We start from the raw sequence: 56624 nt of genomic DNA on the forward strand, positions 1-56624 counted from the left end.
CCATGGTGGCAACGAATCCTGTGCAGTTGACGATGACCGTATTATCGCTGATTTTGAGACTTATTCAGAGCCTCCTTAAGAAAATAACGTTGAAGCAAGGTTTAAGGTCAAGGCTTTTATCAGAATGGCCAAAGTGAATTCACCTTGGGCCTTTGGGTATCGATGGCGTTGTATCATTGAAATAAAAACTGCTAGGATTTGGTGAACTGAAAGACGAGCTGTGTGTCACAGCGTTGAACCTTTACAGCTTGGTGCTTGGAATCAGGATGACCGCAACAACCCGCCAATTTATTTCCGCGCTGCTATCACTGCTTCTGGTGATAAGCGGGCCGGCATTGGCTATGTCCAAAATAGCGGACAGCGACGCGGACACTGCGATGCCGGATTGTGGTTCCATGATGATGGCTCAGGCTGAGAGCGCCGGCTCCTCAACAGATACTGAAACGGATTGTTCCTCAGCCCCTGACATGGCCTGCCCGAGCGCCAGTGGGCTGATCAAATGCGGGGTCAGCGTCAGCGTTGCCCTGTTACCGGGGGATTCCATCGGTTTTACCGATACGGGCTCCCACCCGGTATTGACCGCACGATCAACCTTCTACCAGGATCCGTTCCTGGCCTCTATTACGCCTCCTCCAGAACACCACTCCTGAGTTTTAACCCGGATTTTTGCCTCTAGGAGGCAAGCTCTTTAACGTTAATTCTTACAACAAAGTCTCGTACTTCCGTCCATCCGTAACGAGACTTTAACTGGAGTAAATCAAATGCGTAATTCAAAACTCAAGCTTACCGTAACCGCCGCCGTTCTGGCAGGCAGTGTTGCCCTCTTCTCTGCCGTTGCCCACGGCGAAGGCGCCGGCATGATGGCCGGACACTCCGAGCAGAATGGCATGATGTCCTCGCAAGGCACGGAGGGTATGGGCGGCATGATGGGGATGATGAACATGATGTCCGATATGTCCCCTGAAGACCGTAAAGCCATGACCGCAGCGTGCATGAAGATGATGCAGGCTCATGGTGGCGATGGCATGAAAGACAAAGACACCGGCACCAAATAACCATTTGGACACCCTCATGAACTGAAGCTATGGGCCGGGGATGCATGTGCATCCCCGAGCCCTGCACTGCATATAAGCGATTCCAACCGAGGATTTTCCATGAAGACCATGAAACTCGCCCTTTATACGGGTATAGCCGCTGTCGTTATCGGCGCTGGCGCCACCTTGGCCATCCAGGCCAACGAATCTGACCAGTCATCGGTTGCGCAAGCCGAGAGTGGAAAGACAGTTCAGGCCATCACCATTTACAAGAGCCCCAATTGCGGTTGCTGCCAGGACTGGGCCGAGCACCTCGCGGCCAATGGCTTTGAGACCCGCATCGTTGAAACCGACAACCTCAATGAAATCAAGCAAGAGTACGACGTACCCCGAGATATGGCGTCCTGCCACACTGCGCTGATCGGAGACCTGGTGATTGAGGGCCATGTGCCGGCCAATGACATCGTCGCCTACCTTGAGGACCCGCAGTTCAATACGATTGGGCTATCAGTGCCGGGCATGCCCCATGGCACCCCCGGCATGGAAACCGGCCGGAAGGACGATTACCAGGTCATCGCTTTTAATGCCAATGGCAAGCAAGGTGTTTTCCGTGAACACAAGGATTACTGAGGTCAGCCCCATGAAAACGATGGTTTACCGCCTGAATTCTGGCGTTTCCAGGCTTTTCCTGTTCGCGTTGGTTGCCGTCATGCCGGCCCTGGTTCAAGCCGAGTCTGCGAATGATGCCCAAGCAGTGAAAGCGCTGGCGACTGACTCCTCCGGCGCCCTGCTGGTGCTTCGGGATAGCGGCCTGCTTGTTCTTGATGATAAGACTGCCGCCGACATCCCGCTGCCACCGTCCGATTCCGGCGCTCAACCCCGTTCCATGGCAAAGGGCGCGGACGAACGCCTGTACCTGGCAGGGCCAGGCCTTGGCATCTGGCGCTATGAGTATGCTAGCGAGCGCTGGCATTCCCTCAATGACACCCTGCCGGATCTCGGAATCACCGCCATTGCCGCCCACGCCACCCAACCGGAAACGCTCTACGCCTATCTTGGTGAAGGTGGCATGTTCCGATCCAGGGACGGCGGTGGCGAATGGGTGAAGGTTGACGGTGGACCCCGGGAGCCGGTGCAGGCGTTCCTGCACTCGGATATGCCCGGCAGCATGGAAAGTGGCTGGCTGTTCGCGGGCACCACCCGTGGTGTGGCCCGTTCCATGGACTGTTTTTGCTTCTGGGGCGATGCCGGCGAATTGCGAGGGGCGGTGACGGCCATTGATTACGATCCTTCGGCCCCGGAGAACGTCTACGCCGTAATCGAGGGGCAACTTCACCACAGTTCTGACGGCGGCGAAACCTGGGTTGGCCTTGAAATACCCCAGGCAATCACCGCTCTGACATTCTCACCCAAGGAAGGACTCGTGGTGGGCACGGAAAACGGAGACCTGCTTTCGCGGAACGCCTCTGGCGAATGGGTGCCTGTTCATGAATAAGTGGTTTGTCCCGCTGGTCTTGCTCGTTGCCCCGGCCCTTCTGATGGCCGGTGGCGCGCCACCAAACAGCGACAGCTTGCCGACCGAAGTGGCCAAGGGTCGCCAGATCTACGAGCAATACTGCGCCGCCTGCCACGGATGGCAGGGTGAAGGTGCGGCCAACTGGAACAAACCGGATGAGAAAGGCGAAATGCCCCCGCCACCACACGATGAGACCGGCCACACCTGGCGCCACAGTGATGCCATGCTGTTCAGGATGATTGCCGAGGGATGGCGGCATCCCTTCAACAAAACAGATCGGCTGGCTATGCCAGCATTTGAGGACACCCTCACCGACGAGGAAATTCAGTGGGTGATCGAGTACCTGAGAACACTATGGACAGACGACCAGCGCCGCTATCAACAGAACGAAAGTCAGGACATTAACCAGGCCGAGAGCCCCTCCTGACTTCTCACGGATACCAGACAACACTCCTTTAAATCTCGGTAACTCGAAAATGTCGTTGAAGCAGCACTTCAATAAATGGTCATGGTTATTCGGTATAGCCGGTTTCAGTCTGGTGGTCGCTGCAATTTTCGTGTTGCCGCAGTACCTGAAGCCTGATCTGGATGCCGGTGTCACTTTTTACGCCACCGAGGGATGCGCACCTTTTGAAGGTCAGTGTATCGGGCGAAAGGGCGATCAAACCATCACAGTCGGCTTAGGTAATGAAGCCATCGAATCGATGACAGAGATTCCCATTCGTGTGCGTCTCGATAACATGACAGCAGACTCCCTGATCGTGGATTTCGAAGGGCTTGAAATGTACATGGGCGTGGTCCGCACCCAGCTGCTACCGAATGCCCAGGGTGTTTACCAGGGAACCATTACCCTGCCGGAGTGCGGTACCGGCAAGATGCTATGGCGGTCGAGGGTTATCATCGACAACGACCCTTCCAGTGAAGGTATCAAATTTGATTTCTGGGCAGTTTAACGGACTTACAAAACTTAGGGGACTAAATTCCTGATCTTGCAACCTGGGGAATTGGCGCCGCGTTTGCCATCGGCTGGACACCCTGTATAGGCCCCATACTCGGGGCCATATTGGCGCTCAGCTCCACGCATGCCAATGCTGAGGCGGGCATGCTGTATCTGGCGGCGTATTCGTTGGGGTTGGCTCTTCCTTTTCTCGGAACCGCCCTGTTTATTGAACACTTTCGGCAACGAGTACGCTGGCTCAGTCGCTGGAGTAGACTGCTGAGAGCGCTTGCTGGCTTGGTGCTCGTTGTAATGGGAGTAATGGTGCTCACCGGTCGGATGACACTCTTTGCGTCGTGGATGTTGTCGACGTTTCCGGTTCTCGGAAGGCTTGGGTGAGCTTCCTACAGCCAAACTACAGGGAACGGTCCATGGCTTCATACTCAAGTACTGCATATGAGCAGGTTTCATGAACAGAAGAGGCTCCGCCAATCATACTGTACGAAATGGTTGTGATTAGTTTGGAGGCTCCGGAGGAAAGCCCTGACTCGATTGTTCGCTTTTGTTTAGGCGCCTAAGATGCTCGGCATAATCCCAAGTAGGATCACCGGCTTCCTTTGAGAACCACTACCTCACCAGAGAGTCCGCGATGTTTGATCCACGACTAAACCGACTCACGTGTCTTTTTTGTTATCTCAAACCTGACGGGCTGACTGGTTTTCTGCTGAATCACTTGCGCCCGGTCCAGAACCTCTCCATTTCTGGAAATATCCCGAACCAATAACCTAACCATGTCGAAAGAACGCAGTTTGCAGTCGATCGCCATGTTGACCATCGCCAGTTCTCGGACATTCTCTGCGATTTCTAACCGAATGCGGATTGCCCAGGTCTGTTCGAGTTTTAGTGGAAACTTTTTTCCGACTAGTTTTCCCTTGTTCCAGGGTAAATGACTGGTGGAAAGTGTCATGATTCGGCCCCCTTTAGAGGATAGGTACCGAAAATCATGACTCGTTATAGAGTTTTCTGCCTGCAAGGGGAACTGGCAGACCAGGGGCGCCAAGCCTACGTTCTGACCGATAGACCAAACTTCCCCTGCCGAAATTCAGCCTCTTTCGTTATAAGTATCTGCAGTAACGGGATAGAACCCGAGTGCTGGCTACGAGTTCTGAATTAAGAGGTAGCGACACAGCGAGGACGTTGCTTGGACCAGCTTTGAGCCGATTCTGCAAATCCGGTGCAAAACGGACGACCTTCCTGCCCCGTAGTAATGCTTGTATGCACCCGAAATACCCGGTTGACGAGGGATTCAGTAATAACTTCCGCAGGGCTACCGATGGTGTCGAGTTGGCCGTCAGCCAGCACCGCAATCCGGTCCGCAAATTGCGCGGCCTGGTTGAGGTCATGAAGTGACATGACCACGGTCAGTCCTTGTTGCTGGTTTAACGTAGACAGGAGCTCCAATACTTCCAACTGGTAGCCCCAATCCAGAAACGTGGTTGGCTCGTCTAGCAACAGGATATCAGTCTCCTGCGCCAGTGCCATGGCAATCCAGACCCGCTGCTGCTGCCCTCCGGAGAGCGATTCCACCGGTCGTTCCGCAAGGTCTGATACCCCGGTCATTGCCATAGCGTCGAGGGTTACATTGTCGTCAGTGGTGAGATTCCTCTGCCACCATTTACGGTGGGGGAAGCGACCCAGCGCAATCAAGTCCCGAACCCGGATACCATCGGGCACAATCGGCTTCTGGGGCAGCATGGCGAGCCTCAGGGCCAGTTTGCCCCGGTGCCATTGGTCAACTGGCTGATCGTCCAGGTAAACCTGACCGGACCGCGGGGGCAACAGGCCGGCGAAACTTTTCAGCAAGGTACTTTTGCCCGAGCCATTGGGGCCCAGCAGGCAGGTAATGCCACCCTCGGGAATAATCAGCGAGACGTTGTCTACAACCGTTTTGTCGCCATAAGCCAGCGAGAGAGACTCGGTTCGTAACATGGAGAAGGGGTCCGCCTTCAGGGTTGACGCGATAATAGATACAAAAAGAAGGGTACACCAAGGACGGCGGAAACGACGCCCACGGGCACTTCATAGGGTGTGAACAGCGTTCGGCCCAGTAAATCCGCCAGTACTGCCAGCACCGCACCCAATAGTACACACAACACCAACTGGACCGGAAGGTTAGCGCCGGCCAGCCGGCGGCTGATGTGGGGGATAAGCAGGCCAATGAAGCCAACGGGCCCGACCACGCCGACCGCGCTGGCCGCCAACAGGGTGGCGATCAGCAGGGCAAAGAAACGCCATCGGTTGAGACCCAGGCCCAGGGTGCGTGAGTGTTGGTCGTCGAGTTGCATCACATTCAGTGGGCGCATGAGCAGAACCACACCGATCAGCCCAACGAGAGTCCATGGCAGCAACGTGTGCAGGTGTTGCCATTCGCTACCGTACAGCGAGCCGGCCAGCCACTGGGCCACCAGCTCGGTATGGGCGTGGCCCCAGAACGCCAGTGCGCCGGTGGTCAGCCCGTGCAGCATACCGGCGATGACCGCGCCGGTCAGCGTCATTTTCACCGGCGACAGCTGGCCATGGCGCATGCCCAGGCAATACACCGCAAGCGCCGTCACCAGTCCGCCTGCCATCGCAAACAGCGGCAGGTATTGCAGGGCAAAGGAGGTATTGCTGTACGGATTCTCACTGGACACCAGCCAGTCACCGACGATGAAGGCGATAACGGCCACCAGGCTTGCGCCGGCGGAGATGCCGAGAATACCGGCTTCGGCGAGGGGGTTGCGGCTGAGCAACTGCAACAGCCACCCCGACAGGGCAAAGTGAATACCGATAAGGGCGCCGGTCAGGGTGCGGGGTAGCCGCAGTTCGAAGACGACTCTCTGTACGTGTTGTGAGCTGTCTCCGGTGAGCCCCGCCCACACCTGGGACCAGCTAAGGTCCACCGCCCCCAGCTGGACGCCCGCGACGATGACAACAACCAGGCTGAGCCCGCCGGCCAGAAACAGCCTGGCGACAGGACTGGCACCGGGAGGCCGGTTTGCGCGGGTTGGTGTCGTCGCCGGATTGGTCACGTTATGCGCTCCGGGTTGAGGCTCGCGAATTGAGCAGGTAGATCAGCCATGGGGCTCCGATCAGGGCGGTCAGCATACCGACGGGTAATTCCTGGGGGAAGGCCAGTTGCCTTGCCAGGATATCGGCAGCCAGCAGCAACAGTCCTCCAAACAGAGCGCTCAACGGTAGCCAGTGCTGAATCTGATCGCCCGTGAGCCGCCGGGCGATGTGTGGCGCCACCAGGCCAATAAACACGATCGGACCGGTGAAGGCGACCAGCGCGGCAGCCAGCAGCAATGCCAGTAACAGGAAAGTCAGGCGCCAGCGTCCGACGGCCAGGCCCATGGCCAGCGCCAGGTCGTCGTCCAACTGCAACACATGAAAGGGGCGCTGCATGACCAGCAGGGCACCGAGTGGCAGTAGCAGCCAGGGCAGCACCATCTGGAGCTGGAGCCAGCCCCGTCCCATCAGGCTGCCCGCCAGCCAATAGTAGAGTTCTGCCGCCTCCGCCCCGGATACCAGCAGAAGGCCGGTGGTCAGTGCCGTTGCCAGCGAGGTCACGGCGATGCCGGCGAGTACCACGCGCTCCGGCTGGAGCCTTCTTCGACCGGCGATGGCGAAGGTCAGAGCACCCCCGAGCAGGCCCCCGCCCAGCGCCATCAAAGGCAGCCACATTGCGCCCGGGGAGCTCAGGGTTCGAAGTGACACCACCGCCAGGGCGGCGGACGCAATCACACCGGTCAGGCCGGGGGATGCCAGGGGGTTCCGGGTAACGCCTTGCATGACGGCCCCGGCAACCCCAAGCGCGGCACCACCAAGAATGCCGAGCAGGTTGCGGGGCAGTCGCAACTCCAGCACGGTAATGCGCGTCAGCAGGCCGCTGGTGCCATCAATGGCTGACAGCAGCTGGAGCGGCGACACCCACTGGGAACCGGCCATCAGACCAACGAGAAACAGCAGAACCAGAAACAGCAGTGTTGCCACATAGAGCGTGGAGGGGCGTGCTGTCGAAGCGCTACCGATCATGTGCCGGAGTCCGGGGCCAGCAACAGACGCTGAATGTCATCAAGGATGCGCTCCCGGGCGATGGGTCCGGCGCCCTCTTTCCAGTAGTGCGGCATTTCGTAGACCTGGCCGGTGCTTACGGCCTTGAGATAGGGCCAGATTGGATTCATTGTGAACGCCCGCTGACGACTGGTGGGTAACAGGAGAATGGTGTCTGGATTGAGTTTCAGCAGGGCCTCAAGGCTGATCCGGTAGCCCAGGGGAATGCCGCTCTCGGGATTGGGTGGCTTGCCACCAACATTGTCGAAGCCCAGGCGTTCCAGCAGCGCGGTGGGCAGAAAGTGGTCGTAGTAGACAAAGGGCGTTTCACTGCCGCTGGTCAGCAGTGCCACGGTCCCCATGGGCTTGCCGTGATTGCGCTGCGCGAGCGATTGAACGTGTTCGAGGAATCGATCGTTGAGTGCCTCCGCTTTGGCCGGCTTACCCAGCGCCTGGCCTGCCAGCTCCACCGCCCGCAGGCTGTCCTCGACCGTTATCAGGTCCAGGGCCAGGAGCGGCGCGATGGCTTCGATCTGATCACCGTCCTTCTCGGTATAGCGGCGGATGGCGATTACGAGATCTGGGCGGACCGACGACAGCACTTCCAGGTTGGGCTGGTGTCGCGGTCCGAGACCCCGCACACCGCTTAACTGTGACGCCAGGTAGTCAGGCACCCCCTGGAGTCCGTAGTCGGTGACCGCGACCGGCGCTGTTCCCAGCGCCAGTGCGACATCCGCGCCGAAAGTCGAAATCGCCGCGGGCCGGGTTGCCGCAGCGGGCAACCGCAGGGTTTCCCCGCGGTCATCCGTCAGCCGGATGCTGTGGTTGTCCGCCCAGCCCGATACAGGCGAAAGCAGGACAACCAGCAGGCTCGTTGCAATCCGTTTCGGTAGTGAGGCCATCAGAAGTCCAGCTGGGCCTCGAGGATGAAGCTTCGGCCCGGCTGAGGTACCCGGCCGACCGGGCTGACGTCCACGCCCCGGAAGTAGTAATCCTCATCCAGCAGGTTGTTGACCGCCAGGCCAAGGTTCAGCACACGATCACCGCCCACCGCGAAGTCGCGCCCGACCCGGGCAGTCACCAGGTGGTAATCCGGCAATTCACCGGCGCTGCCATTGCTGGTTTCTTCTTCGGTGTTGTCGGCATCGCTGTAGCTTTCGCTCACGTACACCCAGTTCACGCTGGCGTCCCAGGCCTGGTAGCTATATACCGCATCGGCGCTGACCTTATGGGTGGGCGCGTTGGGAAGCTCGTTGCCTTTGTTATCGCCGGACAGCTGTTCGGTGTCCAGGAAGGTGTAACCCAGGCCCAGTTCCCACTGGCTGTTCACATTCCAGCGGTTTGCCAGTTCGATGCCCTGGTGGCGGGTTTCGCCCAGGTTCTCGAAGCGGCTGGTTGAGCGATTGAACTGGATCTGGTCTTCATAATCGATACGGAACAGGGTGGCGGATGAGAACAGGTCCGGTGTGACCTGCAGGCGTGCGCCCAGCTCATGGTTCCAGGCGGTTTCATTGGCCACTGCACCTTCACGGGTGGTCTGGGCAATCTGGACTGGCACCAGGGAACGCTGACTGTTGGCAAAGACAAACAGGTCATCAGACGCCTGGTAGCCGACGGTCAGGCCCGGCAGCAGCTCCTCCGCGTTGTTTTCCTCGGTGTTGCCACTGAGGTTGTCGCGGAAATCCATATCAACGTCTTCATAACGCAGGCCCGGCGTTACCGTCAGGCGATCATCCAGGAAGGACACGGTATCGCTGACGTAGAAGGCCATGGCCCGGGTGTCCAGGTGCCAGTCACGTGCCACGGAACGGTTACCGGAGGACAACTCCAGGCGATTGACGTCGAACTCCACATCCTCGCTGACAAATCGCGCGCCCAGGGTGATGTCATGGCGGCCATGGCGAATCGCGAGCCGGGGCTCAGTGCCCAGTGCCGTGAACAAACGTGGTGAATCCGCGACGTGAGTCGAATCCAGCCCCGGGTCCGCCCAGTGGCCAGTGCCGCTGAGGTTCTGGCCGAAGAAGAAGGTGCGGTCGGCATCGTGCACGAAATTGCGCCACTGGAATTCCATATTGTCGGTCGGCGTGTAGGTCCAGGTGAAGGTGGCGCGGCTCATGTCCGCTTCGTAGCCGTCGTAGGGACGCTGGCTCTGGGTGCGATCCTGCTCATAGGCTTGTGGCGTCAGGGCGCCGGGCAGTTCGGCATCGACACGGTAGTACTGCAGCTGCGACGCCAGTTCATGCTGGTCGTTCAGGTAATAACGGGCATCCAGGATCAGGTTATCCACTTCGGTATCGGAGTGGTCACGAAAGCCGTCGCCGCGCTGGACATTAGCCTGGAACTGCAGGTCGAGCTTGTCAGTGGCCCGGCCACCGACCCGGTAATAGGTGTCGGTAAAGACGTTGCCGGTCTCCTCCGCAATGGTTACCCGCTCACGAAGGGTCTGGGAGGTTTCCGTCGGAATCGGCTTGGTAACGAAGTTCACCACGCCACCCACGTTGTTAGGCCCGTAATGAACCGAGGCGCCGCCCCGGACAATATCCACGACTTCCAGGCTCGGAAGGGTAACGGGGAAGAGCGACACGCCGACGTTGCTGTAGGGCCCGATGGCAATCGGGTAACCGTCCAGCAGAATCTGAAGCCGTTCACTGCGCAGCGGATTCAGACCACGCACGCCGATATTGGGAAGAATGCCCGTGCCGGTTTCATCAAGCACTGTAACACCGGGTACCGGGCGCAGGGCGTCCTCCAGGTTCAGAGCGCCGGTCTCCTGAAACTCCTCTTCCTCCACCACCGTGCGGGCACCCGAGTAAGTTCTTTCGGATTCCTCCGTCGGCGGTCCCAGCCAATCAGCAGTAACCTCAAGGCCGGGTAACAGACCGGGTGTTTGTTCTTGCGCTTGTACTATCGCGGGGGAGGCAACCGTTGCAAGAAAAGAAAACGAAAGAAAGGTTGAGCCAGCGGACAGGCTCACGCGAAGACGCCGATTTGGCGAAGATGATTGACCGGGTGTTGGCATTGGGATCTCCAGCAGTGGGTATACTTATGCATGCGTATAATACTGATAATAATTCGCATTACAATGCTGAAAGAAATCGTTACCAACAATGAGCACTATTTCCTGCCTTCCAACGGAACTAGACGTCTTGCAGCGGGCGGCACGTTGCTCACCTTCAAGTTGCGGGGTGTGAATGTTCGCTTTTGTTTAAATTCGAGCACTCGCATTTGCATTGATCGTCATCATGGCGAGTACATTTACCCTTCTGCACCTCGCTATCAATGTATACACACGGCCAGAGGAGCGGCGCCTGCAGCTAAAGCTAAACCGAGATGACGCCCCAGTTGAAGTGAAAACAGGTGCAGGTCATATTCGGTTCGGTTTCGGCCGGGCGTAAATAGCGACACGCTCGCTAGCGCATACCTTTTTACCTTCAACCAGCCCTCTCATAGCGTACAGTTTGCTATCATGAGGTCACCAACAAAGGTGACACTGAAAACAGATGCTCGCAATTTTGATGACACTTGGATCAAATTCCGCGATCGGGCCGAGAAGAATGCTATGTAGCGAGAGCATTTGGCAATCTAGGTGGAAGCTATGTGTCAATTAACGCACCAACTGGCTGTTTCAAAAAGCAGCTGTTCCGCCCCCAGATCCGAGAAGCATGAAACCAGTCGCTCCAAAGTCACGACAAAATCACGACAATTGCTCCGGAAACCTCGTCATTACTGAGGTGAGAGTGCCGCCTCCGGGCACCATGAATTCAATGACTTAGCCCGCCTTGTGCGGGCTTTGTTGTTTCTGGACCACTCGCCACTCTCATACAGCATTGACCGTGTCTTGCACCGCACGTAGGAACTCCGCGCTGCACGTGTACAGTCCGTCAGCTAAAGGGCGCCTCGCAACAACACTGGAAACGGAATTCTTCATGCCATACTGGAAAATACTCGGCTTACTTTCCCTTCTGACCGCTCTCACCGCCTGTGATAACAATGCCCGAAGCGAACTTCTTTGCACGGCAGAGTATCAATACAACACGTCGGGCGCCGATGCTGCGATCGCCGTCGTGCGTCAGATCGGTGACGAACACGACTACGTGGTAGGCAACAATGTGGCGCGGTTTCTAATTCTACGGGGTGCTGATACCGGCAACGTTGACGACTTTGACGAAGCCAATGCCGTGTTGAGTGCGATGAAACCAGCGTCAGCCGACGATCCAGAACTTATTATCTCCCGATATATTAGCGTCCTTCGATTTCTAGCAATTGCTAATGGTAGCGACCGCAACGGCGCCCGCCAGGAGTTGACTCAATACTGTCGCGAGTCGACCCAGCCAGAAGCTGAGTGCCTTAGAAATACCATGACCGAAATATTCGAGCACATCGCCCTTTCTGACGGAACGAAGAATAATTCGTACAAAGATCTCTCGAACCTTTTCAACGAAACCTACCGGTCTGAGTTCAATGACCCTAGTTTGGATGTGCTACGCGACTACTCTCGCTCTGTGGTCACCAGTTGCGGAACGAATGAGTAGCCTGCTCTTAGAAAATTTCTGAACCAATTCGCAAAAGGTTCGGGACCGCTCCTGAAATAACTACAGGTCATCCAGCAGAGGTTTGGTACCAGAGCCAACAAACTGTTGAGCCATCAGATAATCCGCCACAGCCCGGTAAGCCGGCAAGGAAGTCGGATCATTCGCCGCATTGCCGGCAACCGGGTTGGAGGCAAAGCGGACGATGACCATATCGGCAGCAGGATCTATCCAGATCGTTTGGCCATGCACACCGCGCGCCGCGAACGCCCCGTGGTCGTCGTGGCTGACCCACCACATGCCACGATAGCTCCAGCCATCGAGAAGTTCATATCCGGCTTTGGCAAACACCGCCCGGTCGCCACCATTGCGAATACTGGCAATCGCCTGGGCCGGGATAATCTGCTCGCCGGCCCACTTACCCTCGTTCAGCACGAGTAAACCGATTCGCGCCATATCACGCAACGTGGCGTTGAATCCGCCGCCAGCAAATGGAGTACCTATGGAATCGACCGTATAGAAAGCTTCACGCTCTGCCCCGATCTTTGACCAGATACGCTCGGAAAAGTAGTCGGCAACCGAAACCCCGGTCGTTCTTGCGATCAGCCAGCCCACCACATCTGAATGAATGGTTTTGTAGCCGAACGCTTCACCGTGCTCTCCGTCTTTTCTGACCGTTTTCAGGTAATCGAAGTAGCTTCGGGGCCCTTCACGTTGTTCGCTCACCAGATACGGACTCCCGGCCCCGGCATAGGTCCAGACTTCGGCATCAGGATCAGAATAGTCTTCCGAGTAGTCCAGCGCGGTGGTCATATCCAGAACCTGGCGAACCGTTGCGTCGCCGAATGCACTGCGCGCCAGTTCTGGAATGATGTCTCCCACCAAAGCGGCTGCATCCAGCGTGCCTTCGGCCACCAGCACCTCGCCGAGAAGCCCCGTCAGGCTTTTGGTAACGGACATTGCGCCGTGCAGAGTGTGCTCATCAAGGCAGCCATCGTAACGCTCATAAACCACCCTGCCCTGGTGCAGAACCAGGATGCCGTCGGTGTAATTCGCGTCAAAGGCATCGCGCCAGGTTATTGAGGCCTTACCTCCCAGGGGCAAGAATTCGACCCCCTCTATGCCGGCATCCATGTCTACAGGAAGCTCACTGACACCTTCGCTGCCATTACGTACCACCGTCGTCGGCATCAGCTCCCGGAAATGACAGACCGTCCAGCGCAGCTTGGGGAAGGCAAAATAGTCCGGATCCGTGAAGCGAATCGTTTTGTCGGGCGCCGGAGGAAAACCCTGCATCAGTCCGAGAGCGTCTGGAGTGGAGTCCGGAGCAGACAGCGGTGTCGCTTCCTGGGCCACAGCAGTCCCGCCAAGCACCAGAGACAGCGCAAAGCCGAGATGTACAGCTGAGTTCATTGTCTTTTCCTTATTCAAAGCAGCCACTCAATTGGCAGTATCGACAACAGGAAAATCCCCGTGCGTTGCAAAAATCCTGTATTGGGTTCCTGCTCATGGCGAATGACATCGCCATCAACGTGCTCTATCCAATAAAGCTCACCGTTCTCGGTTAGTCGAACTTCGTAAGCCCGCAACGGGATGCTTTCTTCAAAGGCCTCGTGGATCTTTTCTGAAAGCGCCGGGCTCTCAATCACAAAGCCCAGCTCGGTGTTCAGGTTGATCGAGCGGGGATCGAAATTGAAGGAGCCAACGAACAGTCTCTCGCCGTCAACGGCAAAGGTCTTTGCATGCAGGCTGGAGCCCGAACTACCGAAGGGCCCGGCACTCTGGTTCCGTTCAACATCAGGCGAGAGCCGCCGCATCTCATACAGATGGATACCGGCCTCAAGCAGAGCCTTGCGACGTTTGGCATAACCCGCATGAACAGCGGCTACGTCGGTGGCATCAAGCGAATTGGTCAGTATGCTTACCTCAATACCTTTGTTCGCCAAAGCCGCAAACGCATCAACACCCGCCCGGGTTGGCACGAAGTATGGGGAAATCAATGCGACCCGGGATTCGGGTTCTCCAAGAATCTCGCCAAGCTTATACGCCAGCAGATCTTCCCTTTCAGATTTCCCAAGCCCTTTGGCGGGGCTATCACTGACCATTCGGGTTCTGGCCCAGTCGAACTCCAGTACCCCAGACAACAACTGACGCACAAAATCAGATTCGGAAACTGCCTTCACATAGTCTGTCGCCGCCTGGTCGTTCTCAAGCTTCAGCGCACGACGCTCCAGCTCGCGCAAATCCGCATCGGAAGCGGCGGGCAACAGCTGTTCAACGGGATACGCGGAGGCACTGGCCCAATAGCGATCAAAATCACTCGATACCTCAGGCACCACCGGGCCAATGGCCAGCACGTCCAGATCCGCAAAAAGAACGCCGGCGGTGGCACCAAAATACTCATCGCCGATATTCCGGCCACCGACAATGGTGGCCTGGTTATCCGCCGTGAATGACTTGTTGTGCATGCGCCGGTTAGCCCGCGAGAAGTCCGTCAGGTACCCCAACCATTTGGGATTACGGATCACAAACGGGTTAAAGAGTCGTACTTCAATGGAAGGATGACTTGCCAAGGCAGCGAGTTCGGCGTCTAACCCGGAGGTGCCGTTATCATCCAGCAGCAACCGGACCCGCACTCCCCGCTCAGCCGCCGTATGCAGCTCTTCCAACAGCAGTGTTCCGGTTATATCGCCATGCCAGATGTAATACTGAACGTCCAGAGTTCGATCGGCGGCGCGCGCCAGCAGAACGCGGGCAGCAAAGGCATCCCGAGGGTTTGCCAAGGTATGGATGCCACTATTACCAGGATAGCTCTCCAACTGCGGCGCAATGGCCTGTCCGAGCCGGGTATCGGCGGCCTCATCCAGGTCCAGGGCGCTGGACTCCGATCGGTCAGCGATTGGCAATGCGCAGGCCGACAACAAGACCGATAAAAAGAAGACCATCAGCAACGTTAACGTCCGTTGCTTTGGATTCGCGAAACCAAAATCCGGAATAAATTGTCTCAACGTGCCTGCACCAATAGCGCCCCAACTCGCATGAAAACAGATTTGCCCAGGTAATGACCATAGGCGTTGATATCCAATGGTCAGACTACCATGTCGCTGGCGTCCGCCCTCTGCCCTATTAACAATCGGGCGATTATTCAGCCGGTCCTGGGTCCTGGCGCAAACACCATCCTTAGCCATTCTTACAATTAAATTTACAAATATTTTTCGAACTCAACTAAAAATTCAGGAGAAAATGCCGTATACCGTTCCAATAGGCTATTAAATGACTCGCAGGGAGGCGGTTACCAAAGGAAAAATCGATGCGTGCTTTTTGGGGAAACCTTGCGGTGGGAAAGAAGCTGGCTTCCAGCTTTGCGATTCTGGTGCTGCTCATCCTGATCGTCGCGGTCGTCAGCATCACCTCACTCAACGACTACAACCATCGCGTATCGATATTAAAACAGGCCAACCAAGCTGAAATCTCGTTGCTGGAGGCTGAGCGGGAGGAGAAGAACTATCGGATACACGAACCCCCCGAATCCATTGATCGAGCCGCCGACTACCTGGTGCAAACCAAAGCCGCTCTGGCCACATTGATGACACTGATCCAAAACGCAAGCGACCGGCAACTGGTTGAACAGATACGCGCCGATATCGAAGACTATCAGTCTCTCCTGAACACCTATACGGCAAGCCTATCCGCAGGCGCTTCTGATACGTCGTCCCTCGAAGAACAACTATACAAAGCCGCTCACAATGCCATTGGCAAGACCGAGGAACTGAAAGAGCGCGAGCGGATTCTGATGGAAGAGCGTTATGACCTGACGGTTATCGAAATCATCGCTATAACCGCACTGGCCATGTTTGTGGCGGCGATCGTGGCATGGACCCTCACTCGATCAATAACACGTCCGATCAGCGAAACCCTGAGTATTGCCAACAAGGTTGCATCGGGCGACCTCACCGTGGACAGCCGAAGTAGTCGTGGCGATGAGTTTGGCCAGCTGTTGGCAGCGTTTGGCATCATGGTCACCAACCTCCGGGGACTGATTCAGGAAATCAATCAGGGTGCGGCCAGCATCGCTTCGGCGTCAGAGGAACTCTCTGCGGTCACCCACCAGACAAATATGGGAGTCGCCGAGCAGAAGTCGCAAACAGATCAGGTCGCCACAGCGCTGAATCAGATGGTCGCGACGGTCACTGAAGTTGCTCGAAGTGCCGAAGCCGCCTTTCAGTCCGCAAATCACTGCAGCGACAAGACAGAAAGTGGTACAGCGGCTACCAACGAGACCCTCAGCTTCGTATCCGAGCTGAACTCGCAAAGCACCTCGGTCATGCAGCAACTCAATACCCTGAAAGCCGAAACCGACAATATCGGCACGGTGCTGGACGTTATCAAAGCAGTTGCTGAGCAGACCAACCTTCTGGCGCTGAATGCTGCGATCGAGGCTGCCCGGGCCGGAGACCAGGGGCGCGGCTTTGCCGTAGTGGCGGATGAAGTAAGATCGCTTGCCAAGCGAACCCAAACGTCTGCAGTGGAAATCGAGTCCTTGATCGGCAACCTTCTCGCCAGCGCCGAAGCGGCCGTATCAGACATGGGGCGCGGGCACCAATTAGCCAAGCAAACACTGGAACGGGCAGAACTGGGAGGCACAGCCATTCAGGCCATTGCGGAAGCTGTTGAAGAGATTCGCCGTTACAACAGCCAGATCGCTACCGCCGCTGATCAACAGATTTCGGTTGCCGAAGACATGAACAAGAATATGACTCAGATCCGGGATATTGGAGACCAGTCTGCGGCCTCCACGGAGCAGGTATCGGCGGCCAGCGAGGAGCTGGCAAGACTAGCCGAAGGGCTTCACACGCAAATCGCGCAATTCCGGTACTGATCAACCCAGCGGGCCTTCCGATCATGAACGACAACAACTTGAAGCGGGCAGCGAGGTTCGAGGTATCGATTAGGAGCTCGCTGACGCCAGAGACTGTTAGCCGACCCGGGCCTGCAGAGGGGACATCTTCCGCTCCACCTCCCCACGTTCCTCCTGGGCTCTTTTCAAGCGGGAATAGTTGGTTGGGGTCGGTTCCCGGTCATAGCGTGTCTGCGCCTGATGCGCCAGATCGCACTTCTCCAGCCACTGTTCGATAAGCTCTACTGTGCTCATGGTTCACCTCCGTTTTCGTTAGGTATGCGTTCACCATAAACGACCCACGGAGGTAGAATCCCGAAAGCTTTATGCTTGAATTGTGGCAAATAATGATCGGAAATCAGAGCGCCCGGTGAGTTAGCGCATGGCCTTCATTCCCTCGGCCCACTTGGCCAGCTCCGTCAGCATGGTCGAGGCCGATCCAGTATGATGCTCGGCCGCCTGGAACTTGCGATTTTCGTCCAGAAGTTCCCAGGGCATCTGCACCATCACGCCCTCCACCATGGGCATCATTTTAACGGTGGTCACCAGTTGTTTTGCCATCTGGGCAGACCTAAGCCCGCCAGAGACGCCGCCATAGCTGACAAAGGCACACGGTTTATAATTCCACTCGTTGTACACGTAGTTGATCGCGTTGATGAAGGAAGGCGGCGGGCAGAAGTTGTACTCCGGAAGCACGAACACGTAGGCGTCTGCGCCGGACACACTCTCCGACCAGTTTTTCGTGTGCTCGTGCTGATACTGCTGCTGACGCGGGTGATTGGGCTCGTCATAAACCGGCAAGTTAAAATCCGCCAGATCCACCAGCTCACTGTTAAAAGCACCCTGTTCGTTGGCAAAACCGTTGAACCACTCAGCGATGGCGGGGCCTACACGGCCGGGGCGAGTACTGCAGATGATTGTCTGTAACTTGAGGGACATGGCAGGTTTCCTTTTGCTGAATAAACAGATCCACCAACGCAAACCGTACAGCAATACCGGTTCACGCCGTTATGTAGTCTTGATCAGTCTAGCCTCAGCGCCAGGCGATAGATAACACAAGCTTCTGCAGTAATTGTTCAGTTTTACTGACGATCCCGGAGCACCTTCCAGTCCAGAACATTTCCCTCGGAATCAAACTGAACATAGCCAGAATAGCCGTCGGATTCATGCCAGGTCTTAACGTAACCGACCACCTGGCCATCTTCGGCAATCATTTCAAAGGAGGTGTTCTTCTCGTGGGTAATGCGTTCATCATCACTGTCAGGAGCGACTTCTTGAAGCTTCAGGTTCGGGTTTCCGGGAAGTGCGATATCGAGCAGATGTGAGTTCATGGCAAAACCTCTTCGGGCATTCAGGCAGGGGACCGGTTTCGATCCGTCACGGCCAGTGTAGGCAGGATTTGTGTCGCTGCGTTGACACACCTCAAGACCGTTTCCGTGTTCAGCAGACTGTCACAATCCATGTCTTTGAACCCTGGACCGGCTGGCTGCTATGTTAGTTCCGAAAACAGGAACCGGAGGCTACCCCAATGGACTACGTCAGCCCGATCAGCAGCGCCATAATGGCGGTTGTCTGGATCGTCTACTTTCAGCTGTTTTTCCTGCAATACAAACGAAATAACCGCCCCTATCTGGTCATCCACCATGCCCAGAACGAGAACCCGGATGCACTGTGTTTGCTGGTGAACATGGGGCAGGAAACGGTGCATATTCAGTGTGTACAGGTTGTGGTGCATACCCGGGCTGGGCAAGAGAAAACCCTGACGGTTACGCAATACGAGAGCGTCGCACCGGATGACTCCAACGTACAGCATGCTCTGCGGCAAGGCCCGGTGCCTTCCGGTGGCTACCTGGTTCTGGGCTCGTTCCGGAATGTGATTCTCGGCAAGAACAGCGAGGACGAAGACAGCGACTATCTTTTCGAGGACATTACAGGATTTGAACTTCGGGCAGCCGTGATTCACGGCCCCAGCACCTACCCCGTAGGTGTGCGCCGGAGCTTCACTTTGCGCCACGATGGCAGACCCAAAATATTCCCGCACAACATTCACAGCGAGCAGCTAAACCGGCGCAGAGACCGCAACGAGGTACGCCGCTGGCTTGAGGAAGAGCTTCAGCCCAAATGCAGAGGTCGTTCGGAATCGGACAGCTCCGACCAGTCCGCCAGCGAATAGAACGGGGAAGATGAGTCCCCGTCCGAGTTAGCGGTCTCCCGAGGTCAAACGAGACAGGAAAGCGTCCAGGTCTCTTACCTCTTCAAGGCACAGGCTATGTTCCATTCCATAGCTTTGATACTCCGGCTCGTACCCGAGATCCTGAAGTTTCCGAAGTGCCGCCTGGCCAAGTGTATCGGCCACGATAGGGTCGAAGCGACCATGGCCGATAAATACCGGCAACTTGCGGTTGGCTTCGCTCAGCTCAATGGTATCAGCCGTGGCAAAGTAAGTAGACAGCGCAAACAGGCCACCAAGACGTTCCGGATAGCTGAGAGCCAGTTCATAGGCCACCGCACCGCCCTGGGAGAATCCACCCAGGATAATGTTTTCACTGGCAACGCCCCGCTCCTGCTCGGCCCGGATCAGCTCTGCCACCATGGCTGCGGACGCGCGAAGCTGTTCGGCATCAACCTTACGATCGACGTCCATGGCAAGAATGTCGTACCAGGCAGGCATCACCATTCCGCCATTGATGGTAACTGGCAGCTCCGGTGCATGGGGAAAAATGAAACGGACGGGCTGCTCCCGCGAGAACCGGAACTCCGGAACCACCGGCTCGAAGTCGTGACCGCTGGCGCCAAGACCGTGCAGCCAGATTATGGTGGTTTGCGGGTTGTCGCCGGTGTCGATTTGCAAAGTATTCAGAGTGCCCATCCGTTCTCCGTTATGTCAGTAACAGGTTGTCATCCGCCTGTAGATTCGATAATTTTCCAGTCCTTGCCACGCTCGGCCTGATGGATACAGCGAGCGCACAGCCTGCCGATTTGAATTCGGCAGCCCACTATAAAGGAACATGGACGTACAATGACAACCATTGGTATCGACCTTGGCACCACCAACAGTGCCTGCGGCGTCTGGACGAAAGACGGCGTAAAACTAATTCCCAATCGCCTTGGCGAAATCCTGACACCCTCCGTGGTCAGCCTTGACACCAACAACGAATTGCTTGTCGGCCGGGGCGCCAGGCAACGTCTGATCAATCACAGCGATCGTACCGTGGCCACGTTCAAACGACTGATGGGTACGGACCATACCGTTTTTCTTGGCCGCATGGGGTTCAACGCGACGGAACTGTCTTCGCTGGTTCTAAGGTCTCTGAAAGAAGACGCGGAGGCCTTTCTCGGAGAACCGGTATCCAGCGCCGTCATCAGTGTTCCTGCCTACTTCAGCGACAACCAACGCCAGGCAACCCGACAAGCCGCAGAGCTTGCCGGCCTGAAGGTGGAGCGCCTGATTAACGAGCCCACAGCCGCCGCGATTGCCTATGGTCTGCATGAAAAGCAGGAAGGCATGTTCCTGATTCTGGATTTTGGTGGCGGCACCTTCGACGTCTCCCTGCTCGAATATTTTGACGGTGTTATGGAAGTTCATGCCAGCGCCGGTGATAACCACTTGGGTGGCGAGGATTTTGTCGACGTCATGGTGGCGGATGTGCTGGCGCGCAACGGCCTGTCCCAGGAAGCTATTCCACCCCTTGATCTGCAGAACCTGTATCTCCAGATGGAGGGTGCGAAACGCAAGCTGGGGCCGGGCCAAACGCTCACACTGACGCTTGGGAAGAAAACGGTGGAATTCGAAGTAACCCAGGACTGGTTTATCGAAATCTGCACCCCACTTTTGCTACGCGCCAAGGCACCTATCGAAAGAACACTGCGTGATGCAAAGATACCCGTAGCCAGCATAGACGATGTCATCCTGGTGGGCGGGTCAACCCGGCTGGCTCCTTTCCGCGCCATGGTCGGGCGTATGTTCGGCAGACTGCCCTCCTGCCATATTGATCCGGATACTGTGGTTGCCATGGGCGCCACCATCCAGGCCGGACTGGTAATGCGGGACGAAGCCCTGGACGATATCGTGCTGACCGATGTCTGCCCGTTCACATTGGGTACGGCTGCCTTCAATGAACCCTATGTCGATGAACTCAGCTACTTTCCGATCATTGAACGCAACTGCGTGGTTCCAATCAGTATCGTTCGAAGACTCTATACGGCAAGCCACAACCAGTCGGTGGTGGGTGTTAAGGTCTACCAGGGCGAAAGCCCGAACATAAACAAGAACATATTCCTGGGTGAGATAAAGGTCCGGGTACCAAAAGGCCCCAAAGGCGTTGAAGCTGTGGATGTGCGTTACAGCTACGATGCCAACGGCATTCTGGAAGTGGATGTTACAGTGGTCTCCACCGGAGTGAACAAACAACTGGTTATAGAACGTGCCCCGGGAGCTCTCAGTGACGCTGAAAAAGAGGCCGCCAGAGCTAAACTCGCCGGGCTCAAGTTCCATCCCCGGGACGGTGAAGAGAACCGGATGCTCGTGGCAAGGGCGGAACGCCTCTACGAATCGAGTCTGGACCACCGGCGAGAGTTTGTTGGCAAATTGCTCGATCGCTTTCATTACGCTCTGGACCGGCAGCTTCCTCATGAGATAGAGGAAGCACAGACCTATATGAAAGACATGCTGGATCAGCTGGAAAGCGAGCACTGGTTCTGATGTGGCCCTGGTCTGAGCTCGGGCTGGAATCTACCGACGATGTCCGGGCCATCAAGAAAGCCTATGCCAGGCTTCTGAAACAGACCCGACCCGACGAACACCCTGAAGCCTTCCAGCGCCTGCATCAGGCCTACAAAGAGGCTCTGGCCAGCGCACAACCAAAGAACCAGCACCCGGCTCCCAAGTTTGGTGAGCCGGCGCCGTCAGAGCCGATACAGACGCCAGAAGAACCCTCTGCGGCATCAAAACTGTTTCAACCGCTGAATGACTCTGGCAACACGCCACCGCCAAACGCTGACCCATTCCCGGGTCAGCCTGCGGGACAGCAACCACTTCAGGTCAATGAGCCTCCTCCAGACAACAAGCCTTTTTTCGACAACACGGACAACAAGCCCGAGTCCCTCGAAAACACAAAGCTCACACTTGAAACCGAACCGCCGCCACAGACGGATATTGATCCGGCCAAACCCGTTCCCGGCGAAAAAATCTTTCGGTTTATCCGGGGCGGACGTAGCACCGCGGCACCACCACCGATTGAAGATACCCCAGTGGCGAGCTACCGAATGCGGGCTTTGGCGTTTGCACTGGATACGATTGCCATAGCAGTTGCTCTGGCCATTGGCCAATTCCTGTTAACCGCCATTACGGGTAAAGCGGGCTTGCCTCTATGGATTTTAGCTCCGGCAACTTACCCACTGGCGGCTCTGCTCTTCGAGGGGTCACGCTGGCAGGCCACCCCCGGGAAAAAACTGCTTGGGCTCAAAGTGGTCAATCGCGAACTGATGCCGCTATCAAAACGCCACAGCCTGGGGCGCATTTTTACATTCGTTGTGACCACCGCGTTGCTCTGGAAAGGCATCTGGCTGGTCAATGCGTTTCTGCGCGGCCGGCTACTGCATGATCGGCTTAGTAAAAGCTACGTTGTACATGTGAGCAACCTTCCCTGAAGGCTGAACAAACTAGCGAAACATTCGTTTCCGGCTGAGACCAAGATCGGCCTGAATCGCCTGCCATATTTTCCGGTATTCCTCGGCTGCAGGACTGCGAGGCGCCAATCGTTCCAGAGGCTGCCCCTCCTCCCCCATTCGTTCCACCACACTGGCATAGGGAACGGCGACCGGCATCGGATTCGTCAGCAGCTCCGTTCCCCTTGCCAACACATCCCGATGCAGATTCTTACGCCTATCCACCATTGAAAAGAACGGACGCAGCTTCTTAACACCGAGTTTTTTATCTTTTACAAAGTCTTTCAACTGATCCCAGCTGTTCAGGGACAACCAGGTGGGTACCACCGGTACATACACCTTGTCAGCCACATCCAGCACCTGCTCGGTAAGCCGGGATAACGTGGGCGGGCAATCCAGAATTACCAGACTGGTGTCTTCCGACAAAGGTGCCAACAGGTCTTTCAACGCGTTGCCATCGTGCTCCTGTTCGAGCTTGATGTCGAAATTTCGAAAGCTGGAATGGGCGGGGATAAAATCCAGGTTGGGATAAACGTCTTCGTGAATAAAGCGGGCAATAGGCGATTTCCCCTCCAGCAGTTTGGAGAGTTTCCGGCCCTTCACGGGCTCTGCTCCGGCAAGGTAGAAACTGGAGGCCCCCTGTGGGTCCAGATCCCAGAGCAAGGTCCTCAGATTGTCCCGGCTGGCCAGGTAAGCGGTGTTGACCGCAGCGGCGGTCTTTCCAACCCCGCCCTTGGGGCTGTAGAAGGCGATGATTCTCATCCTGTGCGGCTCCTGCCGTGTTCCATGTCAGTAAACACTACAGGATAACAGCGACCCAGGGGCTATTCATGAAGCTTTTATGACAACCAGCAAGCGACGACTGGCACTAACTGTCCGGGATAGGAGGGTATGAAAGGCTTTCGTAAAACCACTTTCAAGCGGCTTTGCGAAAGCCCTCCGACCGAACCGTCTTGTCCCGGCTGCGCTTGTATTTGGTTTTGTCCTCAACCACACGCATCTGGTATTTTGGCGTTCTCAATTCACGTTGCACAGCACTATGCTGCGTGGCTTTCGCCCGTTTTCTGGCCATGTCACAGTCTCCTCTTCTGGCCGGTGTTTTGTGGCGGCTAGTATAACATCTTCGGATTCAGCAAGAGCGTAAGCAATGACACTCACTGTCTGGCTGACCTTTCTGGTCGCAGCTGTTTTTATCAGTATTTCGCCTGGCGCCGGCGCGGTGAATTCCATGAGCAGCGGGCTTCGCTACGGGGTGCGTAAATCTCTGCCCACCATTGCCGGTCAGCAATTCGGTTACGGCGCACAGATCGTGCTGGTAGGCGCCGGGCTGGGCGCAATCGTCGCCTCCTCCAATACTGCTTTGGCAGTGATCAAATGGATTGGCGTGGTTTACCTTATCTGGCTCGGCATCCAGAAATGGAGGGAGCCACCTATTGAAGCATCCCGGGCGGACCTCTCCGCGTTCAGTCCAAGACAACAGTTCTGGAACGGAGCTCTGGTAAACCTCACCAACCCGAAGGCCACCATCTTCCTGATTGCCCTGTTCCCTCAGTTTCTGGTGGCGGGCGCGCCCCACGGCCCTCAACTGGCCACCATGGGGGCCACGCTGATCTTTGTCGATATCCTGGTGATGGTAGGCTATGCCATTCTCGCCAGCCAGCTGTTCCGGTTCATGACCACCCCTGCGCGCCAGCGGCAAATGAACCGGGTTTTTGGTGGCCTGTTCGTGACCGCAGCGGTGGCCCTGGCCAGTTTCAAGAGAGCCTGAATTGCCACTGGCTGATAGGTAGTTCTGTGTAATTGTGCGGCCACTGCGATTGCCGTCAAATACTCCGACATCAACCTGGGAGCCAACAACGTGCTGATTGCTTCTCTCGCCATTCTTGCCGGTCTTGCCCTTCTGGTCTGGAGTGCAGACCGCTTTGTTGAGGGCTCCGCCGCTGCGGCCGGCCACTTCGGAATGCCACCATTGCTGATCGGTATGGTGGTGGTTGGCTTTGGCACCTCGGCACCGGAGATGGTGGTTTCCGCGCTGGCGGCCTCTCAGGACAACCCGGGACTGGCGCTGGGTAATGCCTATGGTTCCAACATCACCAACATCGCCCTGATTCTGGGTATCACCGCCGTGATCGCCCCGATTGCCGTGCACTCTCAGGTGATGCGCAAGGAACTGCCGATTCTGGCCCTGGTTACCCTGGCGGCGGCCTGGCTGCTGTTTGATGGCGAACTCAGCCGGCTGGATGCGGCCGGCCTGCTGGTGCTGTTTGCCCTGTTACTGGGCTGGAGCATCTGGTCTGGCATGAGAAAAACCGATGATGCCTTCGCCACCGAAATGGATGCCGAGCTTGCCGCTCATCCCATGCCCATTCGCAAGGCGATTCTCTGGCTGGTGGTGGGGCTGGTTCTGCTGATTATCAGCTCCCACGTTCTGGTTTGGGGGGCGGTCGACCTAGCCACTCGCTTTGGCGTCAGTGACCTTGTGATCGGCCTGACCATTGTGGCTATTGGCACGTCCCTGCCGGAACTGGCCTCTTCAATCATTGCGGCCCGCAAGGGCGAGCATGATCTGGCTTTGGGTAATATTCTGGGCTCCAACCTGTTCAACACCCTGGCCGTGGTCGGTATTGCCGGCTCCATTGCCCCCATGGCGGTGGCCAATGAAGTCTTGATCAGGGATATTCCAGTGATGGTGGGCCTGACCCTCGCCCTGTTTGTGCTAGGCTATGGATTTCGCGGGCCCGGGCGTATCAATCGTGTGGAAGGTGTTGGGCTGCTGGCCATCTTCGTGGGCTATACGGCCTACCTGCTAAGCACCACCTTTTAAGAGAGCAGTCCCGGGGTCAGCAACCATTCACTGACTCCCGGATACTGCTCCAGGTCCAGGACAAACTCCTGACCACGTGCCGCGCACTTTAAGCGGCAGTATTCCCCGGAATCCTCCAGGCGCCAGCGTTCCGGATTGTGGTGATAACTCAGGGACGACTTACCAGGTTGGGGCATGAAGGCTGCCGGCAATCGCCACTCCGTGACCTTTGCAGCTCCGGGCGCGGTCAGCCGGTGTTGGTCTGACAAAGCCTGCACGGCTCCAGCAGCTGGCAAATCCTCACGCAAGCCTGGAATCTGAAGCCTGTCGCCGCTGACATAGAGACAGTTCCGTACTGATCGCTCGCCATGCAGATGTGGATGATAGCGCGCCCACTCCGGTACTGACGGCACGTCACCCAGAGGCCAGACGTCTGCCACCTGCAACCAGCCCCAGACAGCGTGAAACGGTCGGCTACCTGGCACAAAGCGCCATCGTTTACGATAACGTTCCACCGGTCGGAACAGCGCAAAAAACAGAAAAAGATCACCAGGACCAATGCAATGATTGGCCAGGTGCGCCTGGGCCGAACTGTGCTGGCCAAGCACCGGGCGCCAGCCTGGCAGCCGGGGATAGGCACTTTCGATAACATCGGGATCCAGATGCGCACCACGTCTGGAAAACGCCTGCTGCCCGGTAAGCTGCGACACCAGCGAACCAATGCTTTCTCCGTGGCGCCGGACCTGGCTATAGCGAATGGGCGACTGGTCGTCCGGAATGGGCAGCGCCAGGCAGCTGCCATCCGGGAAGACCGGATTGGGACAGCCACCTGCGGAACTGTCGAAGCCTTTTCTGCTGAGGATCAGTTTCATAGCCGAGCATTATTGACCAAAGCGGCGCAAACAAAAAAGGCCCGTCGGCGTTTGCCGGCAGGCCTTAAGATTCTGCTGCGCGGAAGTTACCGCACCGCGTTCACCACTTCGTCCACTTGCAGCCGTACGCTCTGCAAGCCGCCACCGGACAGGTACCAGAGGCCTGGGTTAAGCACCACGACTTCGGCAGACACACCCGCCTCGGCCAACGAAGCTTTCAACGTCTCCGGCGCCAGCGGTTCAGCCCCGATCGCGGCGCTGCGATCAACCACCAGCAGGGTATCCGGCGCCATTTGCGCGAGAACGTCGGCCGTCACCGGATAGAAGGTACGCTCTCCACGCATCACCGGCTGCACACTGTCTGGTACAGCCGCTGGCGTCAATGCCAACAGTTCGTAGACTAATGCTTCCTGCCGGAGTGAAAAGTTACCGTTATTATGGGTCACCACGGTAACGGTACCTGCGTCAGCCAACGTCGCCTTTTGCGCCTCGACGTGCTGCCAGAGCGCGTCCAGCTCTGCGCCAGCCGCCTCTTCAAGGCCGTAGTAGCCAGCCAGGCTGAGCACACGGTCATTCACCGCTGCCTGAAGACCATCCCCCTCCAGCGTGACATCACGTACTGGAGCCACCTTCGCAAAGGACGTAAGGGCTTCCGCCCCCTGGCGCCCGGTCATCAGTACCAATCCTGGTTTCAGGTCAGTGGCCAATGCCAGGTCGGGTGTCTTGAGACCACCTGCATCCGGCAGCCTTGCGCCCAGGTCCGCCAGGTAATCCGGCAGGCTCTGGTGCGGAATGGCCACAACCTTTTCTTCCAGACCCAGCTCCAGCAAGGTGTCCAGTGCACCGTGATCGTAGCTGATCACGGTTGGGCCGGTTACTTCCGTCGTGGTCGCGCATCCGGTCAGGGTCATGCCAGCCAGAGCAAAAGCCATAATCCGTTTCATTGAAGTCATGGTTACTATCCTCAGAAGTCGACCGCCAGGCCAAGGTTCAGGCGACGGCCATCCAGCACCACGCCATAGTCATCATTGGTGATTTCTTTATCAGCCAGGTTGTACAGACCCGCGGTCACCCGGGCAGAATCGGTCAGTTGATAAAGCAAGCCGGCATCCATCAGCGTGTAACCCGGCGTGCCATCTGACATGCTACGGCGGCCAAGGTAATCGCTGGTTTCACCACGATAGTTGGCCTGGAACCAAAGATTCAGCCGGTTATTCGCTTGCCAGTCCAGGTTGGCGTTAGCCATGTGCTCAGGAATTTTGTTCAGCGGTTCGCCTTTGTACTCGCCGGTCTTCTGTTCAGAATCGGTGTAGGTGTAGCTGGAATTCAGAGTGACCGAGTCGGTCAGCCGGTAATCCAGCGTCAGTTCGACGCCTCGCATTTCGGCTTCGTCGATGTTGGCCCGGGTACTCAGGAACAGGTAGTCGTTGCCCTGAAAGCTGCAGGTCCAGGTGGCCGGGTCATCGCGATCCCCACTGGGAGACTCACAAAGCCGGTCCTCGGCAATCTTGTCTTTGAAATCGGTCTGGAACAGCATCACGCTGGCGTTCAGTCCCATGGCCCGGCTATCAAACACCATACCCGCCTCGTAGCTGATACTGGATTCCGGATCCAGTTCCGGGTTGCCGATGATCAATGCCCGTGGATGCGGCGCAGGTGAGCCACCGCCGCCAGTGCCGCGGCCGAAGCCTTCGGTCACATCGGCCAGACCCGGCTGACGATACCCGGTAGACACCCCACCCTTGAGGGTCAGCTCTGGCGTCAGATCGTAAAGTGCGTAAACCCTTGGTGAAAACTCACCACCAAACAGCTCATCGTCGTTGTAGCGCAGCCCTGTGGTCACCGACAACTTCTCGGTCAGCCCCCACTCCACTTCTGAGTACACCGCAGCGATCCAGCGATCAACACTGCGTACGGCGCCTGGAATGTTGGATGTCAGCAAACCATTGGTTTCGTCGGTCAGCTTTTCCTTCTTGTACTGGCCACCCACTGTCAGCACATGGTCGCCCCAGAACCGTGTAGCCTGGGTATCCAGCATGGATACTTTCTCTTTCTTGGTCTGATCCTGTACCCGCTCGGACAGGTCGTGCTGGATAAAGCTCCGGGTCAACCAATCGCCATAGTTGCCGGCGTGAGACAGCACGTATACATCTTTGTCGTAGATGTAGTTTGAGCCGGTTTCATCCTCTGCGACACTCTTGCCGGGTGTGCTGGTCTCTTCCAGACGGGAGCTGTCGTAACTCAGGGCAAATTCGTTGCGACTATCCGGAGTCAGAATCAGCTTGGCGCCACCCTGCTTGCGCTTGCTTTCCGGGGTACTGCGTGCGGAGTCATCGGCACCGGCAAAATCGCTCTCATCGTCACCCCCCCAGGCGGCATTCACTTCGGCACTGAGCAGATCCTCCACCAGTGCGCCGCCGGCAAACAGGCTGGTCTGCCGGCTGTCGTTGCTGACATCGTTCAGGGATTTGGTGTACTCGGATGAGATAGTGCCCGCCCATTCACCACGGTTTTTGCGGGTGATGATGTTGATGACGCCGCCCATGGCTTCAGAACCGTACAGCGACGACATCGGGCCACGGATGACTTCAACCCGCTCGATCATGGAAATGGGCGGCAGAGCAATCTGCTTGCCACCGTCCTGGCCGTTGGTGTTTACCGAACGCCCCGCTGAGACCGGCCGGCCGTCGACCAGATAAAGCGTGTAACTGTCATGCATCCCCCGAATGCTGATGTCCTGCGCACCACCGCCACCGGTTACGTACACTCCCGGGATGTTATTCACCGCATCGACAATACTCTTGTAGGACTTCTTCGCCAGCTCCTCGCCAGAGATCACCGAAATACTGGCAGGCGCATCCGAGATGTTCTGCTCGAAACCAGCCGCAGTCACCACAATTTCACCCAGCTCAACGGGCTCAGTCTGGGCCAGGCTCGCGGTGCTGGCACTGGCCAGGGCAACTGCTGACGCCAGCAAAGGAAAACGACGGCGCATGAATAACTCCTTGTGTTGTGCAACGTTCACGATGTATCAGTTTTCGCATTTGCGAATCATTATCAGTGGCGTGAACATTAACACAACGCAAGGGTTCAGGTGTTGGAATGATGCGTTCCGCTTTTCGGAACAGCCTGTGTGGCAGTTCCAGCACCCCCCGTCCATTCCTCCGGGATACAGCTTCGTAAATGAGCAATAAAGGCCCGCACCCGACGGGGAAGAACACCATGAGGATAAAGCAAGGTTACTGGTAGGTCGGGTCCATACCAGTCCGGTAAACAGGACTGAAAGCTACCGGGGTGAGCCGTCAGCCGGCGCTCTACCAGCCAGGCCGGCATCAACCCCAGGCCGCGGCCCGCTGCAATGGCGTCACCCTGTACATTGAACTGATCCACGGTAAACCGGCGATCCGGTAGCGACAGCGGAAAATTGCCCTGGCGGGAGTGATGCAGTATCACCCCGGTGTCTGCCATACCCAGCAGATCCACCCAGGGATGATGGGCAAGCTCTCCCGGTGAAGCCGGCTTGCCGTGCTGCCGGAAATAGGCCGGGCTACCGAAAATACCCTGTTTGAGCACACCGAGCACCTCGTGGCGCAGCGCTGTCTCACCGGCCTCGCCCAGCCAGATACACACACCGTCCTCGACCGCTTCCGGCAGGTTCCTCTGGGTGTGAATCGCAACACGAAGGTCGTCATGGTCAGCCATAAAGGACTCAACCACCCCGGAAAACCAGCCACGCACAAAAGATTCGTGACAACGCAATTCCAGCTTGCCGGTTACCTCGGCTTTGAGTTCGTCCAGTGCCTCCCGCCCCTGCACCACCAACTCGAGAATGTCGTTGCAATAGCGGTAGAACACACGCCCGGCATCGTTCGGCACGATCTTCCGGGATTGCCTCAACAGCAGTGGCTGCCCCACATTCTCCTCCAGTTGCCGAATCCGGCGGCTGAGAGTGGACTTGGGTAGTCCCAGATCCAGGGTACTGGCGGTCAGGCTGCCAGTACGCACCACGGACACAAAGGCCTCCAGCTCCTGCAAGTCATACATGATTTGGTTCCATTATTTGCAACTGACCGTTCCAATTTATCACTTTAAAACCTTAACGAGAACCATTATCATTATTTTCCATTAAAATTTGCAAGCTATCTAACACCCCGCTGCCGGAGCGCACTGACCATGACATGCCGCACTCACCCCCCTAAACAGACGCTTCTCCGTTCCATTGCCGTACTGGCTCTCTCCGCCATGGGCGTGGGTGCCAGTCTCGCGGATACCCGGTCTGTGGAAACGGCCTATGGCCCGGTAACGGTCAACGGCCAGCCAGAGCGAGTAGTCACACTGTATGAGGGTGCCCTGGACACGACACTGGCCGTAGATGCCAACCCAGTGGGCGCAGTGATTACCCGTGGCGGCAGCGACGTTGCCGATTACATCAAGTCCCGGGCGGGTGATATCGCTATTGTGGGCGCTCCGGCCGAAACCAATATTGAAGCGGTTATCTCCGTCCGGCCCGATCTGATTCTGGCGGCGCCACGCACCAATGAGCAGCAATACCAGTTGCTGTCGCGGATTGCGCCGGTGATCGTGTCAGATGTTCCCATGTTCCAATCAGACAGCTGGGAACGGGAAACCCGCCTGTTCGCCAAAGCCCTGGGGCGGGAAGAAGCCGCTGAGCAGGTGATTGCCCAAGTCGAATCACGCATTGCCGAAGTTGCCGCCCTTGTGGAGGCCCGCATCCCGGAAGCCCAGCGAGATGCCACCCTGGTTCGCTGGATGCCCCAGGGCCCCCTGGTGATGGCGGAAGGCCTGTTCTCGGCCTCGATTCTTCAGGCAGTAGGCTTCCGGATAGATGACAATGATCTGGTTAAAGAAGGTCGCCCCCATAGCGAACCACTGAGCCTGGAGAACCTGTCCAGCATGGATCAAAGCTGGGTATTCCTGGCGACACTGAATGCAGATGGCGATAAAGCACTGGAGGCAGCCCGCCAATCCCCGGCCTTTGCCCGCCTGGATGCGGTTGAACACGACCGGGTGATCACCGTCAGCGGGCAACTCTGGACCAGCGCTACCGGACCTCTGGCGGTACTGGCCATTCTTGATGACATCGAAGCTGCGGTCACGGCCATTCAGCCCTGAAGCGCCCAATGTTAAACGCTCTATCCCCGACTAGCGTGGTTGCGTCTCGCGCTTTTTTCCCGCCGCTTCTGGCTGCGGGATTTTTATTGTTGCTGGTGGTACTGGCCAGCCTGCTCTATGGCGCCGGCCCGGTGTCTGCCAGCGATGCCATTGCGGCGCTGATGGCCAATGGCACTGAGGAAGCCTGGTTTGTGGTCACCGAACTTCGGCTACCCCGCACCATCATTGCCCTGGTCACCGGCCTCGCACTGGGCCTGGCTGGTGCCCTGCTCCAGTCCATGACCCGCAATCCGCTCGCCGAGCCTGGCTTGCTGGGCGTCAGCGCTGGCAGTGGCTTTGCAGTGGCCCTGGCCATCCTCTTGGGAGCCACCACAGCCACACTCACCACTCTGGTCGCCCAGCTCGGGGCGCTGGCCGGCTGCGCCCTGGTGATCGCCGCCACCCGGGTGCAGGGGCTGGGCAATGATCCTGTGCGCCTGGTATTGGCCGGGGCCACCCTGACCGGACTGCTGCTGGCGCTGACCTCCATGTTGATGTTGATAGACCAGCGAGCCGCCGATGAGATTCGCTTCTGGATTACCGGCAGCGTGGCCGGCAAACCCTTATCCATACTTTGGGCAACGCTTCCTTCCATCACACTCGCGCTGGTTCTGATGGCTACCGTGGCACGACCACTGGCAGCCATGGCCCTGGGCGAAAAGGCGGCCGTTGGGCTGGGACATCACCCGGGGCGAATCCGTTTCCTGATCACCCTCACGGTTGCTCTTCTGGTGGGCTCGGCAACGGCCCTGGCCGGGCCGCTGATCTTTGTGGGGCTGGTGGTGCCGTTTATTGCCCGGGCCTTTTCTGGCCCGGATATCCGCAAGACCCTCTGGCTGTGTGTGCCTGTTGGCCCTGCCGTGGTATTGGGTGCCGACGTGGTTTCCCGGTTGATTGCCGCGCCCGCCGAAATGCCTCTGGGGGTGGTTACCGCTCTGATTGGCGCTCCGGTGCTGCTGGCCATTGTCCGGGCCGGCCGGATGCCTTCGCTATGACCGCAGGATTCGCCATGCCGGACAAACGTAACGCTCTGGTTAATACCGCCCTGCTCGGGCTGTTAGTCCTGGCAACCATCATCTCGCTGGCCACCGGTACCGTGCAGGTTTCCCTGTTCGATACCCTCAGGGCATTAGCCGGTAACGCAGACCCAATAACCGATTTCGTGATCAACGAGCTTCGTCTGAGCCGGGTAATTGCGGGACTACTGAGTGGCGCGGCGCTGGCCATGGCCGGATGCCTGATGCAGACCCTGGCCCGTAACCGTCTGGCGACACCGGGCATTATCGGCATCGATAACGCGGCTACCGCCTTTGCCGTCGCGTCGGTAGTGGGTGTGGGGCTATCGCTGGCGCCATCAGCCATGGCTCTGGCCGGAGCGGCAGCCGCCACGGCGATCGCCTTTGGTCTGGCGGGCGCCAATGGTACCCGCGGCTATCGCTTTATCGTCGCCGGAATTGGCATTGGCGCCATCGCGGGCGCTGTTACCCAGGTAATGCTCAGTCGGGTGGCGATTGATGCCGCCAATGCGGCCTATCCCTGGACCGTGGGCAGTCTGAATGCCCGTTCCGGCCAGAGTGTGCTGGTACTCGGAATGGGCCTTGCGGCCGGCTACCTGGTTCTTATGAGTCTCAGCCGGGCCCTCAATACCTTGCAGTTCACGGATGCGGTGGCCATTGCCCTGGGCACCCGACTGAAAGCCACCCGCATAATCGGCCTGGGTTTGTCGGTGATGCTCACGGGCCTGGCAGTATCGGTCTGCGGGCCGGTTGGCCTGATTGCCCTGCTGGCGCCGGAGCTTGCCCGGGCCCTGTGCCGCCCGGGCAAGGTTCCGCTCACGGCTGCGGCCCTGGCGGGCGCCAGCTTCATGCTGATTGCCGACCTGTTAGGCCGCACGCTGTTTGCGCCGCTGGAAATTCCGGTAGGCATCATTACCGCCATCGTCGGCAGCCCTTACCTGCTCTGGATACTGCTGAGACCTTCGCCACGGAGCCTGACATGAGCCAACCCCAAACCGCGACCCTTGCCGCCGACGACATCACCCTGGCGCACCGTCAGTTTGTGGTAGCGGAGAATCTGAGCCTTCATCTGCCAACGGCCCAGGTCACCGCCATCGTGGGCCCCAACGGCTGCGGAAAATCCACCTTGCTGAATGGTCTGGCCCGGATTCATACGCCCAAGGGCGGCTCGGTGCTTCTTGACGGCAAGGATATCCATCGCCTGCCGTCCAAAGAAGTCGCCCGGAAACTGGCCCTGCTACCCCAGGACAACACCGCCCCGGAAGGTCTCACCGTTGCCGACCTGGTACGCTTTGGCCGCCAGCCTCATCAGGGCTGGATGACACAGTGGTCGAAAGAAGACCAACGGGCCTTCGATCAGGCGATACAGGCCGCCGATGTTGCCGGATTGGCTGACCGTGCACTGGACACCCTCTCTGGCGGGCAACGACAGCGGGCCTGGATTGCCATGGCGGTGGCCCAGCAAACGCCGCTGTTGCTGCTGGATGAGCCCACGTCGGCTCTGGATCTGGGTCACCAGATTGAGGTGTTTGAGTTAATCCGGGCGCTGAGCGGACAAGGCAAGACCATCGCCATGGTGGTGCACGACCTGGCCAGTGCCTGTCGCTATGCGGACCATATGGTGGCCATGAAAAATGGAACCATTATTGAGGAGGGCGCTCCGGCGGAGATTGTCTCACCGGAGCTGGTGCAGGAACTCTACGGCGTCAGCTGCGATCTGATTCACGACCCGGCCACCGGTAGCCCGTTACTGGTCAACGTGCGCCGCAATCCCTGAGCGGTATCAGGCCTGGGCTTCGGCCCTGGCCTTTTCCCGGGCAATAGCGGCTGGCGCTCCGGCCGCCAGCACCACCGCACCAGCCGAGCAGGCCAGCATGCTCAGCACGATGGGCAGCAGCGCATCACCTCCGAAGGCCGATGACAGCGCACTGATCCCTCCGGCCAGGGTGAATTGAGAGGCGCCCAGCATAGCGGCGGCGGTTCCGCCCAGATGCGGAAAGAACTCCAGCGCATTGGCCATGTTGTTAGGCACGATCCCGCCCTGACAGCCAATGGCGCCAATGATGAACAACGCCACCGCCCAGAACGGGCCGTCCAGAATTACCACGGTAACCAGCCCGACCAGCATCAGGAACTGCAGCATGACCTGTACCCGCAACAGGATTACCGATGGGAAACGTCGCAACAGCGGCCGGTTGACCAGATTCAGCACCGCCATCAATCCGATATTGGCCGCGAACAGCATGGAGAAACTGGCGTTCGACAGACCGAACCACTCCTGGTAGATAAACGACGAGTGGGTAATGAACAGCAGCATGGTGCTGAAGCACATCACCTGAATACCGATAAAGCGCATGGTTGTGCTGTGGCGAAGCACCAGCAGGTAGTTGGTCACCAGAGTTTTCACCGGCGTCGTGGCCTGGGGCCTGGGTTTCAACCTGGGAAACAGGGCAATTTGCAGCACGACCGCCAGCAAGAGCGCGTAGCCGGCCAGAAATACGAAGATCCAGTGCCAATCGCCGAGCGCGAGCATCAACGCACCGAGTGAAGGTGCCGCAGCCGGGGCAATAAACATGATCAGGCCAATCAGGCCGAACAGGCGCGCGGCTTCCTGTCCGCCCACCTGGTCCCGGACAATCGCCGGCACCGAGACCGCACAGAAAGCACCGCCGATGCCCTGCACGATCCGCCAGCCCACCAACTCCGCCAGGGTATCAGCACCAGCAATCATCATCGCGGCAATGGCGAAAATGGTCAGTCCAACGAAAAGTATCAGCTTGCGACCATAGCGATCCGACAAAGGCCCGCCCACCAGCTGGGCGAGACCAAGGGTGGCGACATAGGCACTCAGAGTCAGGCCCACATCCGCGTGGGGAATACCAAATCCGTCGGCAATATCGGGGAACGCTGGCAAATACGCATCCAGAGCCAGAGGCCCCAGGGCGACGGTCATACCAAGTAATAACGCGAGCTGAAAATGAGACAAGGGCTACCTCCGCTGACTAGGTAGATAGCTAACAATAATCAAGGAGAAACCACAATGCGCGGTTTCCGAAGCCCGGGCAGAACTCAGCTACTCAGGCCTAATCGAGCACGCACTCCCGGCTATAAAGCTGACTGAGCTTGCGTCGTTTCTGGCGCAGGCCATTGCCTCGATCATTGCTGTAGCCGGCTCGCAACTGGCCCTGAATCCGGTCCAGCTGCTTCCGATATTTCTCGCACTGTGCCGCCTGCTTTTTCGCCTCTCTGGCCTGGGCGTAGCGATCCGTGCTGCCGGGGGCCAGCAGGCGACTCACCTCGGCCCGGCTTTGCCGCACTCGGTCAGCCTGGCGGATGTTTTCGCCCATGGGGACGGTCACCGGTGGTTTCACCGAAACACTGGAATGTCGCAGCTGCCTGGGAGGCGTATCGGAAAAGTGAATGGACCCGTTGGCATCGGTCCAACGGTAGATTTCGGCAGTGACGGGCGCTGCCGCGGCAACGAAAAGCAGGCTCAGGGCCAGTCTCCTTGGCATGGGATCACATCCTGTGAAAGAGTTATCGCAACATTCCCGCTGCCATCACGGCAGCGGGACAGGCGCTGGGGACTATACCGAAAACCAGCGCCACTTTCAGGAACGGGTCAGCGGTCCAGCAACTCGATCCAGTGGTTCACCGGCACGTCTGCTTTGCTCTCCAGGTGCAACTGGCAGCCAATGTTGGCCGTGACAATCCGCACCGGGTTCTCCACCGTCAACGCCTTGAGCTTGTTATCCAGCAGCTTCTGGCTCATCTCCGGCTGGGTAATGGAATAGGTACCCGCCGAGCCACAGCACAGGTGCTTGTCTTTGGTGGCCGCCAGGTCGATTCCCGCTTTGGTGAGCACCTGCTCCACTACTCCATTCTGTTTCATGGCGTGCTGCAGGGTACACGGACAGTGGAACGCCACCTTGCCAGCCTGGGCACTGGCCTTCAGAGGCTCCAGGTCTTCCTTCAACAGGAACGCCCCGAGATCAGTGCACAGCTCGCTGACCTTCCTTGCCTTGTTGGCGTAGACCGGATCATCTTTCAGCAGATGGCCGTAATCCTGGACCATGGCACCACAACCTGACGCGGTCATGATGATGGCCTCGGCTCCGGCTTCAATGGCGGGCCACCAGGCATCGATGTTGCGGCGCATCTGTTCCAGACCGCGCTCATGTTCGGAAAGATGGTAGTTCACCGCGCCACAGCATCCGGCCTCGGGGGCTTCCACCATGGTCACGCCGAGCTTGTCCAGCACCCGGGCGGCGGCAGCGTTGGTATTGGGCGCAGCCGACGGCTGAACACAGCCGGCCAGGGCCAGAACCACACGGCTGTGGCTCGACGAGGGCCAGGGGCTTGCGTGCCGGCGGGGCGGCACCTTGGTGCGCAGTTTTTCCGGCAGGACCGGCCGGAAGGCCTGGCCCAGACGCAGCATCAACCCGAACAGCCGGCGATCCGGCAGGAAGCGGGTCAGCGCCCAGCGCAGCCATTTTTCCTGCGGCTTACGCGGCAGCTCTTTCTCCATCAAACCACGGCTGATATCCACCAGACGGCCATATTTCACGCCGGAGGGACAGGTGGTTTCACAGCTTCGACACGTCAGGCAGCGGTCGAGATGTTCACGGGTTTTCTCGGTCACTTCGCCGCCTTCCAGGAACATCTTCATCAGATAGATGCGGCCACGGGGCCCGTCCCGCTCGTCGTTCAGTTCCTGGTAGGTTGGGCAGGTTGCGGTGCAGAAACCGCAATGCACACAGGCCCTGAGGATCTCCTCCGCTTCCTGACCTTCGGGATCATTGGCAAATTGTTGAACCAGATTCGTTTGCATAATTACAACCAGCTATAGAGACGGCCAGGATTGAAAATGCCGTCGGGATCGAACGAGTGTTTCACGCGGCGCTGGATGGTTTTCAACGCCTCGGGTTGGCTTTGCATCACTTCGGCAGTGCGATCACCACCCCGGAACAGGCTGACCTGACCACCGGCAGCGCGAGCCAGTGGCTCCAGATCGCTGAGTGAGGCCTGGCCGCGATACCATCGCTGGGAGCCAACCCAGTCGATCATCCAGGGGCCGTCCAGCTTCGGCGTTCTGGCGGTGGAATCCAGGGAGAACCGCCAGAGAGGTGCTTCCGGATCGTCAAAGAAGCCGTGCCGCATGTCCTGAACCTCTCGCCAGAACTGGTCACCCTCAGCCATAACCTCGCCACCCCACTTCTCGGCGGTCGCCTCAACCGCTGATTTTGCACCGGCCAGGCGCAGGTACACCTTGCCATCGACCCAGCAGGCACCGGTGATGGGTTTGGGCTCACCGGCACGGCGGTTCATGTATTCCACCACCTCGTCCATGGCCATCTCCCGCACCAGGGTAACGGTGGCCGCCGGCTTCGGCATGACTTTCAGACTGATTTCGGTGATCACCCCGAGCGTTCCCATGGCGCCGGCCTGCAAACGGGAAACGTCATATCCCGCCACGTTTTTCATCACCTGGCCACCAAAACGCAGGTGTTCGCCCTTGCCGTTCAGCAGGCGAATACCCAGCACCTGATCCCTCACCGATCCCGCCCAGGGTCTGGCCGGGCCGGACAGGTTGCAGGCCATTGTGCCGCCGATGGTGGATGCGCGGCCAAAATGCGGCGGCTCAAAGTGCAGACACTGGCCCTGCTCCGCCAGCACCGCTTCAATTTCTTTCAGGGTGGTACCGGCACGTACCGTCAGCACCAGCTCTACCGGATGGTATTCCACCACACCAGTGTGCTCGGCCAGGCTCAGAATGCTGGCATCAGCATCGCTCTGGCGCCCCATAAAGGACTTGCTGCCGCCGCCGACAATGTTGAGTTTCTGCCCGTTACTGCGGGCCTTGAGCACCTGCTCCTGTATCGTTTGGATCTGATCAGCCATGGGCAGTGTCCGCCTCTTCGTGCTTGTGTTGCTTGTGCTCGATGGAGCGGTATTCCTGACAGAATTTCAGGGTGGGCACCCCTTTGCCCGGGTTCAGAATTCCGGTGGGGTCGAAGGCCGCTTTCACATCGTGGAACTGCTGCAGCTCGTCATCATTGAACTGCACCGCCATCTGGCGAATTTTCTCCACGCCCACGCCATGCTCACCGGTGATGCAGCCACCCACCTCCACACAGAGTTCCAGGATCTTGCTGCCGAACGCCTCGGTGCGCTCAAATTCGCCTGGCACGTTGGCATCAAACAGGATCAGCGGGTGCAGGTTGCCATCGCCCGCATGAAACACGTTCGCCACCCGCAGGCCGAACTCTTCTGACATCTTTTCCATTTCCAGCAATACCTTGGCCAGATAGCGACGCGGAATGGTGCCATCCATGCAGTAATAATCCGGCGAGATCCGCCCCACCGCCGGGAAGGCCGACTTGCGCCCTTTCCACAGCAGAGCCCGCTCTTCCTCGCTCTGTGAGGTGCGAATGGAGGTCGCGCCCAGCTTACCGAACAGCGCTTCGGCCTCTGCGATGTGTTCGTGCACTTCCTCTTCGGTGCCGTCCACTTCACACAGCAGCAGGGCCTTGGCATCCCGGGGATACCCGGCACCGCAGAAGTCATCGGCCGCGACAATGGCATGACCATCCATCATTTCCAGGCCACCGGGGATGATGCCGTGGGAAATCACGCCACCCACCGCGTCGCCCGCTTTCTCGATGCTGTCGAAGCCCGCCATGATCACCTGTGCCACTTCCGGCCTGGGCAGCAGTTTCACCTTCACCTCGGTGACCACGCCCAGCAGTCCTTCAGAGCCGGTGAGCAGCGCCAGCAGATCCATACCGTAGCTGTCCAGGCCATCGCTGCCGACCGTTACCCGGTCACCCTCGGCGGTGATCATTTCCACACTGAGGATGTTGTGCACGGTCAGGCCGTACTTCAGGCAGTGCACGCCACCGGAGTTTTCGGCCACGTTGCCGCCAATGGTGCAGGCGATCTGAGAGGAAGGATCCGGCCCGTAATAAAGGCCGTACTGTGCAGCCTCTTCGCTGATCGCCAGGTTACGGACACCCGGCTGCAGGCGTGCGGTGCGACCAATCGGATCAATGTTCAGAATTTGGTTAAACTTGGCCAGCGAGAGCACTACCCCTTCCTTATGCGGCATGGCACCGGCACACAAACCGGTACCGGCACCACGGGCCACCACCGGCACACCGTTTTCGTGGCAAATGCGCATGACCCGCTGCACCTGTTCCACGGTTTCCGGGAGCACCACCAGCATGGGCATTTCCCGGTACATGGCCAGGCCATCGCACTCATAAGGTTTCAGGGTTTCGTCATCGGTGATGACGAAGTCCGGGTCAATAAAGGCCCGGAACTGCTCCGCCAGCCGGGATTTGCTGATACGGGATTGAGTATTCATAAGAGACACCGGTTACTGGCGTTTGCTTTCAAAATGGTCGATGCCAGCCTGGGCACAGTCCATGTCCTGTTGTGGCGTGCCCGAGCTGAGACCGATACCGCCGACCACTTCACCGTCTACCATCACCGGCAGGCCACCGCCTACCGTGCTCAGGCGACCGCCCACTTCAGTATGTATACCGAAGGCGAGGTTGCCCGGCACGTTGGCGGCATTGTAGTCGTGGGTCGCTTTGCGCGCGGCCGCAGCGGTAAATGCCTTGTCCTGTGCGATGGTAACACTGGTCACTTTGCCCCCGTCCATACGCTCAAAGGCGATCAGCGTGCCGGACTCGTCCACCACTGCGATGCACATGGGCACGCCGATTTCACGGGCCTTGGCCGCCGCACCCTCAATCAGGATGCGTGCATCAGACAGGTCGAGACGATGAATGGTCAACATAACGATTTACTCCTCTTGGTTAGCCATAAGCGAGATTGGGCAGCCAGGTAGTGATGGCCGGGAACACAATGCACAGGAATACGCCCAGGGCCTGGATGGCCAGGAACACCAGGGATGACTTGAAGATGGTGCCCATGGAAATTTCCGGCGGGCACACGCCGCGGATATAGAACAGCGCATAGCCGAAGGGCGGGCTCAGGAACGACATCTGCATATTCACCAGATACAACACCCCGAACCACAGCACCACGTCGTCACCAGACACGCCCGGCAGGCCGAACAGACCCGGGAACTCCAGGGCTTCCACAATGGGGATAAAGATAGGCACCGCCAGCAGCAGGATGCCGACCCAGTCCAGGAACATGCCCAGTACCACCAGCAAGACCATCAGCAGGAACAGGATGCCGTAGGCCGGCAGGCCGGTGCCCAGAATGGATTCGGTAATAAAGTCCTGACCACCCTGGAGAATGTAGAAACCTACAAACACCGAGGCACCAAACATGATCCATAGCACCATGGCGGAAGCCTTGGCGGTGGTGACCGAAGCATCCCGCAGAGTCGCGATGGTGAACACCTTGTGTTTCATCGCCACAAGAATGGCGCCAAAGGAGCCGATGCCGGCCGCCTCAACTGGTGTGGCAATGCCGCCAAAGAGCAGGCCAAGCACCAGGAACACCAGAATGAGAGGCGCAATCAGGTCTTTCAGAAGCAGCAGCTTGTCTTTCAGGCCGATGCGTTCCTCCTTGGGAATCGGAGGCCCTAGTTCGGGGTTCAGCTTCGCCCGGATCCAGACATAGAACACATACAGGCTGGATAGCAGAACGCCAGGAATCACCGACCCCAGATACAGTTCACCCACCGATTGCTGGGCAACCACGGCATAGAGGATCGCCAGAATCGAGGGCGGAATGAGAATACCCAGGGTACCGCCCGCCATGATGGAGCCGAGGGCGATCTTGTGGTCGTAACCCCGTTTGAGCATGGCCGGCAGGGCAATGATCCCCATGGTCACGACCGCCGCACCGATAACCCCGACCATCGCTGCTAGAATGGTCGAGGCCACAATGGTGGCAATGGCCAGGCCGCCGCCAACACCACCCATCCACTTGTAGACGACATTGAACATTTCTTCGATGAGGCCGGCCCGTTCCAGCATCGCCGCCATGAAGATGAACAGCGGAATAGCGGCCAGATCGGAGTTGGTCATCATCGGGAAGATGCGGCTGGGGATGATGTTCAGCATCAGCGAGTCGCCCACCAGATAAATGAAGGCAACCCCAAGACCACCGGTAACAAACGCCAGTGGCAGACCCATCATCAAAGCCACCAACAGGGAGCCGAACATCAGGTAGGTGAGCGGTCCGATGTTCACATCGGCCAGGCTTCCGGCCAGCTTGAACAGGAATTTCTCATCGCTGAACGGGTCGTAGAACAGAATGTTGACGAACTCGACAAACATCACAAAGGCCAGCGCAGCGGTGGCCAGAATCATCAGCCAGGTGCCAAGCTTGCCTTTGAGGTTGCCCTGGCCCGGATTGTTCACTGTAGTGGTAGTCATGCGTGTTGCTCCCGGCCAAGCTTGACGAACAGGGCAATGTCCTTGATCAGTTTGGACAGGCCCGCCAAGGTAAGTAGAACAGCCCCCAGCAGCATCATGGCCTTGACCGGCCAGTACTGGATGCCCCAGGTCTCGACGGTACGTTCATCCATCGAGTAGGAGTTCTGGAAAAAGGTCCAGGAGGTAATCACCAGCGCCAACGCAAACATGAAGAAGAACATGGAGGTGAAGATATCCATGCCAATCCGGCCCCGCACAGGCAACAGGTTATAGATCACATCGACCCGCACATGGGCGCCATGCAGCAGGGCAAACGCGCCCGCCAGCAGGTACTGCATACCGAACAGCAGAAAGCTGGCCTCATGCACCCAGATGGTCGGCATATTGAAGATGTAGCGCATAACCACTTCAAAAAAGTAGAAAACAACGGCGTTTACGGTCCAGAAGGAAATAAACACGCCAGATTTTTCGCTGATCCAGTCGATAATCCGGGTAAACCAGTTCGCGTAATCCGACTCGATGGTTTTCGACATTTCGGCTTCGATCTGCTGAAGCTTCTCGTTTGCCAGGGCATTCTTGTCAATCGCCTGCACGCCACGGCTACTGGACCAACGGTCCCACGCCATCATCAGCAGCGGCATTACCGCCAGCCAACCCCAGTAGAACCAGTGCGGCAGCACAAAGCCAAAGTTGCTCAGATCAGACATACTGTCCTCACGTCAGTGACAACGCGGGGAAGGGAGAGAGCGCCCTGAACCAAGGCTTCCCTGCCCTTCCCCGCTTTTTTGATTGTTGTTGGTAGTGCCGGTTTACTTGCCAGCCGCCTTGAGGTCTTCCTCGGTGACGTAGCCCACGGTGTCGTTCATCATGTACTCGAGCTGCATATCGAAGATGGCCTTGGCATCCTCGTTCTTGTTCGCCCAGTTGTACCAGATGGGAATTGCCGCGCGACGGAACTCCTGCAGATCCTGCTGGCTCAGACGCGTGACGGTGTCTCCATCCGCCTTGAACTTCTCCATGGCTTCGATGTTGCGCTTCTGGATGGTCAGGTAGTGCTTCTGGGAGTAATTGCGCACCTCTTCCTCAACCAGCTGCTGCAGCTTGGGATCCAGGGCGTTCCAGGCACGCAGGTTCACCGTCAGGTCCATCAGATCCACCGGCTGGTAAATAGACATCACCCCTGGAGGCCCGAACAGGATGTAATCGGTCACCTGCGAGAAGCCCAGCTCATAGTTCACCGCCGGGCCCACGTAGTCCGCCGCATCGATGGTGCCCTTTTCCAGAGCCGGGAAGATGTCGGAACCCGGCAGGCTGACAGTGGATACCCCGAACTGCTGGAATACCTCAGCCACCATGCCGCCAGGCACCCGGATCTTCATGCCCTTGAGATCCGCCAGGCTGTTCACCGGCTTCTTGGAATGAATGATGTTGGCGTCGTGCTGAATCGGGCCCACGTAGAACAGCCCGTACTTTTTGTAGATCTCCCGGGTTTTCTCCAGCATGCCCAGGGAATAGAACATGGTGTCCCACTGGTGAGGCTGGTCCGGGCCGGCCGGGTAAGAGGACAGGAACACCGAGGCCGGGATCTTGCCTGACCAGTACAGGGTAAACGGGTTCATCCCCTGCAGTACGCCATTACGTACCGCATCAAACAGCGCGTTGTTGTCGGCCGCGACCGCCTTTGCGGGGTACGGCCTGAAAATAAGTTCTCCGCCGGATTTTTCCTTGATGCTGTTGCACCATTCCTCGAACAGGTCATAGCCAACCGTGCCCGCATCCCACACCGACTGAATTTTCCAGGTAGTCGCGGCCTGGGCCTGACCGGCGCCCAGTGTCAGCGCGCCTGCCAGGGCTGCACCAACCGCCATTTTTTTGAGAAAACTCCGGCGTGGTGGGTTTGCGTCTGAATCACAATGCTTGTCGTTGTTATCATTGATGTTCATCGAAACATCTCCGTTCACTTTGTTGTTATGCAGAGGTAATCCAACACCAGCAAATGCCAGCATTAAAAAGATATTCGTAGGCAGGTGCGGTTTAGTCCAGAGAATTGCCAACTGGTCAGACCAGTTTTTAATTGCGGCAAAATGGACGAATTCGGTGCTATAGGCCATAGTTAGCGGTCTGGAGGGCAACACTCGAGAAGGACTTCCTGATCACTTGAACAACAGCAACTGGTCTGACCAGCAAGACCCGTCAGGTAGAAAACATGGGGATATCGCAGGAAATTTCCTTCAGGCTAGAGCGGCTGATTCTCGACGGCGGCCTGGCACCGGGGCAGAAGATACCCTCGGAGCGCCAGCTTTCGACCAGACTGGGGGTTTCCCGGGCCATCATTCGTGAAGCATTGCATGAACTCCAGGGGCGGGGCGTCATCGAAACCCAGCATGGACGGGGATCTTTTGTTGCCAGCATTGTCCCGAACACAGACGATCTGGAAGACAACAGCCCGTTGATGCACCTGTTTGCCGGCCACCCCCGCACCCTTTATGACCTGCTGGAAGTGCGCGAACAGCTGGAAGGCCAGGCGGCCGAACTTGCAGCCCAGCGCGCCACCCGAGGTGATCTACACCGGATTACCAAAGCCTACCGTGCCCTGGAAGACACCGACCCGCTCAGCAACGCCAAACCCGACCACGGTTTTCACCAGGCTATAATTGAAGCATCTCATAACCCGGTACTGGTACATGTGCTCAATGGTCTGAAAAACATGATGCTGCTGACCGTGCATGCCTCCGTTGCCAACCTGAATCCAAGGGCGGAGATGCGCCAGTTAATCATGAAGCAGCACAAGCAGATCTATCAGGCCATTATGGCGGGCAAGGCCACAACCGCCCGCAAGGTGGCCATGGCCCACGTACGTTTTGTTCAGGATTCATTGAGAAGCCTGGAAAACCAGGGGGCAGAGGTCATTCGAGTCTCACTCGAGTCCAACAACTTTCACGAAAACCCAACAAAGCGGTATTGATTTCCACGGCAACAGTCCGTAAAACATGCGCCTTTGTATGACAGTCTCAGGAGCCAGCCATGGCGGAACCAGCGCCTCTTATTTGCAGGGACATCCACAAGACCTTTAACAAGCTGGAAGTTCTCAAGGGCATCTCTCTGGAAACCCGTAAGGGTGATGTGGTTTCCCTGATTGGCAGTTCCGGTTCCGGCAAGAGTACCTTTCTGCGCTGCATCAATCTGCTGGAAACCCCCACCTCCGGTGACATTATTGTGCACGGCGACCCAATCCGGTTCACCGAAAACCGAAAAGGTGAACGGGTACCCGCCGATAACCGCCAGGTGGAACTGATCCGGGCTCGCCTCTCCATGGTCTTCCAGGGCTTCAATCTCTGGTCCCATATGACGGTGCTGGAGAACATTATCGAAGCGCCGGTTCACGTTCTGAAGATTCCGAAAAAAGAAGCGATTGAGCGCGCAGAGGCCTACCTGAACAAGGTCGGCATCTACGAACGCAAGGACTATTACCCGGCCCAGATGTCCGGCGGACAGCAGCAGCGGGCGGCCATTGCCCGGGCGCTGGCCATGGAACCCGAAGTGATGCTGTTTGATGAGCCAACCTCGGCCCTGGACCCGGAGCTGGTGGGCGAGGTCCTGAAAGTTATGCAGAGTCTGGCCGAGGAAGGCCGAACCATGATCGTGGTCACCCACGAGATGGCGTTTGCGAGGGATGTGTCGAGCCAGGTCCTGTTTTTGCATCAGGGCGTGATTGAGGAGCAGGGAACCCCGGACAAGGTTTTTGACAACCCGGATTCCGAGCGTATGAAGCAATTTCTTGCTCCCAAGTTCTGAACACCAGTGCTATCTTGAATCGGTGTTGGACGAGGCGTTGAAGAATAGCTCCCGAAACTTCCATAAAAAATAAAGCCTTTGTGGCGAATTACCGGAGAAGTGACACATGAAAAAACTGATTGTTGCAGCAAGTTGCGCCCTGGCCCTGGTTGCCGGCACGGCCCAGGCTCAGGAAAGAAACCTGCGCATTGCTTTTGATGTGCCCTACGAGCCATTCGAATACAAAGACGAAAACGGTGAGCTGACCGGTTTTGAAGTGGAACTGGCCGACGCCATGTGTGAAGAGATGAACGCCAACTGCGAATTCGTCATCCAGGCATGGGACGGCATGATTCCGGGCCTGCTGGCTCGTAAGTTTGATCTGATCATGTCTTCCATGTCGATTACACCGGAGCGTGCAGAGCGCGTGCTCTTCTCCGAGCCGTACTACAATACCCCGGGCGGCTGGTTCGGCCCGAACGATTTCAGCACCGACGTCACTGATATGGATGCCATGAAAGGCAAGACTGTCGGTGTTCAGCGCGGTACCACCATGGACACCTACGTGACAGAGAACATGGGTGGCATTGTTGAAATCAAGCGCTACACCACCGCTGATGACATGGTGCTGGACCTTGAAGGGCAGCGCCTGGACGTGGTCTTTGTCGACTATCCGGTGGGTGAGCAGACTGTTCTGTCCAAAGACGGCTTCAAGGAAGTGGGCGAGCCTGTGAAACTGGGTGAAGGTGTGGGCGTTGCCATGCGCAAGCGTGATGCCGACCTGGCCGATGAAGTAAACGCCGCCCTGCGCACGTTGAAGGAAGATGGCACCTACGACACCATCATGAAGAAGTACTTTAACTACGATATCAAGATGTAATGACCACGGGGGCGGCGCCACGTCGCCCCCGCTGACCGGATACTCCCATGTTTGATCTGAAAGGCTATGGCCCGGCCCTCGCAGAAGGAGCGGTCATCACCATTGAGCTGGCCTTCCTGTCTCTGGCCCTGGCCCTGGCGCTTGGCCTGGTTGGTGCCAGCGCAAAACTCTCCGGCAGCCGTGTTGCCGCCGGCATCGCAACCGCCTATACCACGCTGATTCGCGGGGTTCCGGACCTGGTAATGATGCTGTTGTTCTATTATGGCGGCCAGGTAGCGGTGAACATGCTTTCGGATTATCTGTGGGAAACCCGCGGTATCGACTTTTTCTTCCAGTTTGATCCTTTCATTTCCGGCGTGGTGACCATCGGTCTGATTTTCGGTGCCTATATGACCGAAACCTTTCGCGGCGCCTTTCTGGCAGTGGATGTCGGTCAGATTGAGGCGGCCAAGGCCTATGGTTTTTCCCGCTGGCATACCTTCCGGCGGGTGATGATCCCGCAGATGTTGCGCCATGCCCTGCCGGGCATCGGCAATAACTGGCAGGTGTTGCTCAAGACCACGGCACTGGTGTCCATCATCGGCCTGACCGATATGGTGCGGGTGGCGGAGGAAGCCGCCAAGGCGGAGCGCATGCCTTTCCACTTCTTCGTACCAGTGGCTGCCGTGTATCTGGCACTGACGGCGGGGTCGGAGCTGTTTATCAAGTGGCTTGATCGTCGAGCCAATGTCGGCGTGGTTCAGGGGAATTAAACGATGCCTGATTTCATTGCCGAGTGGTTGAACAAGAACGAAATTTTCACGGCCATGACGCTGATGGAGTACTGGGACGGTCTGGTGACGACCGTACACCTGGTGTTTCTGTCGCTGGTCATCGGCCTGGTGGTGGCGGTTCCGCTGGCGATTCTGCGTACGGTCCGGAATCCGCTGGTGTCCGGGCCAATCTGGATCTACACCTATCTGTTCCGGGGCACGCCGCTGCTGATCCAGCTGTACATTATCTATTATGGAGTAGCGCAGATTCCGGGGATTCAGGAGACTTTCTGGTGGGAGATCTTCCGGGAACCTCTTTATCCTGCCCTGCTGGCCTTCACGCTGAATACCGCAGCCTACACCACGGAGATTATCCGGGGGGCGATTATGTCTACGCCCCATGGTGAAATCGAGGCGGCGAAAGCCTATGGCATGAACTGGTTTCTGCGGATGCGCCGGATCATTCTGCCAAGCGCGGCGCGTCGCGCGGTTCAGGCTTATTCCAATGAGGTGATTTTCATGCTGCACGCCAGTGCGATTGCCAGTGTGGTCACCATTGTTGATCTGACAGGGGCGGCACGAAACATTTATTCGCGGTTTTACGCGCCGTTTGATGCGTTTATTTTCGTGGCGCTTTGTTATATGGCGCTGACGTTTATTCTGGTGTTTGCTTTCCGCAAGCTGGAAAACCATCTTTTGCGGCATCAGCGGCCGGTTAATTCCTGAGCAGCGCCCTACAACCCATCATCCAATCCTGGTGCACGGCCAGCCGGCGGGAACGTCTTCCGGGAACCGCTACGAGCACATCCATGTGCGCTTCTCGAAGGCCATCCTTGGCCTTCGACATTCCCGGAAGACGTTCCCGCCGGCTGACCCCGAACCTTTTGCGGGGTATCGATGAACGCTTCGAATCGTCTTTTTGATTTCCATCCGGACTGGCTTAGCCATACCCTCGCCAACGCTTCCGCTGATCTGCCCGAAACCAAAACCGCCCTGCCCGATGGCACCCAGGTCTCCCGCAAGGCCAACGGGGTTCTTTGGCTTACGCCACCGGCTGCGGTGGCCAACCCGAATCAGGAAGCCCTGATCATTTCTGCCGGTGTGCATGGCAATGAAACGGCGCCGATTGAGGTGTTGAACATGCTGGTGTCGGAGTTGTTTTCCGGGGAGTGGTCACTGGCGTGCCCGCTGCTGCTGATCCTGGGCAACCCTCCGGCCATGGTGGCGGGTGAGCGGTTTCTGGATGTGAACATGAACCGGTTGTTCAATGGCGCCCATGGCAAACCGGAATATTCCGGGCTTGCGGAGGGCCGGCGGGCTCGGTTTCTGGAGGAGATGTGTCGGCAGTTCGCGATGGCGCATCAGGGCCTGGCGTTAAGCCATTACGATCTGCATACCGCTATTCGCCCGTCGAAGCGGGAGCGTTTTGCGCTGTACCCGTTCGTGGAGGGGCGGTCGGTTCCGGCAGGCCAGTGTGCGTTCCTGCTGGAGGCAGAGGTGGAGACCCTGTTGCTGCAGCATAAGGAATCGACAGTGTTTTCATCGTTCACTGCCAGCACGCTGAAGGCGGAGAGTTTTACCATTGAACTGGGCAAGGTGGAGCCGTTTGGCCGGAATGATCTGCGACGGTTCCAAGGCATTGAGCGGGCCTTGCGCCGGCGTTTCCGGGGCGAGGCGGCACCGGCAGTGCGGCCACCATTTGATCATCTGACGGTGTTTGAGGTTGTGCATGAGGTGCTCAATACCGGGCCGTCTTTCCGGTTTCATGTTCCGGACGATGTGGCGAACTTCACGGAGTATCAGCCTGGTACGGTGATCTGGGAGGATGATCAGGACGACTACCGGGTCGGAACCGCGCCGGAGGCGGTGGTGTTTCCGAACCGGGCGGTGCCTGTGGGCCAGCGGGTGGGTTTGATGATCCGAGCCAGGGAGGTGTACAGGGCCGGCTCTGTGTGAGCAGCCCTGTCCATGACGCCCGGGTCAGGCCGGCGCGTTTTCGGGTTCGCCCACCGGCAGTTTGATCAGTTTGGTGCAGACTGACGGTATCACCAGCAGAGTCAGGACCGTCGAAGCCAGCAGACCGCTGATGATGGCCCAGGCCATGGGTGGCCACAGGGTGGAGCTGGAGAACGCCAGCGGCAGCAGGCCGGCCACGGTGGTTGCGGTGGTCAGCAGGATGGGCCGGGTACGGCGTTCCACAGCGGTGCGTACCGCATCGGCAATGGCTCGGCCCCGTTCCAGCTCCCGATCCATTACGTCCAGCAGGACGATGGCGTTGTTCACCACGATACCAACCAGAGCAATTACCCCCAGCAGCGACTGAAAACCGAAGGGCGAACCGGACAGAACCAGTCCCGGGAAAATGCCAACAGTTGCCAGCGGTACGGTCAGCAGGATAATGCCCACCCGCCGGAAGGAGTTGAACTGCAACAGCAGGAAGAACAGCAACAGCAGCATGCCGATCGGGGCCGCGGTCAGCAGTGCTGAGTTGGCACGGTCAGAACCTTCGGCATCTCCTCCCATGTCCAGTCGCGTGCCCGCCGGCAACGGGTTCTGTTCCAGGCCCGCATACAGGCCGTCCAGCGCCTGGCTGAAGCTGTAGTCTTCCTCCAGATTGGCACTGACCGTATTCACCCGTACCCCGTTGCGCAGGTAAACCGCCGCCGGTTCCCAGGTGGTTTCCACCGTGGCCACGGCCGATAGCGGAATGGCATCGCCCTGGTCGTTGTAGGTATTCACAGACAGCAGGCGAGACAGTGACAGCGACGTGCCTTCGCGGGAGCGCAACACGATGGGTATCGGGTCGTCCTCCTGGCGATAACGCTCAGCCACGGCGCCATAGCTCTGGCCATACAGGCTCTGGGCAACATCGGCTCGGGTGAGGCCATAGCGAGCGGCGGTGGCGTCGTCCACATTGATGGCGATGCTGGGCACACCAATGTCGAGATCATGGCGAACATCCACCGTGCCCTCAACACCCCTGAGAATGGAATAGACCTGCTCGGTGGCTCGGGCGCGGGCGTTGTCGTCCGGATGGAAGACACGGACTTCCACCGGCGCAGGCCGCGGTGGCCCCTGCCCCAGAATCCCGGCGGTGATATCCAGCTCCGGTAGCGACCGGGCGGCCTCGTGGCGGATCCATTTCACCAGGTCGGTGGTATCGGCCAGCGTCGGCGTGCGAACCACCAGCCTTGCCCGGTTAGGCGCCTGTGGCGAGCGCTGAAGATTGTAATAGAACGACGGCCCGGTAAAGCCGACAAAGCGGTGCACTTCCAGTGCCTCGGGCCGCGTCCGGATAGCCTGTTCAAGAACGGCGGCCACTTCAGCGGTTCGGGCCTGATCGGTGCCTTCGGGCATGTACATCTCGACGATGACACGAGGGCGGTCGGCGTTAGGGAAAAACTGCTGGGCCATAAACGGGGTCATGCCAAGGCTGATCACCACCAGCAGGGCGCCGGCGGTAATCAACCGGCCCGGGTGCCGATACACCAGGCCACCGAGGTAGCTGGCCAGGCCGATAAGCCGGTCTTTGTGAATATTTTTCCGGGGCTTCAGAAAACGCGCCGCCAGCAGGGGCACGGCAGAAATTGCCAGCAGATAGCTCACGGAAAGGGTGAGCATGATCATCACCGGCACGCCCCGGGTGAAATCCGCGGCACCGCCCTTGGCCATCAACAACGGCGCAAACGCGGCAAGTGTGGTGCCGGTAGACGCACCCAACGGCCCGGCCAGTTCACCGACCGCCTTGCGCAGGGCATCCAGCCGGCGTATGCCTTCATCCAGATGGCCCTGTATGTTTTCGACAATAACAATGGCGTTGTCGATCAGAATACCCAGGGAAATGACCATCCCGATAACGGCAATCTGATGCAACACCCCACCCCCTAAGTCGTAGAGCCCCACGCTGATCAGGGCCACCATGGGCAGGATGGACGCCACCAGCAGGCCCATGCGGATGCCCATGCCGGTAAATACCACCGCCACGATGATCAGTACCGACAGCACCAGGCTCCAGGCCAGGTCATCCAGCCGGTCAGACACCTTGTCGGGCTGAAAAAACATCTCGCGGAGCTGGTAGGGCTCGAAGTCTGGACGCACCTGGTCCAGCCGTTCCCGGATCCGCTCGCCAAAGCGGATGGCGTCGGTGGAACCTTCTTCCATGATAATTGACAGCAACACCACCCGCTCGCCGTCGAACCAGGTCTCTGGCTGCCGGGGCTCGGCCGGCCCACGCCAGACTTCTGCGGCCGCTGCCAGGGGCACCTGGGAGCCATCTGGCAGCTCAATGGGCGTCGCGCGAATCGCGTCTATGTCCGTGAACTCAGTGTTCGGCAATACTGATAGGCGCTTGCCTTCCACCACCACGAAGCCACCGGGGATGGTCTGGTTGCGCCGGGCCAGGGTGTCGAGTATCCGCTTGGGCGGAACTCCCAGCCGATACAGCGCGGCGTCGTCAAGTGCCAGGGTAATCTGTTCGTCGGCATCCCCTTCAAGTTCAATGCGGGAGATGCCAGGGATATCCAGAAGGTTCTGTTTCAGGCGTTCGGCCACCTCCGAAAGCTCAGTCACTGAGGGTGAACCGCCCACGGCCAGCACCACGGCCGGGATGTCGATCAGACGGTCATCCAGCTCCATCAGGCCCACATCATCGGGGAAATCCTGGCGCGCCCGCTCCATGGCCTGACGAACCCGATCCCACGCCGAATCGGTGTCGTAGATGCGGTCCCGGAGTTTCAGCCGGGCCAGTGCCACGCCGGTTCTGGCGGTGCCCTGGCTCCAGTCCAGCTCTTCGACCTGACGCAATTCATCGGTCAGCGGCTGAAGCACCAGGCGCTCAACCGCCTCGGCACTGGCACCGGGATAACTCACCGTGATCATACCGGCCCGGTATGGGAAACTCGGATCTTCCTGACGGGGCATGGTGCTGTAGGCGGCAATACCGAGCAGGCAGAGCATGGTCACCACCATGCCCAGCAAGCGTTGACAGTTAAGCAGTCGGCGGGTCATCAGCGCACCTCCACGGTGTCACCATCCACCAGCCGGGTCATACCGGCATACACCACCTGATCTCCCGGGCTCAATGCACCCGGGTGCACCATGACGCGCTCACCGATGACCCGGTCGACCTGTACCGGAACCCGCTGAGCTACCTGGTCTTGCACCCGGAACACACTGGTGCCGGTACTGTCGCGAACGACCGCCAGCAGGGGCACGGTAATGGCAGATTCCCGCACCGGGGCAATGCCCACTTCCACCGGCTCACCGGAGGACAGGGAATTTGGTGGCAGGCTGACCAGTACCGGATGCAGTTCCCCGCGGATGGAACTGCCCTGGGCAATCTCCACCACAGTGCCGGTGGCAGGTTCACGGTTGCGGTCCTGCACCAGCCAAACCGGTAGCTCCTGACCAATCCGGACATGACCGAGCAAGTGCGCGGGTACCCGCACTTCCACTTCCCGCCCCAGCGGCGAGGACAACCGCATGACCGGCTGACCGGCTCCCACGAACTCATCCCGCTCCACCAGCAATGCTTCCACCTGCCCGGCAAAGGGCGCCTTCAGAACGCTTTCCTCAAGCAGCCTTGTGGCTTCGGCCAGTGAGGCTTCGGCCGTCGCCATGCTTGCCCTCAGCGAATCCCGGCGGGCGGCAATCTGTTCCAGAGTCTGCTCCGAGACCACGCCTCGCTGATGCAACCGGCTGGAGCGTTCCCACTCCCGCTGAGCCTGTTCAAACTGGGTTCTCAGTTCCTCCAGGCGGGCAGCCGCGGAATCCCGCGCCGGTTCCAGCGCCGGATTGTACAGACGCGCCAGCACATCACCGGGCTTTACCGTCTGCCCCAGCTCAACCGGGCGTTCCTTGAGCGTCCCGCTGACCTGAAATGTCAGGGTTGCCCGCTGGGCCGCACGGACAATGCCAGAAAAGCGCAGAGGAATTTCTTCCATCTGACCACCGGTGACAGCGGATACCCGCACGGCGACCGGCGTATTTTCAACGTTTTCGCCGGATTCGGCGCCGCCACCGCGGCAGCCGGAGACAGACAGCACGGCCAGCAGCGCACTGGCCAGAACAAACGGAGAGTGACGTAGTGTGAGAGACATAGTGTTCCAGCCCCTTTCCCTGAACAGGTTGATTGTGACCCCCGGTCCATCGGAGGTTGCCCATTGTTTCCGACATCATGTCACTCTTTGACAAATTGTCAATAATCGGCTTTCATCGGTTTTCAGTTATCATGCAGCCAAAGCCGGAAAGCTCGGGATCACAATGAATGAACCGCTGAAGTCACGACGGGAACGGGAAAAACAGGCCAGGTACGACGCCATTCTGGACGCCGCCGAACTGGTGTTCTCAGAAAAGGGCTACGACCGCACCTCCATGGACGACATTGCGCGCACAGCCAGCCTGAGCCGGGCTCTGCTCTATGTCTATTTCAAGGATAAGGCCGCCATCCAGCGAGGCATCATGCTGCGGGCCGGGCAGGATCTGGTGACCCGGTTTGAGCGGGCGATGCAGGCAACCGATACCGGGCTCGGGAAGATCCGGGCCATGGGAGAGGCTTACTACCATTTCTTTGTGGAAGCTCCGGACTACTTCACCGCCCTGACCAAGGCTTCCACCGCCATCGCCGATGCGGAAGAAGACCAGGCCAGGGAGATGCTGTGTTCAAAGAACGAACTGATGGTGCTGATGGAAGCGGCGATTCATCTTGGCCTGGAAGACGGCACCATCAGCCGCGACCGTATCCAGTCGCCAGCGCAAACCGCGCTTTACCTGCGCGGCGCCCTGCATGGCGTGATCATGCTGTGCCAGGCGGAATCCACCGAGGCCGGGGAGTTTCCTTCCGAAGCACTCATTCGTCACACCATGGATATGCTGACCCGCTCTATCTCCAGCGAGCCGGTACGCTGAGCTGACCAGCCTTACAACTGAAAATCGTAGATGCTGCCGAGGCCAAGAATACCGGTCAGTTCATCCAGCGCCTTGCGCACTTCCTCCAGTAACATCGGGTCGGCCAGGTCCTGCTGGCTGAGCTGGTCGCGGTAGTGGGCCTCAACCCAGGAGGTCAGTCGCTCATAGAGCGCATCGGTCAGGATCACACCCCGGTTGATAGCGTGAAGCTCGTCGTCGTTGAGCACCACCCGCAAGCGCAGACACGCAGGCCCGCCACCATTGCGCATGGACTGTTTGACACCAAACACTTCCACCGCGGTGATCGGCGTGTCGGCTTTCACCAGTTCATCCAGATACCGGCTGACCGAGGCCACTTCGCGGCACTCACCCGGTACAGCCAGCAGCATACCATCGGCAGTGTTCAACAACTGACTGTTGAACAGATAGGAGGCCACCGCATCTTCGATGGGCACCTGCGCTGATGAAACACGCACGGCTTCCAGCTTGGCACCGGTCAGGCGTTCCTGGATGTCTGCCAGTACCCGGGCCTCATCAAGAAAAGCCTGCTCGTGATAGAACAGGCAATTGCCATTACCGACCGCAATCACATCGTTGTGAAACACGCCGGCATCGATAGCCGCCGGATTCTGCTGGGCAAACACGGCACGGTGATCGGTAAGGCCATGCAGGCGGGCAATGGCGCGTGACGCTTCGAGGGTCTGGCGCGCCGGGTACTTGCCTGGCGCCGGAGCGGATTCATTGAACGCGACCTGGCCATACACAAACAGCTCAACGCCCGGCTCCCCGTAGCGACTGCACAAGCGGGTGTGATTAGCCGCCCCCTCATCGCCAAAATGACTGACCGACGGCAGCGCCGGATGATGGGCAAAGTAGCTTTCGTCACCAAAAATCGCTTTCAGCGAACGACCCGTGACCTGGTGTTCAATGGAGCGGTGGAACTTGGCACTGAGATTGGCCGGGGTGAAGTGCACCCGGTGATCGGCTGTGTCGGCACTGGGAGAGACGGTAGCCGCGTTCGCTGTCCACATGCAGGACGCCGACGACACCGCCGCCAGAATGGCGGGATCTGCCTTGGCTACGGCTTCCAGAATCTGACGCTCGTTGCCCTCAAAGCCCAGCGCACGGAGGGTGGGAATGTGCGGGCGCTCGTGGGGTGGCAGAATGCCCTGCACATAGCCCCGGTCCGCCAGCCGCTTCATCTTCTCGAGTCCCTGGAGTGCCGCCTCTCTGGGGTTGGCCACCGCATTGACGTTGGATTTTGAGGCCACATTGCCCCATGACAGCCCGGCGTAGTTATGGGTCGGACCCACCAGGCCATCGAAGTTTGCTTCTACCGCATGTTTAACCATGGCAGCTGTTCCTGTCAGTCAAAATTCAGGCCCGGGGCTAGGCTATCCGGCAGCTCACTCTTGCCGGCTTCCAGAGAGGCCATCGGCCAGGCGCAGTAATCGGCCGCGTAATAGGCACTGGCACGATGGTTACCGCTGGCGCCGACACCACCGAACGGTGCAGCACTGCTGGCCCCGGTAAGTGGCCGATTCCAGTTCACAATACCGGCGCGCACTTCCTCCACCAGACGATTATAGAGTTTGCGGTCATCGCTCAGGATGCCGGCAGACAGGCCGTAGCGAGTGTTGTTGGCAAGCTCCAGGGCCTCATCGAAGCCTTTGTAGCGGTACACCGTCAGCAGCGGGCCGAAAAACTCCTGATCTTCCAGCTCTATCCCGGTCGCATCCACAATTCCCGGCGACAACAGACCTGTATCGGGCTTGAGCTGTTTCATTTCCAGCAACGAGGTCGCACCCTTCTCCAGCATCGCAGCCTGAGCCTTGAGTAGCTGGTCTGCCGCATCGGCAGAAATCACCGAGCCCATAAACGGCTGCGGGTCAGCATCGAATTCCGCCACGGTGATGCGGGCCGCCACTTCCACCAGCCGTGCCAGGAATTCATCACCCTTCTTGCCTTTGGGCACCAGTAGCCGGCGAGCACAGGTACAGCGCTGTCCGGCCGAAAGGAACGCGGACTGCAGTGCGTGGTGCACGGCGCCATCCAGGTCTGACACATTTTGAACGATCAGAGGGTTATTACCGCCCATCTCCAGCGCCAGGATTTTCTCCGGCTGGCCGCCGAACTGTTCGTGCAGCAGGTGCCCGACAGTGGAACTGCCGGTAAAGAACAAACCGTCAATCAGCGGGTGCCGGGCCAGGCACTTGCCGGTATCGGAACCGCCCTGAACCAGATTGATCACCCCATCCGGCAGACCGGCTTTTTCCCAGAGCCTGACGGTGAGTTCCGCCACCCCCGGGGTCAGTTCACTGGGTTTGAACACCACGGTATTGCCGGCCAGCAAGGCCGGCACAATGTGCCCGTTGGGCAGATGGCCCGGGAAATTATAGGGGCCAAACACGG

General features: G+C 58.3%; 56 protein-coding genes and 1 pseudogene (1 of these 57 running past the window's edge). 26 read left to right on the forward strand and 31 right to left on the reverse strand.

Going from position 1 to position 56624, the window contains the following annotated elements; translation table 11 throughout:
* Positions 1 to 266: 266 nt before the first annotated feature.
* The 7 genes and pseudogenes from ARC85_RS16575 to ARC85_RS16605 form a co-directional block, all read left to right on the forward strand.
* Positions 267 to 650 carry a hypothetical protein gene (locus tag ARC85_RS16575; protein WP_199453991.1) on the forward strand — a complete coding sequence of 128 codons (384 nt, stop codon included), beginning with the start codon at positions 267 to 269 and terminating at the stop codon, positions 648 to 650.
* 111 nt (positions 651 to 761) lie between these two features.
* Positions 762 to 1055 carry a hypothetical protein gene (locus ARC85_RS16580; protein ID WP_094625679.1) on the forward strand — a complete coding sequence of 98 codons (294 nt, stop codon included), beginning with the start codon at positions 762 to 764 and terminating at the stop codon, positions 1053 to 1055.
* Between the two features lie 99 nt (positions 1056 to 1154).
* Complete coding sequence (locus ARC85_RS16585) at positions 1155 to 1664, forward strand: DUF411 domain-containing protein (RefSeq protein WP_094625678.1); 510 nt, start codon at positions 1155 to 1157, stop codon at positions 1662 to 1664.
* Positions 1665 to 1674: 10 nt separating this feature from the next.
* Entirely contained in the window at positions 1675 to 2529 is an 855-nt protein-coding gene (locus tag ARC85_RS16590) for a WD40/YVTN/BNR-like repeat-containing protein (protein WP_053115571.1), read from the forward strand.
* Entirely contained in the window at positions 2522 to 2977 is a 456-nt protein-coding gene (locus tag ARC85_RS16595; RefSeq protein WP_011784882.1) for a c-type cytochrome, read from the forward strand. The genes ARC85_RS16590 and ARC85_RS16595 overlap by 8 nt, the downstream gene beginning before the upstream one ends.
* Before the next feature lie 49 nt (positions 2978 to 3026).
* A complete protein-coding gene (locus ARC85_RS16600) occupies positions 3027 to 3503 on the forward strand; it encodes a hypothetical protein (protein ID WP_011784881.1) in 477 nt (158 codons plus the stop codon).
* Positions 3504 to 3556: 53 nt separating this feature from the next.
* Positions 3557 to 3886 (forward strand): annotated as a pseudogene (locus tag ARC85_RS16605) (cytochrome c biogenesis CcdA family protein); the annotation flags it as partial.
* 265 nt (positions 3887 to 4151) lie between these two features.
* On the opposite strand, the gene ARC85_RS16610 reads toward ARC85_RS16605, so the two are convergent.
* The 6 genes from ARC85_RS16610 to ARC85_RS16635 all read right to left on the reverse strand — a co-directional run bounded on the left by ARC85_RS16610 (position 4152) and on the right by ARC85_RS16635 (position 10556).
* A complete protein-coding gene (locus tag ARC85_RS16610) occupies positions 4152 to 4454 on the reverse strand; it encodes a site-specific integrase (RefSeq protein WP_228285562.1) in 303 nt (100 codons plus the stop codon).
* Between the two features lie 203 nt (positions 4455 to 4657).
* Positions 4658 to 5476 carry an ABC transporter ATP-binding protein gene (locus ARC85_RS16615; RefSeq protein WP_199452694.1) on the reverse strand — a complete coding sequence of 273 codons (819 nt, stop codon included), beginning with the start codon at positions 5474 to 5476 and terminating at the stop codon, positions 4658 to 4660.
* Between the two features lie 17 nt (positions 5477 to 5493).
* Positions 5494 to 6558 (reverse strand): FecCD family ABC transporter permease, encoded by a 1065-nt coding sequence (locus ARC85_RS16620; protein ID WP_199452696.1) that lies wholly within the window; start codon positions 6556 to 6558, stop codon positions 5494 to 5496.
* A 1-nt stretch (position 6559) separates the two neighbouring features.
* On the reverse strand, positions 6560 to 7564 hold the full coding sequence (locus ARC85_RS16625) for a FecCD family ABC transporter permease (protein ID WP_199452698.1): 1005 nt from the start codon (positions 7562 to 7564) through the stop codon (positions 6560 to 6562).
* Entirely contained in the window at positions 7561 to 8484 is a 924-nt protein-coding gene (locus tag ARC85_RS16630; RefSeq protein ID WP_228285563.1) for an ABC transporter substrate-binding protein, read from the reverse strand. Before ARC85_RS16630 ends, ARC85_RS16625 begins: the two co-directional genes overlap by 4 nt.
* A complete protein-coding gene (locus tag ARC85_RS16635; protein ID WP_286715564.1) occupies positions 8484 to 10556 on the reverse strand; it encodes a TonB-dependent receptor family protein in 2073 nt (690 codons plus the stop codon). Before ARC85_RS16635 ends, ARC85_RS16630 begins: the two co-directional genes overlap by 1 nt.
* On the opposite strand from ARC85_RS16635, the gene ARC85_RS16640 reads away from it, so the two are divergent.
* Together ARC85_RS16640 and ARC85_RS16645 are read left to right on the forward strand one after the other, a co-directional pair.
* Complete coding sequence (locus ARC85_RS16640) at positions 10508 to 10693, forward strand: hypothetical protein (protein ID WP_199452704.1); 186 nt, start codon at positions 10508 to 10510, stop codon at positions 10691 to 10693. The two genes, ARC85_RS16635 and ARC85_RS16640, sit on opposite strands and share 49 nt — an antisense overlap.
* 815 nt (positions 10694 to 11508) lie before the next feature.
* Positions 11509 to 12114 (forward strand): hypothetical protein, encoded by a 606-nt coding sequence (locus ARC85_RS16645; protein ID WP_153740608.1) that lies wholly within the window; start codon positions 11509 to 11511, stop codon positions 12112 to 12114.
* Positions 12115 to 12174: 60 nt separating this feature from the next.
* Here ARC85_RS16645 and ARC85_RS16650 read toward each other — a convergent pair whose 3' ends face one another.
* Both ARC85_RS16650 and ARC85_RS16655 read right to left on the reverse strand, forming a co-directional pair.
* Complete coding sequence (locus tag ARC85_RS16650; RefSeq protein WP_286715566.1) at positions 12175 to 13524, reverse strand: serine hydrolase domain-containing protein; 1350 nt, start codon at positions 13522 to 13524, stop codon at positions 12175 to 12177.
* Between the two features lie 14 nt (positions 13525 to 13538).
* The gene (locus ARC85_RS16655) at positions 13539 to 15056 is read right to left on the reverse strand and encodes a phospholipase D family protein (protein WP_036148089.1); all 1518 of its coding nucleotides are present in this window, start codon (positions 15054 to 15056) and stop codon (positions 13539 to 13541) included.
* 365 nt (positions 15057 to 15421) lie between these two features.
* Between ARC85_RS16655 and ARC85_RS16660 the strand changes: the two genes are divergently transcribed.
* Positions 15422 to 16990 (forward strand): methyl-accepting chemotaxis protein, encoded by a 1569-nt coding sequence (locus tag ARC85_RS16660; RefSeq protein ID WP_286715568.1) that lies wholly within the window; start codon positions 15422 to 15424, stop codon positions 16988 to 16990.
* Between the two features lie 96 nt (positions 16991 to 17086).
* Here ARC85_RS16660 and ARC85_RS16665 read toward each other — a convergent pair whose 3' ends face one another.
* The 3 genes from ARC85_RS16665 to ARC85_RS16675 form a co-directional block, all read right to left on the reverse strand.
* Complete coding sequence (locus tag ARC85_RS16665) at positions 17087 to 17263, reverse strand: hypothetical protein (protein ID WP_153740605.1); 177 nt, start codon at positions 17261 to 17263, stop codon at positions 17087 to 17089.
* Positions 17264 to 17383: 120 nt separating this feature from the next.
* Positions 17384 to 17947: an NADPH-dependent FMN reductase gene (locus tag ARC85_RS16670; RefSeq protein WP_153740604.1), complete on the reverse strand. Its 564-nt coding sequence runs from the start codon at positions 17945 to 17947 to the stop codon at positions 17384 to 17386.
* Between the two features lie 143 nt (positions 17948 to 18090).
* On the reverse strand, positions 18091 to 18339 hold the full coding sequence (locus ARC85_RS16675; protein WP_153740603.1) for a hypothetical protein: 249 nt from the start codon (positions 18337 to 18339) through the stop codon (positions 18091 to 18093).
* Positions 18340 to 18536: 197 nt separating this feature from the next.
* Between ARC85_RS16675 and ARC85_RS16680 the strand changes: the two genes are divergently transcribed.
* Positions 18537 to 19181 carry a hypothetical protein gene (locus tag ARC85_RS16680; RefSeq protein ID WP_023008653.1) on the forward strand — a complete coding sequence of 215 codons (645 nt, stop codon included), beginning with the start codon at positions 18537 to 18539 and terminating at the stop codon, positions 19179 to 19181.
* Between the two features lie 27 nt (positions 19182 to 19208).
* Here ARC85_RS16680 and ARC85_RS16685 read toward each other — a convergent pair whose 3' ends face one another.
* Entirely contained in the window at positions 19209 to 19877 is a 669-nt protein-coding gene (locus ARC85_RS16685) for an alpha/beta hydrolase (RefSeq protein ID WP_153740602.1), read from the reverse strand.
* Positions 19878 to 20027: 150 nt separating this feature from the next.
* Between ARC85_RS16685 and ARC85_RS16690 the strand changes: the two genes are divergently transcribed.
* Both ARC85_RS16690 and ARC85_RS19675 read left to right on the forward strand, forming a co-directional pair.
* On the forward strand, positions 20028 to 21710 hold the full coding sequence (locus ARC85_RS16690) for a molecular chaperone HscC (protein WP_153740601.1): 1683 nt from the start codon (positions 20028 to 20030) through the stop codon (positions 21708 to 21710).
* The gene (locus ARC85_RS19675) at positions 21710 to 22657 is read left to right on the forward strand and encodes an RDD family protein (RefSeq protein ID WP_153740600.1); all 948 of its coding nucleotides are present in this window, start codon (positions 21710 to 21712) and stop codon (positions 22655 to 22657) included. Before ARC85_RS16690 ends, ARC85_RS19675 begins: the two co-directional genes overlap by 1 nt.
* A gap of 12 nt (positions 22658 to 22669) precedes the next feature.
* Here the strand turns inward: ARC85_RS19675 and ARC85_RS16705 are convergent, their stop codons facing one another.
* Together ARC85_RS16705 and ARC85_RS16710 are read right to left on the reverse strand one after the other, a co-directional pair.
* Positions 22670 to 23437, reverse strand: coding sequence for a ParA family protein (locus ARC85_RS16705; protein ID WP_153740599.1), 768 nt, complete (start codon positions 23435 to 23437; stop codon positions 22670 to 22672).
* Between the two features lie 154 nt (positions 23438 to 23591).
* A complete protein-coding gene (locus tag ARC85_RS16710) occupies positions 23592 to 23747 on the reverse strand; it encodes a hypothetical protein (RefSeq protein WP_022990772.1) in 156 nt (51 codons plus the stop codon).
* 75 nt (positions 23748 to 23822) lie between these two features.
* Between ARC85_RS16710 and rhtB the strand changes: the two genes are divergently transcribed.
* A complete protein-coding gene (gene rhtB, locus ARC85_RS16715) occupies positions 23823 to 24443 on the forward strand; it encodes a homoserine/homoserine lactone efflux protein (protein ID WP_113879266.1) in 621 nt (206 codons plus the stop codon).
* A 90-nt stretch (positions 24444 to 24533) separates the two neighbouring features.
* Positions 24534 to 25499 carry a calcium/sodium antiporter gene (locus ARC85_RS16720; RefSeq protein WP_199451830.1) on the forward strand — a complete coding sequence of 322 codons (966 nt, stop codon included), beginning with the start codon at positions 24534 to 24536 and terminating at the stop codon, positions 25497 to 25499.
* Here the strand turns inward: ARC85_RS16720 and ARC85_RS16725 are convergent.
* The 4 genes from ARC85_RS16725 to ARC85_RS16740 form a co-directional block, all read right to left on the reverse strand.
* Positions 25496 to 26350 carry an Nmad3 family putative nucleotide modification protein gene (locus ARC85_RS16725; protein WP_199451831.1) on the reverse strand — a complete coding sequence of 285 codons (855 nt, stop codon included), beginning with the start codon at positions 26348 to 26350 and terminating at the stop codon, positions 25496 to 25498. The two genes, ARC85_RS16720 and ARC85_RS16725, sit on opposite strands and share 4 nt — an antisense overlap.
* Before the next feature lie 86 nt (positions 26351 to 26436).
* Positions 26437 to 27303, reverse strand: a complete 867-nt coding sequence (locus tag ARC85_RS16730; RefSeq protein WP_153740596.1) for an ABC transporter substrate-binding protein — start codon at positions 27301 to 27303, stop codon at positions 26437 to 26439.
* A gap of 11 nt (positions 27304 to 27314) precedes the next feature.
* Complete coding sequence (locus ARC85_RS16735) at positions 27315 to 29345, reverse strand: TonB-dependent receptor domain-containing protein (RefSeq protein ID WP_286715570.1); 2031 nt, start codon at positions 29343 to 29345, stop codon at positions 27315 to 27317.
* 95 nt (positions 29346 to 29440) lie between these two features.
* Positions 29441 to 30394: a LysR family transcriptional regulator gene (locus ARC85_RS16740; protein WP_278350547.1), complete on the reverse strand. Its 954-nt coding sequence runs from the start codon at positions 30392 to 30394 to the stop codon at positions 29441 to 29443.
* A 129-nt stretch (positions 30395 to 30523) separates the two neighbouring features.
* Here ARC85_RS16740 and ARC85_RS16745 point away from each other — a divergent pair, with 129 nt between their 5' ends.
* From ARC85_RS16745 to ARC85_RS16760, 4 genes are all read left to right on the forward strand, one after another.
* Positions 30524 to 31483, forward strand: a complete 960-nt coding sequence (locus tag ARC85_RS16745) for an ABC transporter substrate-binding protein (RefSeq protein WP_227548872.1) — start codon at positions 30524 to 30526, stop codon at positions 31481 to 31483.
* A 95-nt stretch (positions 31484 to 31578) separates the two neighbouring features.
* Entirely contained in the window at positions 31579 to 32517 is a 939-nt protein-coding gene (locus tag ARC85_RS16750; RefSeq protein WP_286715577.1) for a FecCD family ABC transporter permease, read from the forward strand.
* On the forward strand, positions 32514 to 33521 hold the full coding sequence (locus ARC85_RS16755; RefSeq protein WP_286715572.1) for a FecCD family ABC transporter permease: 1008 nt from the start codon (positions 32514 to 32516) through the stop codon (positions 33519 to 33521). Before ARC85_RS16750 ends, ARC85_RS16755 begins: the two co-directional genes overlap by 4 nt.
* The gene (locus ARC85_RS16760; RefSeq protein ID WP_153740591.1) at positions 33518 to 34315 is read left to right on the forward strand and encodes an ABC transporter ATP-binding protein; all 798 of its coding nucleotides are present in this window, start codon (positions 33518 to 33520) and stop codon (positions 34313 to 34315) included. The genes ARC85_RS16755 and ARC85_RS16760 overlap by 4 nt, the downstream gene beginning before the upstream one ends.
* A 6-nt stretch (positions 34316 to 34321) precedes the next feature.
* On the opposite strand, the gene ARC85_RS16765 is transcribed toward ARC85_RS16760, so the two are convergent.
* The 9 genes from ARC85_RS16765 to dctP form a co-directional block, all read right to left on the reverse strand.
* Positions 34322 to 35524, reverse strand: a complete 1203-nt coding sequence (locus tag ARC85_RS16765) for a multidrug effflux MFS transporter (RefSeq protein WP_278350544.1) — start codon at positions 35522 to 35524, stop codon at positions 34322 to 34324.
* Positions 35525 to 35621: 97 nt separating this feature from the next.
* Entirely contained in the window at positions 35622 to 36053 is a 432-nt protein-coding gene (locus ARC85_RS16770) for a DUF4124 domain-containing protein (protein WP_153740590.1), read from the reverse strand.
* 107 nt (positions 36054 to 36160) lie between these two features.
* Entirely contained in the window at positions 36161 to 37369 is a 1209-nt protein-coding gene (glcF, locus tag ARC85_RS16775; RefSeq protein ID WP_228224037.1) for a glycolate oxidase subunit GlcF, read from the reverse strand.
* Positions 37370 to 37371: 2 nt separating this feature from the next.
* Positions 37372 to 38439: a glycolate oxidase subunit GlcE gene (glcE, locus tag ARC85_RS16780; RefSeq protein ID WP_153740588.1), complete on the reverse strand. Its 1068-nt coding sequence runs from the start codon at positions 38437 to 38439 to the stop codon at positions 37372 to 37374.
* Positions 38432 to 39904 (reverse strand): FAD-linked oxidase C-terminal domain-containing protein, encoded by a 1473-nt coding sequence (locus tag ARC85_RS16785; RefSeq protein WP_153740587.1) that lies wholly within the window; start codon positions 39902 to 39904, stop codon positions 38432 to 38434. Before ARC85_RS16785 ends, glcE begins: the two co-directional genes overlap by 8 nt.
* Positions 39905 to 39916: 12 nt before the next feature.
* The gene (locus tag ARC85_RS16790) at positions 39917 to 40342 is read right to left on the reverse strand and encodes a GlcG/HbpS family heme-binding protein (protein WP_014422553.1); all 426 of its coding nucleotides are present in this window, start codon (positions 40340 to 40342) and stop codon (positions 39917 to 39919) included.
* A 19-nt stretch (positions 40343 to 40361) separates the two neighbouring features.
* Positions 40362 to 41900 (reverse strand): TRAP transporter large permease, encoded by a 1539-nt coding sequence (locus ARC85_RS16795; protein ID WP_014422554.1) that lies wholly within the window; start codon positions 41898 to 41900, stop codon positions 40362 to 40364.
* Positions 41897 to 42607, reverse strand: coding sequence for a TRAP transporter small permease subunit (locus ARC85_RS16800; protein ID WP_014422555.1), 711 nt, complete (start codon positions 42605 to 42607; stop codon positions 41897 to 41899). Before ARC85_RS16800 ends, ARC85_RS16795 begins: the two co-directional genes overlap by 4 nt.
* A gap of 102 nt (positions 42608 to 42709) precedes the next feature.
* Positions 42710 to 43768: a TRAP transporter substrate-binding protein DctP gene (gene dctP / locus ARC85_RS16805; protein WP_014422556.1), complete on the reverse strand. Its 1059-nt coding sequence runs from the start codon at positions 43766 to 43768 to the stop codon at positions 42710 to 42712.
* A 338-nt stretch (positions 43769 to 44106) separates the two neighbouring features.
* Here dctP and ARC85_RS16810 point away from each other — a divergent pair, with 338 nt between their 5' ends.
* The 6 genes from ARC85_RS16810 to ARC85_RS16835 all read left to right on the forward strand — a co-directional run bounded on the left by ARC85_RS16810 (position 44107) and on the right by ARC85_RS16835 (position 49262).
* Positions 44107 to 44865, forward strand: coding sequence for an FCD domain-containing protein (locus ARC85_RS16810; protein ID WP_153740586.1), 759 nt, complete (start codon positions 44107 to 44109; stop codon positions 44863 to 44865).
* A 59-nt stretch (positions 44866 to 44924) separates the two neighbouring features.
* Complete coding sequence (locus ARC85_RS16815) at positions 44925 to 45695, forward strand: ABC transporter ATP-binding protein (protein ID WP_153740585.1); 771 nt, start codon at positions 44925 to 44927, stop codon at positions 45693 to 45695.
* Positions 45696 to 45801: 106 nt separating this feature from the next.
* Positions 45802 to 46554, forward strand: coding sequence for a transporter substrate-binding domain-containing protein (locus tag ARC85_RS16820; RefSeq protein WP_023008671.1), 753 nt, complete (start codon positions 45802 to 45804; stop codon positions 46552 to 46554).
* 47 nt (positions 46555 to 46601) lie between these two features.
* The gene (locus ARC85_RS16825) at positions 46602 to 47306 is read left to right on the forward strand and encodes an ABC transporter permease (RefSeq protein ID WP_014422560.1); all 705 of its coding nucleotides are present in this window, start codon (positions 46602 to 46604) and stop codon (positions 47304 to 47306) included.
* A 3-nt stretch (positions 47307 to 47309) separates the two neighbouring features.
* Positions 47310 to 48032, forward strand: a complete 723-nt coding sequence (locus ARC85_RS16830) for an ABC transporter permease (RefSeq protein WP_014422561.1) — start codon at positions 47310 to 47312, stop codon at positions 48030 to 48032.
* A gap of 171 nt (positions 48033 to 48203) precedes the next feature.
* Entirely contained in the window at positions 48204 to 49262 is a 1059-nt protein-coding gene (locus ARC85_RS16835) for a succinylglutamate desuccinylase (RefSeq protein ID WP_286715573.1), read from the forward strand.
* Positions 49263 to 49286: 24 nt separating this feature from the next.
* On the opposite strand, the gene ARC85_RS16840 is transcribed toward ARC85_RS16835, so the two are convergent.
* Positions 49287 to 52313: an efflux RND transporter permease subunit gene (locus ARC85_RS16840; protein ID WP_286715576.1), complete on the reverse strand. Its 3027-nt coding sequence runs from the start codon at positions 52311 to 52313 to the stop codon at positions 49287 to 49289.
* Positions 52313 to 53404 (reverse strand): efflux RND transporter periplasmic adaptor subunit, encoded by a 1092-nt coding sequence (locus ARC85_RS16845; RefSeq protein ID WP_153740580.1) that lies wholly within the window; start codon positions 53402 to 53404, stop codon positions 52313 to 52315. Before ARC85_RS16845 ends, ARC85_RS16840 begins: the two co-directional genes overlap by 1 nt.
* Before the next feature lie 163 nt (positions 53405 to 53567).
* Here ARC85_RS16845 and ARC85_RS16850 point away from each other — a divergent pair, with 163 nt between their 5' ends.
* A complete protein-coding gene (locus ARC85_RS16850; RefSeq protein WP_153740579.1) occupies positions 53568 to 54212 on the forward strand; it encodes a TetR/AcrR family transcriptional regulator in 645 nt (214 codons plus the stop codon).
* Positions 54213 to 54223: 11 nt separating this feature from the next.
* Here the strand turns inward: ARC85_RS16850 and astB are convergent, their stop codons facing one another.
* Both astB and astD read right to left on the reverse strand, forming a co-directional pair.
* On the reverse strand, positions 54224 to 55564 hold the full coding sequence (gene astB, locus ARC85_RS16855; protein ID WP_153740578.1) for an N-succinylarginine dihydrolase: 1341 nt from the start codon (positions 55562 to 55564) through the stop codon (positions 54224 to 54226).
* 14 nt (positions 55565 to 55578) lie between these two features.
* Positions 55579 to 56624 carry the 3' portion of a succinylglutamate-semialdehyde dehydrogenase gene (gene astD / locus ARC85_RS16860; protein ID WP_153740577.1) on the reverse strand. Its footprint extends 430 nt past the window's final position, so the window shows 1046 of its 1476 coding nt (coding positions 431-1476); the start codon falls outside the window, past its right edge; its stop codon occupies positions 55579 to 55581.

Origin of the sequence: Marinobacter sp. tcs-11, from assembly GCF_002049515.1 — a bacterium.
Lineage (GTDB): Bacteria > Pseudomonadota > Gammaproteobacteria > Pseudomonadales > Oleiphilaceae > Marinobacter > Marinobacter nauticus.

Bases quoted from the DNA above. Each gene is read 5' to 3' on its own strand.
- ARC85_RS16575 (WP_199453991.1), top strand. From the start codon at position 267: ATGACCGCAACAACCCGCCAATTTATTTCCGCGCTGCTATCACTGCTT.
- ARC85_RS16580 (WP_094625679.1), top strand. From the start codon at position 762: ATGCGTAATTCAAAACTCAAGCTTACCGTAACCGCCGCCGTTCTGGCA.
- ARC85_RS16585 (WP_094625678.1), top strand. From the start codon at position 1,155: ATGAAGACCATGAAACTCGCCCTTTATACGGGTATAGCCGCTGTCGTT.
- ARC85_RS16590 (WP_053115571.1), top strand. From the start codon at position 1,675: ATGAAAACGATGGTTTACCGCCTGAATTCTGGCGTTTCCAGGCTTTTC.
- ARC85_RS16595 (WP_011784882.1), top strand. From the start codon at position 2,522: ATGAATAAGTGGTTTGTCCCGCTGGTCTTGCTCGTTGCCCCGGCCCTT.
- ARC85_RS16600 (WP_011784881.1), top strand. From the start codon at position 3,027: ATGTCGTTGAAGCAGCACTTCAATAAATGGTCATGGTTATTCGGTATA.
- ARC85_RS16610 (WP_228285562.1), bottom strand. From the start codon at position 4,454: ATGACACTTTCCACCAGTCATTTACCCTGGAACAAGGGAAAACTAGTC.
- ARC85_RS16615 (WP_199452694.1), bottom strand. From the start codon at position 5,476: ATGTTACGAACCGAGTCTCTCTCGCTGGCTTATGGCGACAAAACGGTT.
- ARC85_RS16625 (WP_199452698.1), bottom strand. From the start codon at position 7,564: ATGATCGGTAGCGCTTCGACAGCACGCCCCTCCACGCTCTATGTGGCA.
- ARC85_RS16630 (WP_228285563.1), bottom strand. From the start codon at position 8,484: ATGGCCTCACTACCGAAACGGATTGCAACGAGCCTGCTGGTTGTCCTG.
- ARC85_RS16645 (WP_153740608.1), top strand. From the start codon at position 11,509: ATGCCATACTGGAAAATACTCGGCTTACTTTCCCTTCTGACCGCTCTC.
- ARC85_RS16650 (WP_286715566.1), bottom strand. From the start codon at position 13,524: ATGAACTCAGCTGTACATCTCGGCTTTGCGCTGTCTCTGGTGCTTGGC.
- ARC85_RS16655 (WP_036148089.1), bottom strand. From the start codon at position 15,056: ATGGTCTTCTTTTTATCGGTCTTGTTGTCGGCCTGCGCATTGCCAATC.
- ARC85_RS16660 (WP_286715568.1), top strand. From the start codon at position 15,422: ATGCGTGCTTTTTGGGGAAACCTTGCGGTGGGAAAGAAGCTGGCTTCC.
- ARC85_RS16665 (WP_153740605.1), bottom strand. From the start codon at position 17,263: ATGAGCACAGTAGAGCTTATCGAACAGTGGCTGGAGAAGTGCGATCTG.
- ARC85_RS16670 (WP_153740604.1), bottom strand. From the start codon at position 17,947: ATGTCCCTCAAGTTACAGACAATCATCTGCAGTACTCGCCCCGGCCGT.
- ARC85_RS16675 (WP_153740603.1), bottom strand. From the start codon at position 18,339: ATGAACTCACATCTGCTCGATATCGCACTTCCCGGAAACCCGAACCTG.
- ARC85_RS16680 (WP_023008653.1), top strand. From the start codon at position 18,537: ATGGACTACGTCAGCCCGATCAGCAGCGCCATAATGGCGGTTGTCTGG.
- ARC85_RS16685 (WP_153740602.1), bottom strand. From the start codon at position 19,877: ATGGGCACTCTGAATACTTTGCAAATCGACACCGGCGACAACCCGCAA.
- ARC85_RS16690 (WP_153740601.1), top strand. From the start codon at position 20,028: ATGACAACCATTGGTATCGACCTTGGCACCACCAACAGTGCCTGCGGC.
- ARC85_RS19675 (WP_153740600.1), top strand. From the start codon at position 21,710: ATGTGGCCCTGGTCTGAGCTCGGGCTGGAATCTACCGACGATGTCCGG.
- ARC85_RS16705 (WP_153740599.1), bottom strand. From the start codon at position 23,437: ATGAGAATCATCGCCTTCTACAGCCCCAAGGGCGGGGTTGGAAAGACC.
- ARC85_RS16710 (WP_022990772.1), bottom strand. From the start codon at position 23,747: ATGGCCAGAAAACGGGCGAAAGCCACGCAGCATAGTGCTGTGCAACGT.
- rhtB (WP_113879266.1), top strand. From the start codon at position 23,823: ATGACACTCACTGTCTGGCTGACCTTTCTGGTCGCAGCTGTTTTTATC.
- ARC85_RS16725 (WP_199451831.1), bottom strand. From the start codon at position 26,350: ATGAAACTGATCCTCAGCAGAAAAGGCTTCGACAGTTCCGCAGGTGGC.
- ARC85_RS16730 (WP_153740596.1), bottom strand. From the start codon at position 27,303: ATGACTTCAATGAAACGGATTATGGCTTTTGCTCTGGCTGGCATGACC.
- ARC85_RS16735 (WP_286715570.1), bottom strand. From the start codon at position 29,345: ATGCGCCGTCGTTTTCCTTTGCTGGCGTCAGCAGTTGCCCTGGCCAGT.
- ARC85_RS16740 (WP_278350547.1), bottom strand. From the start codon at position 30,394: ATGTATGACTTGCAGGAGCTGGAGGCCTTTGTGTCCGTGGTGCGTACT.
- ARC85_RS16745 (WP_227548872.1), top strand. From the start codon at position 30,524: ATGACATGCCGCACTCACCCCCCTAAACAGACGCTTCTCCGTTCCATT.
- ARC85_RS16755 (WP_286715572.1), top strand. From the start codon at position 32,514: ATGACCGCAGGATTCGCCATGCCGGACAAACGTAACGCTCTGGTTAAT.
- ARC85_RS16760 (WP_153740591.1), top strand. From the start codon at position 33,518: ATGAGCCAACCCCAAACCGCGACCCTTGCCGCCGACGACATCACCCTG.
- ARC85_RS16770 (WP_153740590.1), bottom strand. From the start codon at position 36,053: ATGCCAAGGAGACTGGCCCTGAGCCTGCTTTTCGTTGCCGCGGCAGCG.
- glcF (WP_228224037.1), bottom strand. From the start codon at position 37,369: ATGCAAACGAATCTGGTTCAACAATTTGCCAATGATCCCGAAGGTCAG.
- glcE (WP_153740588.1), bottom strand. From the start codon at position 38,439: ATGGCTGATCAGATCCAAACGATACAGGAGCAGGTGCTCAAGGCCCGC.
- ARC85_RS16785 (WP_153740587.1), bottom strand. From the start codon at position 39,904: ATGAATACTCAATCCCGTATCAGCAAATCCCGGCTGGCGGAGCAGTTC.
- ARC85_RS16790 (WP_014422553.1), bottom strand. From the start codon at position 40,342: ATGTTGACCATTCATCGTCTCGACCTGTCTGATGCACGCATCCTGATT.
- ARC85_RS16795 (WP_014422554.1), bottom strand. From the start codon at position 41,900: ATGACTACCACTACAGTGAACAATCCGGGCCAGGGCAACCTCAAAGGC.
- ARC85_RS16800 (WP_014422555.1), bottom strand. From the start codon at position 42,607: ATGTCTGATCTGAGCAACTTTGGCTTTGTGCTGCCGCACTGGTTCTAC.
- dctP (WP_014422556.1), bottom strand. From the start codon at position 43,768: ATGGCGGTTGGTGCAGCCCTGGCAGGCGCGCTGACACTGGGCGCCGGT.
- ARC85_RS16810 (WP_153740586.1), top strand. From the start codon at position 44,107: ATGGGGATATCGCAGGAAATTTCCTTCAGGCTAGAGCGGCTGATTCTC.
- ARC85_RS16815 (WP_153740585.1), top strand. From the start codon at position 44,925: ATGGCGGAACCAGCGCCTCTTATTTGCAGGGACATCCACAAGACCTTT.
- ARC85_RS16820 (WP_023008671.1), top strand. From the start codon at position 45,802: ATGAAAAAACTGATTGTTGCAGCAAGTTGCGCCCTGGCCCTGGTTGCC.
- ARC85_RS16825 (WP_014422560.1), top strand. From the start codon at position 46,602: ATGTTTGATCTGAAAGGCTATGGCCCGGCCCTCGCAGAAGGAGCGGTC.
- ARC85_RS16830 (WP_014422561.1), top strand. From the start codon at position 47,310: ATGCCTGATTTCATTGCCGAGTGGTTGAACAAGAACGAAATTTTCACG.
- ARC85_RS16835 (WP_286715573.1), top strand. From the start codon at position 48,204: ATGAACGCTTCGAATCGTCTTTTTGATTTCCATCCGGACTGGCTTAGC.
- ARC85_RS16840 (WP_286715576.1), bottom strand. From the start codon at position 52,313: ATGACCCGCCGACTGCTTAACTGTCAACGCTTGCTGGGCATGGTGGTG.
- ARC85_RS16845 (WP_153740580.1), bottom strand. From the start codon at position 53,404: ATGTCTCTCACACTACGTCACTCTCCGTTTGTTCTGGCCAGTGCGCTG.
- ARC85_RS16850 (WP_153740579.1), top strand. From the start codon at position 53,568: ATGAATGAACCGCTGAAGTCACGACGGGAACGGGAAAAACAGGCCAGG.
- astB (WP_153740578.1), bottom strand. From the start codon at position 55,564: ATGGTTAAACATGCGGTAGAAGCAAACTTCGATGGCCTGGTGGGTCCG.